We start from the raw sequence: 55,330 nt of genomic DNA on the forward strand, positions 1-55,330 counted from the left end.
GTCTTCGGGTCGATCACACTCACCGTGTTCGACTCCGTATTGGGCACGTACACCCGCGACGGGAAGTCCTTCACCACCGGCGACAGCTGATTGGGCCGGTCCGCCGCGTACAGGTCGTTCGGATCCAGCAACGGCGGCATCCCGGGCAACCCCGCCGCCGGCGCGGCGCCCCGCCGCGGCTGCTGCTGCCCGCCGTCCTTGTGCGGCGCGCGGTCGGCCGCCTCCGTGCCGGAGTCCCCGCCGCAGCCGGAGGCCAGCAGGGCACAGGCGGCGGCGAACAGCACGGCGCGGTGCACCCCGCGCAGACGCGGCCGGCGCAGAGAGCTAGAGCTCGAGAACGAGGAGAACTGGTTCATCAGGTCAGCAGCTCCGTTGTCGTCACCGCACGCAGACCGCGGCGGTGCAGGCCGTCGAGGATGGCGGGCAGCGCGGCCACCGTGCCGGCGTGCCCGAAGTGCAGGCTCACCACCGACCCCGGCCGCACCGCGGCCAGCACGGTGCGCCGGACCGCCTCGGGTCCGGGATCGGTGTGGTCCAGGGAATCCACGTCGTAGGACAGGACGTGCGGATAGCCGGCCTGCCGGGCCAGCCGGGCCACCTGCTCGGTGGCGAGCCGCGCCCGCGAGGGCCGGAACCAGCGGCCGATCCCGCCCGTCAGCCGCCGCAGCCGCTCCGCGCACTCGGTGATCTCCGCGGAGGCCGCGGCCGCGGGCATGGTGCAGATGTCGAGGTGGTGCATCGTGTGGTTGCCCAGCTCGTGCCCGCCGTCGAGGATCCGCCGCGCGAGCTGCGGCTGGGCGTCCAGCCAGGTGCCCACGGCCAGCACGGTCACGCGCGCCCCGGCCCGCTCGGCCTCCCCCAGCAGCTCCGTGACGGGCTTGGGCTCGCCCTGGCCGTGGAAGGTCAGGGCCACGTTCTTGCCGGTGCGGGGGCCGTGCTCGATCTGGGCGGGGAGCCCCGGCGGGAGCGGGGCGAGCGTGAGCGCGGGGGGCTTCGACACCGACGGCGCCCCGGAAGCCCCCGGGCCCTTCACGGCACCGGGCTTGCGGGACGCGCCCGCTTTGCCGGACGCACCCGGCTTCGCGGACGGCGCGGGCGGCGCGGTGGCCCGTACAGACGGATCCGCCGCCCGGGCCCCCGCCTCTCCTTCGGACCGGCCGCAGCCCACGGCGGCGGCCCCGGCGAGAGCGCCGCCGGCGGCCGCGCGCAGCACGGTGCGGCGGTGGAGGAAGGTCACCGCACCATTAGAACTTCTTTTAATTAAGACTTTGGGACATTTGCCCGTTTTTCTCTGACGCGTGTCCTCAGGCGTCCGGCCAGGCGTCCGCGAGCATCTTGCGGGTGTCCGCGAGCAGTTGGGGCAGCACCTTGGTGTGACCGATCACCGGCATGAAATTGGTGTCGCCGCCCCAGCGGGGGACCACGTGCTGATGCAGGTGAGCGGCGATGCCGGCGCCGGCGGTCGCGCCCTGGTTCATGCCGATGTTGAACCCGTGCGCCCCGGAAGCGGTGCGCAGCGCCGCCATGGCCCGCTTGGTGAAGTCGGCCAGCTCGGCGGTCTCGGCGTCGTCGAGCTCGGTGTAGTCGGCGACGTGCCGGAACGGTACGACCATGAGGTGGCCGCCGTTGTACGGGTACAGGTTCAGCACGGCGTAGACGCGCTCACCTCGGGCGATGACCAGCCCGTCCTCGTCACTCTTCTCCGGAATCGCGCAGAACGGGCAGCCGTCGCCGGACCCCGGCCCGGTCGGCTTGTTCTCGCCTTGGATGTACGCCATCCGGTGGGGCGTCCACAGGCGCTGGAACGCGTCCGGCGCCCCGACTCCGATCTGCTGCTCCGGCTCACTCGTCATGCTCTGCAGCATATGGGCCCCGGAGCGCCGTCGACGCTCCGGGGCCCGTTCGTCCTCAATCGGACCGGGACGCGGTCCTCGGTCAGACCTGGACGCGGTCCTCGACGGCCTTGAGGATCTCCGCCAGCGCCTCGGCGCGCGGGATGCCGTTCTTCTGCGAACCGTCGCGGTAGCGGAAGGAGACCGTGCCCGCGTTCATGTCGTCGTCACCGACGATGATCATGAACGGAACCTTCATCTTCTGCTGGTTGCGGATCTTCTTCTGCATGCGGTCCGAGGAGGCGTCCACCTCGACCCGCAGGCCCTTCTCCCGCGCCTCGGCGGCGAACTCCTGCAGGTACTCGACGTGGGCGTCACCGATCGGGATGCCGACCGCCTGCACCGGGGCCAGCCATGCCGGGAACGCACCCGCGTAGTGCTCCAGCAGGACGCCGAAGAACCGCTCGATGCTGCCGAACAGCGCACGGTGCAGCATGACGGGCTGCTGACGGGAGCCGTCCGCCGCGGTGTACTCCAGGCCGAACCGCTTGGGCTGGTTGAAGTCGACCTGCAGGGTCGACATCTGCCAGGAGCGGCCGATCGCGTCCCGCGCCTGGACCGAGATCTTCGGACCGTAGTACGCGGCGCCGCCCGGGTCCGGGACCAGCGGGAGCCCCTGCTTCTCGGCCGCCAGGCGCAGCGCCTCGGTGGCCTCCGCCCAGTCCTCGTCCGAGCCGATGAACTTGTCCGACTCCGGGTCCCGGGTGGAGAGCTCCAGCTCGAAGTCGTTCAGGCCGTAGTCGCGCAGCAGGTCGAGCACGAAGGTGAGGAGCGTGTCGAGCTCCTCCGGCATCTGCTCCTTGGTGCAGTAGATGTGCGAGTCGTCCTGGGTGAAGCCGCGGGAGCGGGTCAGGCCGTGGACGACGCCGGACTTCTCGTACCGGTAGACCGTGCCGAATTCAAACATCCTCAAGGGCAGCTCACGGTACGAGCGACCGCGCGACTTGAAGATCAGGTTGTGCATCGGGCAGTTCATGGCCTTGAGGCGGTAGTTCTGCCCGTCGAACTCGATGGGCGGGAACATTCCCTCCGCGTAGTGCGGAAGGTGCCCGGAGGTCTCGAAGAGGTGCTCCTTCGAGATGTGCGGGGTGTTCACGAACTCGTAGCCGGAGGCCTCGTGCCGCTTGCGCGAGTAGTTCTCCATCTCCTTGCGGATGATGCCCCCCTTGGGGTGGAACACCGCGAGGCCGGGGCCCAGCTCGTCGGGGAAGGAGAAGAGGTCCAGCTCGGCGCCCAGCTTGCGGTGGTCGCGCTTCTCGGCCTCGGCGAGGAAGTCCAGGTACGCCTTGAGCTCGTCCTTGGTCGGCCACGCGGTGCCGTAGATGCGCTGGAGCTGCTTGTTCTTTTCGCTGCCGCGCCAGTACGCCGAGGCGTTGCGCATCAGCTTGAACGCCGGGATCACCCGGGTGGTCGGCAGGTGCGGACCCCGGCAGAGGTCCTTCCAGCACAGGTCGCCGGTCTTCGCGTCCAGGTTGTCGTAGATCGTCAGCTCGCCCGCGCCGACCTCGACGTCCGCGCCGTCGTCGTGCGAGGCGGAGCCCTTGAGGCCGATCAGCTCCAGCTTGTACGGCTCGGCCGCGAGCTCGTCGCGGGCCTCCTCGTCGGTGACCACGCGCCGCGAGAAGCGCTGGCCGCGCTTCTGGATCTCCTGCATCTTCTTCTCGATGGCCTTGAGATCCTCAGGCGTGAACGGCTTCTCGACGTCGAAGTCGTAGTAGAAGCCGTCCTTGACCGGCGGGCCGATGCCCAGCTTGGCCTCGGGAAAGAGCTCCTGCACGGCCTGGGCCATGACGTGCGCGGTCGAGTGGCGCAGGATGTCGAGGCCGTCCTTGGAGGAGATCTCGACGGCCTCGATCTCCTCGCCGTCGGCGACGACGTACGCGAGGTCCTTGAGCTCGCCCGCGACGCGCGCGGCGACGACGGTGCGCTCACCGGCGAAGAGCTCGGCGGCCGTAGTGCCCGTCGTCACCACGCGCTCTTCCCGCTCGGAATCGCGTTGGATGATCACACGGACGTCTGACACCGGTCTCTCCTGACGTATGGGTCGCCGCAGCGGTCACTGCGCGCCTGAATCGTACCGAGAGCGGCAGCCTGGTCGCGAAACGGTTTACCCGGCGGCCGGGGAAGGCGCGGTCTCACTCGTCGCCGCACGCCTCCTCGAAGAAGTCGATGTTCTCGTGGAGCGACTTCAGCAGGCGGTCCCGCTCGCCGTCGTCGACCCGTACGGGCATGACGTCGCGGGCGTCGGCCAGGCGGCGGAAACCGCCCCTGCTCTCCAGGCGGCCGCTCATGCGGACGGGGAGGCCGAGGAGGTGGGCGTGGCCTGCGATCCGGTAGTCGTCCTCGTCGAGGGTGGCGCGGATCTGGGGGACGTCCGCACCGGCGAGGATCCTCAGCCGCACGGCTCCGGGCCCGCTCTGGTCCTCGCGGCGCATGCGGACGACCACTGCGGTCAGGTGCACGGGGACGGGCGGCTCGTCCCGGATGTAGCGCGCCCCGGCCTCGCGGAGCACGGGGAGATCGCCGGGGGTGAAGGCGACCGGCACGGGGTGGGCGGCGAAGCCCTCGGGCGGGCCTGCCGCGGGGGCCCAGTGCAAGGTGATGCGGATGCCCGCGGAGCCGCGGACGAGTTTGCCGATCGCCTCGGTCAGCTCCTGGCAGACGCCCGCTTCGACGGCGGGCTCGAAGGCGTCGTGCGCGCCGGTGGCCCGCTGGCGGTCGGTGGCGTCGCGTGCGGCGTACAGGGCGCGGAGGAGGGCGGTGGTGACCTGCCGGCCGTCGGGGCCGGGAGCCGCGCCCGTACCGACGGGCAGGAAGGTGGTCAGCTCCCGGCCGCCCGCGGCTGCGCCGGCCAGCAGGCGGTCGAGTGCGGCCTCGGCGTGCCGGCGGTGGCGGGCGCCGTGGTAGCCGGCGGTGCCGCGGGTGGCCAGGGCGGCGGCGAGGAGCAGTGCGCGGGCGCCGCCGCGCAGCTGTTCCTGGGCGGCCCAGGCGGCCGCGGGGGCGTCGGGTTCTGTGGTGTCCCGCTGCCAGTGGATCTCGTCGACGGGGGTGTGCAGGGCGGTGAGGATGTCGCGCGCGGAGGGGGCGGCGCTGTGCCGGAGGGCGGTGAGCGCCTCGGCGACGAGGTCGGTGCTGTCGGGGTAGGTGCGGCTGTCGGGGACGAGCAGGCTGGTGTGCCCGCGGGCGCCGGGGGCGGTGGCGTCGGGGGGTGTCCAGCGGCTGTACGGGCCGGCTGCCGCGCCGCGGCGGCGCCAGCCGTGGCGGGCGAGGAGGGCTGCGAGGACGGCGGGGTCGACGGTGTCGGGCGGGGGGCCGCCGGGCGGGGTGTGCCGTGGGGGGCGCGAGGGCTCGGTCGGCCGGTGCATCAGGGTCTCCCTCCCGCCCCGACCCGCGTCATGATCTCGCAGAGTGCGCGGTCGTCGAAGACGCGTGTGGCCGGGATCCGCACGGTGGTCCGGCGTCTGCCGGTCACGGGGTGGCCGGCGAGGTTGGTCCAGTAGCAGCAGTGCCTCAGGTGGAGGCTGTCGTGGCCGGCCCGCAGCCAGTCGTCGCGCGATCTGGGCACGATCATCACGACGAGGATCTTGTGGACGGCGACGGGGGTGCGGGCGAGTTTGGCCAGGTGGTCGTTGTCGAGGGTGAAGGCGAAGGTGGGCACCGGGGCGGCCGGGCCGGCGGGGCCGGAGGCCGGGCCGGCAGAGCCGGCGGGGGGCTCCGCGGCGTGGGTCCGGGGCGGCGGCCGCACGGCGGGCCCGCGCGCCGGGCCCGGGCGGGGGCCGAGCTGGTAGGTGCATTTGAGCTGCACCTTGATGGTGACCTCGTCGTCGACGGCGTGGCCGGGGGCGGTGTGGCTGATGTGCCAGTCGATGCCGTGGTCGGGGAAGGGCTGGGCCAGTGAGCAGCCCGCGGCCGCGGCGACGGCGTGCAGATAGCCGATCTGGAGCGTCTCCATGCAGGCGGTGGTGGCGAGCGAGCCGCGTGCGGGGGCTGTGGCGGGGGCGGCGGGCTCGGAGAGCTCAGACAGCAGCCCGCCCGGTTCGGGCCGCGGGAACGCCATGTCCGAATCCTTCCGGGCGACTTCGGGCGTTCGATCCGTACAACTGTGTTGTTTCCTTTGCAACTCTCGTGCAAACAACGGCGGTTCGCATGACTCTGCGGCCGGGTATCACCTGGCGGGGAGGGTGAAACACGCCATTCGCCGGGCAAGTGCGAGGAGTTGTGAACATGTGCTGGTTCGAGGGACCACTCGCCGCGTTCGACACCGAGACCACCGGGGTGGATGTCGAGCACGACCGGATCGTGTCGGCGGCCCTCGTGGTGCAGTCGGCGGCCGAGGCCGTTCCGGTCGTGACGCGCTGGCTGGTCGACCCGGGGGTCCCGGTGCCGGAGGGGGCCACTGCGATACACGGGCTGACGGATGCCTATCTGCAGCGGAACGGCCGGTGGCCGGCGCCGGTGATGGAGGAGGTGGCGCGGGCGCTGGCGGTGCAGTCGGCGCGCGGGGCGCCGCTGGTGGTGATGAACGCCCCGTTCGACCTGACGCTGCTGGACCGCGAGTTGCGGCGCCACCGCGCCTCGTCGCTGGCCGACTACCTGGGGGCGGCTCCGCTGTGCGTGATGGACCCGTGGGTGCTGGACAAGCACCTGGACCGCTATCGCAAGGGGCGCCGGACGCTGACGGATCTGTGCGCGCAGTACGGGGTGGAGCTGAGGGGCGCGCACGACGCGGCGTCGGATGCGCTCGCGGCACTGCAGGTGGTGCGGGCGGTGGGCCGCCGGTTCGCGGCGCGGCTGGAGCGGCTGAGCCCGGCGGAGCTGCACGCCCGGCAGGCGGTGTGGCACGCGGCGCAGGCGCGCGGTCTGCAGGCGTGGTTCGCGCGGAACGGGACGGAGGAGGCGTGCGACCCCGCGTGGCCGCTGCGGCCGTCGCTGTCGGCCGCAGCGTGAGCAGCGCCCCGGGCGCTATCGGCGCATACGGGCGCTACGAGTGCTACGGGTCCTGACGTACGGGCACACGAGCGTACGGGCGGGCAACGCACAAGGCCGGTCCGTCTCTTGACGGACCGGCCTTGTCTGTGTGTGGGCGATACTGGGATCGAACCAGTGACCTCTTCGGTGTGAACGAAGCGCTCTCCCGCTGAGCTAATCGCCCGGGATTCGTGCGGGGTTTCCCCCGGCAACGCACTGAACAATACAGGTCGCGGCGGCTCTCCATCAAATCCCCTGGGCACCTGCGGCCAGCAGGGCCCGCAGGCCGCGCCGTCCGGCGCGCATCATCCACGCGTGGTTGGCCACGAAGAGGGGCCTGGCGGGCAGGGCGAGCCGCCTGAGCAGGGGCTTGCGGGCCTCGACGTCCTGCTCGAAGCGGGCGGTGCAGCCGGTGGGGCCGGCCGGGAGGACGGTCCAGCGGGCCCAGCCCTCGATGTCGCCGGTCATGGCGATCTCCAGGACGCGGGCGGCGGGGTCGTGGCGGCGTGCGCGGACGGCGACGGTCAGGTCGTAGGGGAGGAAGGAGCGCACGCGGGCGGTGCCGGTGGCGGCGTCGGCCCGGCGCACCTCGCGGACCTGCGGCCACCAGGCGGGATAGCCGTCCACGGCTTCGAGGCGGGCGTAGACGGCGTCGGGCGGGGCGGCGAGGGTCCATGCGCCGCGGAAGCGGTAGCGGTGGGACGGGGCCAGGGCCGCGGCCAGGAAGGGCATGGGACCAGCGGACACCCAAAGACCGAGGGTCCGCAAGGGGTGAACCTTGCGGACCCTCGGTCCTTGCTGTGTGGGCGATACTGGGATCGAACCAGTGACCTCTTCGGTGTGAACGAAGCGCTCTCCCGCTGAGCTAATCGCCCGGGCGCACCGCAAACATTACCGCATGTCAGACGGTGCTTTGAACCGGCGGCGGGCCGGTCAGCCGTGCACCTTCCACGGCATGGCCATGCCGAACTTCCAGAGGTAGACGCCGATGAGCGCGCCGGCGATCACCAGGCCCGTCACGGTGATGATGATGTTGCGCCGCCGGACCCGGGGGTCGAGGGCGCGCTGGGCGGCCTCGGTGACCTTCCGCTTGGTCCAGCGCAGCACGAGCTGGGCCCAGACGAACTCCGTCGCCCAGATGGCCATGCCCGCGAAGATCACGAGCCAGCCCGGGCCGGGCAGGGGCAGCATGATGATGCCGGCGACGACGACGGCCAGGCCGACGATGAAGACGCCCACCTGCCAGCTCAGGTGCAGGGGGCGCGAGCGCTTGATGAAGTGGGGGGCGCGCGATCCGAGGGCGGGCTCGCCCGCGCTCCCGTTCTGCGCCTCGCCCTGCGTCCCGTCCCCCGCCGCGGCGGCATCCTGCCGCCGGTCACTCTCCGCATTCATACACCCCAACCTACCGGACCGATCCTGAACTCACCGGAATGGCGGTATTCCCCGTCGGGCGACTGGGCCGTCCGAGGTATCCGAACAGTCTCAAAACGGTCAGAGGGGTTTACAACGGCACCGTAGGTGGCATGTCGATTTCGCCGACGTGCGAATCCCCGAGCGCACACTGAGCGAAAGGCCCTGGCGCTTATGAACACCACGGTCAGCTGCGAGCTGCACTTGCGCCTCGTCGTGTCGAGCGAATCCTCACTGCCTGTCCCCGCAGGCCTGCGGTACGACACGGCCGATCCGTATGCCGTGCACGCCACCTTCCACACCGGAGCCGAAGAGACGGTCGAGTGGGTCTTCGCCCGCGATCTGCTCGCCGAGGGTCTGCACCGGCCCACCGGCACCGGCGACGTCCGTGTCTGGCCGTCCCGCAGCCACGGTCAGGGCGTCGTGTGCATCGCGCTGAGCTCTCCCGAGGGCGAAGCGCTGCTGGAGGCCCCGGCGCGGGCCCTGGAGTCCTTCCTCAAGCGGACGGACGCCGCGGTGCCGCCGGGCACCGAGCACCGTCACTTCGACCTGGACACCGAGCTCTCCCACATCCTGGCGGAGAGCTGAGTCCGGGCCGGGGCTGACCCGGAGCGCGCCAGCCCACTCGGGGAGGCTGCGCGCCACATCTCGCACACAGGGCACGGCACGGCGCCGTCGTCCGCGGACGGTTCCGCGGGCGGCGGCGCCGTCGCGAGGAGGGGCCGCGCGGATGCCGCCCAGCCAGTAAGGTCGTGGGCCGCGGTCGAACACTTGCCGCCTCCGTCCGGCCAGGGAGCGTACGAACGTGCAGATCAACCACGACACCAAGACTGCGCTCGACTCCGTCGTCGACCTCCTCAACACGGGCCCGCAGGATCTTGCGGAGCTGCGCGCCTTCACGGAGCGGCACGGCATCATCACGGTCGAGGCGCTGCGGGAGCGGGACGTCGCGGCGGTGCGGTCGATACGCGAGCGGTTCGGACGGATCTTCGACGCCGCGAGCACGGGGGAAGCGGCGCGGCTGATCAACGAGCTGGTGGCCGAGGCCGGCACCACGCCGCAGCTGAGCGAGCACGACGGCTACGACTGGCACGTGCACTACTTCGCGCCCGGGGCGGCCGTGGCCGAGAACCTCGCCGCGGACGGCGCCATGGCCCTGGCGTTCCTGCTGGTCGCCGGAGAGCGCGACCGGCTGCGGCGGTGCAACGCGCCGGACTGCGGGCACGCCTTCGTCGACCTCTCCCGCAACCGCTCGCGGCGCTACTGCGACGGGCGCACGTGCGGGAACCGGCTGCACGTCGCGGCGTACCGGGCGCGGCGCCGGGGCGCCGAGGCCGAGGACTCCGGCGCGGCGGTCTGATTCCGGGCAGAATCAGGCCGGAGCGGCGACGGAATCCCGGCTTTCCGCCGGGCGCGCGGGGAAATTACGGGCGGGCGAATACGCACCCGGTGAATTACCCGGAAAACAGACTGCGGGCGTCCAGCGGCGGAAGCGGCCTCCCGGCGTACTGAACGGACGGCTCGTGCGTATGGACTCGTGCGTACGGAACGGACGGTCCGTCATATTCCGTGCTTCTTGAGAATGGCCTCGATATCCGAGAAGTCCTCGCCGTCGGCCGATTTCTTCGCCTTGCCCTGCGGCCGGGCCGCGGCCCGGCCCGGGCCCAGTGACGGAGCGGAGGCGGCGGGGGCCATGGCATCGCGCTGTGCGGCGGCCGCCGCGGCCTTGCGCTCCTTGCGGCCGCCCCCGGCGCCGCGGCGCTCGGCCGCCCTGCTCACCACGAACAGCAGGGCCGAGAGCGCGAGGATCCCGAAGCCGGCCCAGACGCTCGGCTTGAAGACGACGTCGGTGAGCCACTTGACGATCCCGGTCAGGACGAGCCCGATGGGGACGAGGGAGAAGGCCGCGATGCGCGTCGCCGCGAGGAAGCGCCGGCGGTAGGCCGTCAGCGCGGCGATGCCGAGGCCCGCCGCGGACACCGCGGCGCAGATGGTCGAGGTCAGCATCGGGCTCCTCCTGGGCTTCCTGGATTTCGCTTGCGGGCTCGCCCTTCCATCGTGCACCCGCCGCGGCCGGCCGGGCCATCGCCGGACGGCCGGCTCAGGGAGATCTCGGGGTCATCCCTGAGGCCCGGGGAGACCCGGAGGGCCGCCGCCCCCGCCGCCTGGAAGACTGGCCGCATGAGCGAGACCAACACCGCCCCCGTCGTCCTCGACGTGTGGTGCGAGCTGCAGTGCCCCGACTGCCGTACCGCCCTGGACGACCTGCGGGCGCTGCGCGCACGCTACGGCGACCGGCTGGACGTGCGGCTGCGGCACTTCCCCCAGGAGAAGCACAAGCACTCCTACGCCGCCGCGCAGGCCGCCGAGGAGGCGGCCGAGCAGGGGCAGGGCTGGCCGTACGCCGAGGCGGTGCTGGCGCGGGCCGAGGAGCTGGGCACGGGCGGCGTGCAGCTGCTGGTCGAGGCGGCCGGCGAGCTCGGGCTGGACGCCGAGGAGGTGGACACCGCCCTGGTGGACGGCCGCCACATGCTGATCGTGGACGCGGACCAGGCCGAGGGCAAGGCGATCGGCGTGACCGGCACCCCCACGTACGTCATCGGCGGCGAGCTGCTCGACGGCAGCAAGAACCAGGACGGGCTGCGGGAGCGCATCGAGGAGATCGCGGACCGGCTCCTCGGTTAGGCACGGTCGGCGCCGCCGTCCGCGCTAGAGCAGCGGCTTGTACAAGTGGTACGCCGTCGGTACGTAGCCCAGCGACTCGTACAGCCGCAGCGCCGGGGTGTTCCCGGCGAAGACGTTGAGGCCGAGGGTGCGCGCACCGTGCGCGAGCGCCTCGGCCTCCGCCAGCAGCATCAGGGACCTGCCGTGGCCGCGGCCGCGCTGCGCGGGCACGACCTCGACGTCGAAGACATAGGCGCCCGGGGTGTCCGGGCCGCCGTCGCGCAGCGCCACCCAGAGGGTGCCGACGACGGTGCCCTCGTGGATGAGGACGCGCAGCAGGGCGCCGGCGGTCGCGGCGCCGTCGGGCAGCAGCGTGCGGTCGTCCGCCTCGGCCTTGGCGCGGGCCTGCTCGGCCGGGACGCCGCGGTCGGTCCAGTCCTGCATGTACGCGGCGCGGGACGCCTCCCGCCAGCCGGTGTACTCGGCCTCCGTCATCCGCCGTCCCTCGCTGCCCTCGGGCAGCCGGGGGGCGGCGGTCAGCGTTTTGGCCATGTTGCGGTTGCGCTCGGTGTAGCCGAGGGCCGCGGCGAGCCCGAGGCCGACCGCGGCACCGGCGTCCACGGACAGCTCGATGCGGGTGCAACCCCAGCCGCGCAGCACTTCCTCGGCGGCGAGCGCGGCGACGGTGCCGCGGCCGCGGTGCCGGTCGCGCTCGTCGATGGCGAGGCGGACGATGCGGCCGGCGGCCGGGCCGAAGCGGTGGTCGGTGGCCAGGTCGACGGCGCCCACGGGCCTGCTGTTGACGCAGACCTCGTACGAGCGGGACCGGGCGCCGCCGGGGCCGCGCTGCTCGGGTGTGGTGGGCCGCAGAGTGGTGGTCACCTTGGTGTTGTACCGGTCCCGGTGGCCGCGCGTCACGGGGTTTTGCGGGTGCGGTCCCGCAGCGCCTACGGGTCGAGGTCCGCCGTCGACTGCTCGTCGAAGATCCGGGCGGCCTTGGCGGTCACCGGGCCGGGGACGGCGGGCAGTTCCCTGCCGTCGACGGCGCGCACGGCCTGGACGTCGCGGAGGGTGGAGGTCAGGAAGACCTCCTCGGCGCGCTCCAGGACGTCGTAGGGCAGCTCGGTCTCCTTGGCCCCGGCCCACTCCAGGACGAGGGCGCGGGTGATGCCGGCGAGGCAGCCGGAGGCGAGGGGCGGGGTGTGCAGCTCGCCGTCGAGGACGACGAAGACGTTGGAGGCGGTGCCCTCGCACAGCGCCCCGGCGGTGTTGGCGAGCAGCGCCTCGGTGGCGCCGTGCTCCTTGGCGCGGGCCAGGGCGACGACGTTCTCGCCGTAGGAGGTGGACTTGATGCCGGCGAGGGCGCCGCGTTCGTTGCGGGTCCAGGGCACGGTCACGACGGCGGTGGTGTCGGGGCGCCGGGCCGTCTCGGCGACGGCGACGACGAGGGTGGGGCGGGCGGCGCCGCGTTCGGAGCCGAGCGGGGCGAGGCCGCCGGTGTAGGTGACGCGCAGCCGCCCGAGCGGCATGGGGTTGGCGTCGAGGACGGCCGTGCAGGCGCGCCGGATCTCGTCGAGGTCGGGTTCGGGCAGGCCCAGGGCGCGGGCGGAGGTGGTCAGCCTGGCGAGGTGGCGGGTGAGGGCGAAGGGGCGGCCCCGGACGGCCTTGAGCGTCTCGAAGACGCCGTCGCCGACGGTCAGACCGTGGTCGAGGACCGAGACGCGCGCGCTGTCGGCGTCGTACAGCGAACCATTGAGCCAGATCGTCACCGGATCGTCCCTCCGAGCGGCTGATGTGTGCCCGACGCTATCGCGAGCAGCCGGGAAGCCTTGAGCTCCGTCTCGGCCCACTCGCGCTCGGGGTCGGAGCCCCAGGTGATGCCGGCGCCGGTGCCGAAGCGGAGGACGGGGGCGGGGGTGGCGGTGCGGTCGATCCAGAAGGTGCGGATGCCGACGGCGAGCTGGCCGGTGCCGCGGTCGGCGTCGACCCAGCCGATGCCGCCGCAGTAGGGGCCGCGGGGGGCGGTCTCCAGGGCGCGGATGATCTGCAGGGCGCTCTCCTTGGGGGCGCCGGTGACCGAGCCGGGCGGGAAGGTGGCCGAGAACAGCTCGGCCCACCCGGCGCTGTCGGCGATCCTGCCGCGCACGGTGGAGACGAGGTGGACCAGCCCGGGGTGGGGCTCGACCGCGCAGAGTGCGGGCACGGTCACGGAGCCGGTGGTGCAGACGCGCCCGAGGTCGTTGCGGACGAGGTCCACGATCATCACGTTCTCGGCGTGGTCCTTCTCCAGCAGATCGGCGGCGGTGCGGCCGGTGCCCTTGATCGGGCCGGACTCGACGGTGCGGCCGGTGCGGCGCAGATAGAGCTCGGGAGAGGCGGTGGCGACCTCGACGCCGTGGGCGGGCAGGCGTATGCAGCCCGCGTAGGGGGCGGGGTTGTCGCGCGCGAGGAGGGCGGTGAGGGCGTCGACGTCGGCCTCGGCGGGCTCGGGCAGGGGCGCGCTGAGAACGCGGCAGAGGTTGGCCTGGTAGACCTCGCCGGCCGCGATGTGCTCGCGGATGCGGCGGACGCCCGCGGTGTAGGCGGCGCGGTCCAGGGAGCTCGTCCAGTCCCCGGCGGCCGGGCCGCGCCACCGGGCGGAGCCTGCGGGGCCGGGCGGGGCCGGGCGTACGTCGCCGAAGCGCGCGCAGGTCAGCCGCCCCTCGAAGTCCGCGACCACCGCCCACCAGCCCGTGGACTCCAGGGCTGCCGGGTCGCGGGTGACATCGCGCAGATCGGTGGCGAGGAGACCGCCGAAGCGGGCCATCGGAGGGAGGCTCGGGGGGAAGCTGTGCACGTCATCGAGTCTATGGCGGGGCCGTCCGGAGCGGCCCGGGCGAACAATCAGGGCAGCACGCTGCGGAAACGGAATTTGAGCTGGCGCTGGAATCCGCTAGAGTTCAACACGTCGCCGGGACGCGGAAGCGAACCGGGCAGACACTGCGGACGTAGCTCAGTTGGTAGAGCACCACCTTGCCAAGGTGGATGTCGCGAGTTCGAGTCTCGTCGTCCGCTCGAGTTGGGGGATCTTCCCGAACCCCCGCACTCCTGGTGGAGTGGCCGAGAGGCGAGGCAACGGCCTGCAAAGCCGTCTACACGGGTTCAAATCCCGTCTCCACCTCCAAGGACGATTAGCTCAGCGGGAGAGCGCTTCCCTGACACGGAAGAGGTCACTGGTTCAATCCCAGTATCGTCCACCAAGGTCTTCACGGACCTTCCCGCGCGATTAGCTCAGCGGGAGAGCGCTTCCCTGACACGGAAGAGGTCACTGGTTCAATCCCAGTATCGCGCACGCTGCACCTGCGGAAACGCAGTGCCGTCCCGGACGATTAGCTCAGCGGGAGAGCGCTTCCCTGACACGGAAGAGGTCACTGGTTCAATCCCAGTATCGTCCACCGAGGTCCTTACGGATCTTCCCGCGCGATTAGCTCAGCGGGAGAGCGCTTCCCTGACACGGAAGAGGTCACTGGTTCAATCCCAGTATCGCGCACACCGATCGGCCGGAGGCCGGGGCTCATGAGCTCCGGCCTCCGGCCGTTTCTGCGGGCTGATTGCGCGCGTGACGGCGGTACAGCAAGCGGTACAGCAATACGAAGGGCCGGGCGCCTCCCCAGGTGCCCGGCCCTTCATGCCGTCCGCCGTACCCCCGTCCCCACGGGGTTGATCCGCCGGCTTGTCCCCGGCCCGGGCCGCTCTCCCGGGCCCGGGGCGCTCAGCGCCCCAGCATTCCGGCGACGGACGACGCTTGTGTGACGACGGCGTCCCAGCCGCCGAAGAGGACGGCGAGGAACGCCGCGAAGGGCACCACCATGGCCACGGCGACCGCCGGGTGCCGGGTGCCGGAGGACCGCGGCGCGAAGAGGCCCGCGACCGTGTCCGCGGCCCGGTGACCGCGCGACCGGATGACCGTACGTCCCGCCGTGTCCGCCATGGTTCCGCTCCTGGTGTGTGGGCCCGTCCCCTGCCGTGCGAAGTCGCACGAGCGGCGGGCGTCTGACCTCGGGGGACGAGTGCTGCACCCGCCGCTCGATCTCCACAGTAGGGGCGCGGGCCCGGCCGGGCGTCATGCCCTCGTACCGATTGGCGGGCATCCGGGAGGATGAGCGGGCACCGCGCGGCTACTCCCCTGGTTGGACACGGACGTCCCCGCTCTTGGGGACTTCCCGGAGGGGGCGGCCGGGCGGACGCCCGGACAGACACCCGGACAGGCGCCCGGAGGGAGTGCGGGAGTGCGCGAAGAGGGTGGCCGGAAGCGTGCGGGAATCGCCCCGGCATGGGTGACTTCGGTCACTTCGCGCCCACTTCTGTTCTTAATGATCTTCACCGCCCCGGCAGCCCCTCCCCTGCCCGCCGCACACGCCCCAGCCGCCCCTCCCGCCTCTGCAGGAACGAGGCGCTCCGGGCCGGGCCCGGCCCCAATCCCCCTTCGGGCGCGGCTCCTTGGGCCCGCTTCCCCGCGCCGGGGGTACGCGACCGCCGCCCCGGGCCCGCGGCCCGCCGCCCGCGCCGGGTGCGGGCAATCCACTGGCCGACGCATGCGCGGCCTATCAGCGCGCCCGCCCGTCAATCCGTAAGCTGTGCCACGTCAGACGGACCGGGCAGCGGGGATGAAGATGGCGATGATGCGGCTCCGGCGCGAGGACCCGCGTGTCGTCGGCTCGTTCCGGCTTCACCGCCGGCTCGGCGCGGGCGGCATGGGCGTGGTGTACCTCGGCTCCGACCGGCGCGGGCAGCGCGTGGCACTGAAGGTGATCCGGCCGGACCTGGCCGAGGACCAGGAGTTCCGTTCGCGGTTCGCGCGCGAGGTGCAGGCCGCCCGGCGCATCCGCGGCGGCTGTACGGCGCGGCTGGTGGCCGCCGACCTGGACGCGGACCGCCCGTGGTTCGCGACGCAGTACGTACCGGGGCCCTCCCTCCACGACAAGGTGAACGAGGAGGGGCCGCTGTCGGCGGCTCAGACCGCCTCCATCGGGGCGGCGTTGGCCGAAGGCCTGCTCGCCGTGCACGACGCGGGTGTGGTCCACCGCGACCTCAAGCCCTCGAACATCCTGCTGTCCCCCAAGGGCCCCCGCATCATCGACTTCGGCATCGCGTGGGCGACCGGCGCGAGCACCCTGACCCACGTGGGCACGGCGGTGGGCTCGCCCGGCTTCCTCGCCCCCGAGCAGGTGCGCGGCGCCGCCGTCACCCCCGCCACGGACGTCTTCGCGCTCGGCGCGACCCTCGCCTACGCCTCCACCGCGGACTCACCCTTCGGCCAGGGCAGTTCGGAGGTCATGCTCTACCGCGTCGTCCATGAGGAACCGCAGCTCATGGCCGTGCCGGACGCCCTGGCACCCCTGATCCACGCATGTCTGGCCAAGGATCCCGAGGAGCGGCCGAGCACGCTGCAGCTGTCGCTGCGGCTGAAGGAGATCGCCGCCCGCGAGGCGCACGGCCTCTCCGAAGGCCGCCAGCCCCTGGCGCGGCGCGATCCTGACCGGCCGTCGGGCCGGCGGGCCGCGGAGTATGCGGAGCAGCGCACCGAGCGGCCCACGGTCAAGGCCCCGGCGCCGCGCCCGCACCCCCCTCAGGGCCGGCCGGAGTCCGGCCGCCGTCCGGCCGCGCGGCCGGGGCGGGCGAACGGCGCGCCCGGGGCAGGGCAGTCCGCCCGGGGTGCCGCGGGGGCCGCGGCACGGCGCGGCGGGCAGCCCGCGGCGCGTACGGGCGCAGGCGCCCGGCGGCCCCCGCGCGACCCTCGGCTGCTGCGGCAGCGGCTGACCGTCTTCGTGGTGGTGACGCTGCTCGTCGCGCTGGGCATCGCCGTGGCACAGGGCTGCCAGGGGCCGGAGCGGAGCGACAACGGGTTGCAGCGGATGCCTTCCGTGTCCCGGAGCGACGGGCCTTCCGCTGCGTCGGGCGACGGGCTCGGCCTTGCCCGGGGCGGGCGCTGACCGGCTGCCTCGGCGGCAAGGGCCGAGCCCGTAGGGCTCGAAGGCGTCAGTCCTGCGGGCGGCCCGCCGTCACCGCGTAGAACGACACGGCCGCCGCCGCGCCCACGTTCAGCGAGTCGATGCCGTGCGCCATGGGAATACGGACCCACTCGTCCGCCGCCATCAACGCGCGCGTGGACAGGCCCTCGCCCTCGGCGCCGAGCATGAGGGCGACCCGCTCCAGCCGGTGCGGGGCGGCCGCGTCGATGGACGTGGCCTTCTCGTCCGGGGTCAGGGCCAGGATCCGGAAGCCCGCCTCGCGCACGGTCTCCAGGTCGCGCGGCCAGGTCTCCAGGCGCGCGTACGGCACGGAGAAGACGGCGCCCATGGAGACCTTCACCGAACGGCGGTAGAGGGGGTCGGCGCAGTCCGGGGAGAGCAGGACCGCGTCCATCCCGAGGGCCGCCGCGCTGCGGAAGATGGCCCCGATGTTCGTGTGGTCGTTGACCGCCTCCATGACGGCGACGCGGCGCGTGCTCCGCAGCAGCTCCGCCGCCGACGGCAGCGGCTTGCGCTGCATGGAGGCGAGGGCCCCGCGGTGGACGTGATAGCCCGTCACCCGCTCGGCGAGGTCGGGGCTCACGGCGTAGACGGGGGCCGGCGCCTCGTCGATGACGTCGCGCATGACGTCGACCCACTTCGCGGACAGCAGCATCGAGCGCATCTCGTACCCGGCGTGGCGGGCGCGCCGGATGACCTTCTCGCCCTCGGCGATGAAGAGGCCCTCGGCGGGCTCGCGGCGGCGGCGCAGCTCGACGTCGGTCAGGCCCGTGTAGTCGTGCAGGCGCGGGTCGTCGGGGTCTTCGATGGTGATGATGTCGGCCATGTTCTCGGTCCTCGGTACGGGGTGCTCGGTCGCGGGGCGGAGTGGGCGGTGGGCTCTAGCGGCCGGTTCCGGTGCCGATCGTCACCACGTCGCCGATGACGATGACCGCGGGAGGCCGTATGCCCTCCGCCTTGACGCGCTCCCCGACGGTCGCGAGGGTCGCGTCCACGCGCCGCTGGGCCGCGGTGGTGCCCTCCTGTACGACGGCGACGGGCGTGCCCGCGGGGCGGCCGTGGCGCACGAGGGCCTCGGCGATGGCCCCGATGTTCTCGACGGACATCAGCAGGACGAGCGTGCCGCGGAGCCTGGCGACGGCCTCCCAGTCGACCAGGGAGCGCGGGTCGTCGGGGGCCACATGGCCGCTGACGACCGTGAACTCGTGCGCCACGCCGCGGTGGGTGACGGGGATGCCGGCGGCGCCGGGGACGCTGATGGTGCTGGAGATGCCGGGGACGACGGTGCACGGGATGCCGTGCTCGGCGAGCGCCTGGGCCTCTTCCATGCCACGGCCGAAGACGAAGGGGTCGCCGCCCTTGAGGCGGACGACGGTCTTCCCGGCCAGGGCGTGCTCGATCAGGGCGTTGTTGATGGCCTCCTGGGCCATGAAGCGGCCGTACGGGATCTTTGCGGCGTCGATGACCTCGACGTGCGGCGGGAGCTCGTCGAGGAGGTCGCGCGGGCCGAGGCGGTCGGCGATGACGACGTCGGCCTGGGCGAGGAGGCGGCGGCCGCGCACGGTGATGAGGTCGGGGTCGCCGGGGCCGCCGCCGACGAGGGATACGTGGCCGGGGGCGGCTTGGCCGGGGGCGGTGCCGGTGGCTGTGGGGGTGCCGGTGGCGGTGGTGCGGGCGCGGAAGTGCGGGGCCGTCAGGGAGCCGTCGCGCAGGCCCTCGATGATGGCGTCGCGGACGGCGGCGGAGCGGCGGGGGTCGCGGCCGGTGAGGACGGCGACGGTGATGCCCTCGCTGCGGCCGGTGGCGGGCGTCCAGGCGGAGGCGGCGTCCGCGTCGTCGCTGCGCACGGCCCACACGCGGCGGGCCTCGGCCTCGGCGGAGGCGGCGCGGTTGGCCTCCGGGTCGTCGGTGGAGATCAGGGCGTACCAGGCGCCGTCGAGGTCGCCGTCCTCGTAGCGGCGGCGCTCCCAGCGCACCTCGCCGGCGTCGGCCATCGCTTCGACGGAGGGGGTGGCGGAGGGGGAGACGAGGAGGACGTCAGCGCCCGCGGCGATCAGCGCGGGGAGGCGGCGCTGGGCGACCTGGCCGCCGCCGAGGACGACGACGCGGCGGCCGGCGAGGCGCAGTCCGACGGGGTAGGCGACGGCTTCGTTGTGCTCGGCCATGGGCGTGCGGGTCTCCTCGTGGGCGGGCGAATGCGCTGGTGGGGACACCCTACGGTGCGGCGGGGGGTCGGGGGCGGGGTGGGACGGGCCCTTCCGGGGCTGCATGATTTACGGCGGGTACCGTTCGCCGTCGAGCGAGCCCCCGACGCCGCCACAAATCACGCGTCACGCCCCTCCCAGGGCCCGTCCCACCCCACCCCCTCCCGCCGGTGGGCCGGTACCCGTCCGGGGGTGGACCCGTGTCCCTTCACCGGTACCCGGGCACCGGTCGCCCGCCGTTGGGTCCGGGCCTCTGTACTGCCCGGGCGATCCGTCATTCAGTAATGGGCGGGCGGGAGACGACCCCGCCGTAGGCGGGCGCGCCGCACCGGCGTGGTGCGGCGCCCGCCCAGGGCGTCAGCCCTTTTCGGTGACGCCCGCGGCGTCGAACGTGGCCACCTCGTGCATGGCGCGCGCAGCGCTCTGCACGATCGGCAGGGCCAGCAGCGCACCCGTTCCTTCGCCTAGGCGCAGGTCGAGGTCGACGAGGGGCCGCAGGCCGAGCTTGGTGAGGGCTGCGACATGCCCCGGCTCCGCGCTGCGGTGACCGGCGATGCAGGCCGCGAGCGCCTCGGGGGCGATGGCGCGGGCCACGAGGGCCGCGGCCCCGGCGCTCACGCCGTCCAGGATCACCGGCGTGCGCAGCGACGCACCGCCGAGGATCAGGCCGACGAGAGCCGCGTGCTCCAGGCCGCCGATCGCGGCGAGGACGCCGATGGGGTCCTTCGGGTCCGGCCGGTGCAGTTCGAGGGCGCGCCGGACCACATCGACCTTGCGGGCGTGCATCTCGTCGTTGATGCCGGTGCCGCGGCCGGTGATCTCGGCCGGGTCGGCCTCGGTGTAGACGGAGATGAGGGCCGCCGACACCGTGGTGTTGGCGATGCCCATCTCGCCGGTGAGGAGCGCCTTGTTGCCGGCCGCGACCAGGTCGCGGGCGGTCTCGATGCCCACCTCGAGGGCGGCCATCGCCTCCTCGCGGGTCATGGCGGGGCCCGTGGTGATGTCGGCGGTGCCGGGCCGGATCTTGCGCGGCAGGAGGCCGGGGGTGCTGGGCAGCTCGCCCGCGACGCCGACGTCCACGACGCAGACCTCGGCGCCGACCTGGTTGGCGAAGGCGTTGCACACGGCGCCGCCGCCCAGGAAGTTGGCGACCATCTGGGAGGTGACCTCCTGGGGCCACGCCGTGACGCCCTGGGCGTGCACCCCGTGGTCACCCGCGAAGATCGCGACGGCGGCGGGCTCGGGGATCGGCGGCGGGCACTTGCGCGACAGGCCGCACAGCTGCGCGGAGATGATCTCCAGCATGCCGAGCGCGCCGGACGGCTTGGTCATGCGCTTCTGCCGCTCCCAGGCCTCGCCGAGCGCCTTGGCGTCCAGCGGGCGGATGCCGCGGAGGGTCTCGGCGAGGAGGTCGTGCGGCTCCTCGCCGGGCAGGGCGCGGCGGCCGTACTCCTCCTCGTGCACCACCCAGGACAGCGGGCGGCGCTTGGACCAGCCGGCCTGCATCAGCTCGGGCTCGTCCGGGAACTCGTCGACGTACCCGACGCACAGGTACGCGACGACCTCCAGGTGCTCGGGAAGGCCGAGGGTGCGGACCATCTCGCGCTCGTCGAAGAAGCTGACCCAGCCGACGCCGAGGCCCTCGGCGCGGGCGGCGAGCCAGAGGTTCTCGACGGCCAGCGCGGAGGAGTACGGCGCCATCTGCGGCTGGGTGTGCCGGCCGAGGGTGTGGCGGCCGCCGCGGGTGGGGTCGGCGGTGACGACGATGTTGACGGGCGTCTCGAGGATCGCCTCGATCTTCAGTGCCTTGAACTGCTTGGCCCGGCCCTTCGGCAGGGACTTGGCGTACGCGTCGCGCTGACGCTCGGCCAGCTCGTGCATGGCCTGCCGCGTCTCCGCGGAGCGGATGACGACGAAGTCCCAGGGCTGGGAGTGACCGACGCTGGGCGCGGTGTGCGCGGCCTCCAGGACGCGCAGCAGCACCTCGTGCGGGACGGGGTCCTTGCGGAACCCGTTGCGGATGTCGCGCCGCTCGCGCATCACGCGGTGCACGGCCTCGCGCTCGGCGTCGCCGTAGCCGGTGGCGGCGGGCGCCTCGGGCTCCGCCTCGGCACCGGGGGCGTCCTCGTCCACGGGGCCGTCCGCCGCCGGGGCGGCCTCGGCTGTGCGGGACGCGGGGACGGCCGGGCCCGGAGCCTCGGCCGGCTCGGCGGGGGCCTGCTGGGAGGCCGGGATGCGGACCTCGGCGTCGGCGGGGGCCTCGGGTGCCGCCGCCGGGGTGATGACCTGGGCGGCTGCGGGGGCGACGGGCTGAGCGTCGTCCGCGGCGGCCGGTTCGGGCAAGTCTGCTGCGGACTGCTCGGGCGCCGGAGTCTGCGCTGCGTCCTCGGTCGCGGGTGCCTGCGGATCGGAGATGGTGGCCTGCTCGGTCTGCGGAACGCCGGCGGGGGCGTGCGGGTCGGACGGGGCGGACGCGGCGAACGGTTCGCCGGTGGGGGCGGCGGGTGAGGCGGGGACGGCGGTCTGCTCCGGCTGCGCGGTTTCGGCAGGGGCGGGTCCGGTTCCCTCCGGTGCGCCCGCAGCGGCGGTCTGCTCGGCCTGCGGGGCCTCGGCAGGAGCCGGTTCGGTCACCTCCGGCTCGCCCGTGGCAGCAGTCTGCGGGGCGGCAGGGGCGTTATCCGGCACTGCCTGGGCGTCGGCGGCCTGCACGGGCTCCGGCGCGACGGCCGGAGAGTCCGGCGTGGAGGCGGAGCCGGGGGTGGAGGCCGTCGCCGTAGCGTCGGGGTGGGGAACTGCGGCCTGCGCCTCTACGGCAGGCTCTGCGGCCTGCGCTTCCGCTACGGGCCCGGCAGGCTCGTCGGCGGTCTGCTCAGTCTGCGCAGCCGCAGCCTCCGCCACGGGCGCAGAACCGGCAGGCTGCTCCGGCTGCGGGACCTCGGTCTGCGCGTCCGTCACGGCCTCGGCCGGGACTGCGGCTTCGGCGACCTGCTCGGCCTGCGGGGCGGGAACCTCAGCGGCCGCCACAGGCTCGGCAGCGGCCGGAGCGGCGGCGGCATCCGCCACGGACACGGCACCGGCGGGCTGCTCGGCCTGCGCAACAGCGGTGGCATCCGTCGCGGGCACGGCGCTGACGGGCTGTTCGGGCTGTTCGGGCTGCGCGACGTCAGCCTGTGCGCCCGCCACCGCCACGGCCTCGGCCTGCACAGCGGCGACCGCATCCACCACGGGCACCGGACCGGCAGCCTGCTCGGGCTGCACGGCCGTGACCTGCGCCTCGGCCACACCCTCGGCAGCAACCGGGACGGCGGCCTGCGCCTCCCCCGCAGGGTCGGCAACGGCGGGAGCCGCCGCTTCGGCAGCCTGTTCTGCCTGCGGAGCGGTGGCGGCGTCCGCCACCGGTACGGAACCGGCAGGCTGCACACCCGCGTCCTGCGCGTCCACCGCGGGACCGGCAGCGACAGCCGCCTCCGGCGCGAGATGGGCCACGTCCGGCGTCTCGGGAGCCGCAAGTTGTTCCGGCATGCCGTCAGCGGCCGCATCGGCCGGGGCGGTCTGTACCTGGGGCTCGTCCGCGGGAATGACCGCCGGGAGGGCCTCTGCCGACGGGGCGTCAGCGAGAGCCGCTGCCTGGTCGGCCGGGGCCTGCGGAACGCCGGCGGGGGCGATGGGGGCGACGGCCTCGGCGGCGGGCGCCGGCGGGACCTCGGCCGGAACCGGAACCTGGTCTGCCTGAGCCGCGGTCTGCTCCGGCTCGGCCGCACCGGCCGGGGCACCGGCGGCCGCAACGGCCTCGGTGACCTGCTCGGGCTGCCCGGTAGCGGCACCGGCAACGGGAACCTCGGCCGCCGCAGGCTGGGGCACAGCCACGGCCTGGTCGGCCGCGACGGCCTCCGCACCCTGGTGCGGGTCCGGCACGGAGGTCAGCGCGGGCTCGGCGCCCACGGCGGGAGCCTCCTGCGCATCGGCCACGGCAGCCGGTTCGGCGGGCTCGGCCGCGACGGCGGGGGCCGCAGCCGCATCGGCCTGCGGGGCGTCGGCGGGCGCAGCCACCGGCTCGGCCTCGGCGGCAGGCGCCGGCGCCGGGGCGGCGTCCGCCACGACGGCGGCCTGGGGGGCCGCCTCAGCAGCGGCGCCCGGCGGTACGTGGACCTGCCCGGTGGCTGCGGCGACCACGGCGTCGATGGCGCTGAGCCCGGTCGAGGGCACCGCACCGGCGACCGGCTCGGCGGCGGCCTCGGGGGCGGCGGGGTGCCCGGCCGCCTGCTCCGGAGCGGGTGACGGCACGTCAACGGCGGGGGCGGCCGGGCCCGACGCCTGGGGCGGTACGAAGGCCGCGGCGGCCGGCGGCTGCGGCTGGGCGTCCCACGTGCCCGGCTGCTGCTGCGGCACCTCGCCGAGGCGCGGAGCCTGCTGAGTGCCCGTCTCGTCGGTGACACCGTCGAGGTATTCGGGGCCCGGGACGGGTGCCGCCGGCGGAGCGGGCGGGCGGACCGGGGAAGGGGCGGGCGCGGCCGGGCCGCGGTCGGCCAGCGAGCGGACGACTCCGCTGGTGGGGTCCGGGACGGGCGGGCCCATGTGCAGCGGGCGGCGCGGCGCCGCGGGGGCGGCGGGCGGCTGGCCCGCGGCGGCGGCCGGGGGGATGCGGACGTCGCCGTAGTCGACGGAGCCGGTGTCGCGTCCGCCGCTCTCGTGCGTACCGCCCTGGACGGCCGGCTGCTCCATCCAGGCGCCCTGGGCGCCCGGCATCAGCAGGAGGTCGTCCTCGTCGGCGCCGTCCGGCTCCGTGCCGTCCCCGTGGTCGAGGAAGGTGAACGTGGCTGGAGGGGCTGGAGGGGCCGGGGCTCCGGGGTCGGCAGGGGCTGCGGCGTCCGCGGGGAACGGCTGGCCGGGCAGCGCGCCTGCGTTCTCCGGCTGTCCCTCGCCCGGGAACTGGCCGGTGTCGGTCATGCGTACCCCTCGCCCATCGGTAGTGCTCCTTCCAACCGCTCACGCCCATAGTCAAGAACGAGCGTCCGTGCCTCGCGGCACGTTGTACGTCGCCCGCCCCTACCTTGCCGTGCCCCCGCCAAAAGGAGGGTGCGTTCGGGACATTGACGACTGTGGTGTCGGACACCGAGGGGCGGTACAACGATCCGCCAGCCTACCCTCCACCCGGCGGGCCGGGATCACAGGTGGGTGCGGCGTCCGCTCAGCAGGAAGGCGACGGACCGCTCGCGCTCGGCCCAGGCCGCGGGGTCCAGCTCCACGGCCTGGAGCAGGGCGCATTCGACGGCGTAGCCGCCTTCGGCGAGGGCGCGGCCGATGGCCTCGGCCTCGTCGCGGGTGGCGGCGTGGGCGACGATGCGCTCGGGGCGGCGTGCGGCGCAGGCGGCGACGACGGGGGCGCCTCCCCCGCCGACGCGGACGACGTCGGGTTCGGGGAGGTCCTCCAGGACGTGGGGGGCCGCGCCGTGGACGACCTGGATCTGGACGGCGTAGCGGCGGGCGACGGCGGTGGTGCGGGCGCAGGCGTCGGCGTCGCGGTCGACGGCGATGACGGCGGCGCCGAAGCGGGCGGCCTCGACGGCGGCGGCGCCGCTGCCAGAGCCGATGTCCCAGACGAGGTCGCCGACGCGGGGGCCGAGGCGGGCGAGTTGGGCGGCGCGCAGTTCGGTGGCCTCGCCCTCGCCGAGGTCGCTGCCGTAGGCGTCGGCGGGCAGGGCCCAGCCGCGGACGGCCGGGGGGTAGCCGGGGTCGCGGCCGGCGATCCAGCCGCCGGCGGCGCGGGGCCGGGTCGCCCCCCAGCCGGGGACGGCGGCGGGTGCGGCGCCGGCGCCGCCGATGACGATGACGACGTTGGGGTCGCGCCAGTGGTGGTCGGGGGCCTTGTCGGAGGTGAGGACGGTGACCTGTTCGCGCTCGGTGCCGAGCTCCTCGCAGATGACGAAGGTGCGGTGGACGTCGCCGAGGAGGAGGGCGAGTTCGGCGGGTCCGGCGCCGGGCGAGGTGAGGACGGCGACCTTGGTGTGGGCGCGGCAGACGTTGACGGCGCGGCGCAGGTCGCGGCTGTGGGCGACGACGATCTGGGCGTCGTCCCAGGGCATGCCGGCGCGGGCGAAGGCGGTGGCGACGGAGGAGACGGCGGGCACGACTTCGACTTCGAGGCCGTGCTGGGGGGCGCGCAGGGTGCGGACGACGCCGAAGAAACCGGGGTCGCCGTCGGCGAGGACGACGGCGGAGCCGCGGTGGCCGGCGATGCGGCGGGCGGCGAGGTCGACGCTGCCGAGGCGGATGCGCTCGGCGGCGGGCGGGACTTCGGGCAGGTCCAGGTGGTGGGCGGCGCCGGCCACGAGGGTGGCGGCGGCCAGGGCGGAGCGGGCCGCGTCCGTGAGTGGTGAGCCGTCCCACCCGATCACCGTGACCCGGTCGGCCATCGTCGTCATTCTCCTGGGCTTGTCGGCGGGTCTGCAGGTCTGTCGGCGGATCTGCGGGTCTGTCGGCGGATCTGCGGGTCTGTCGGCGGGGCTGTCGCCGGGTCTGCCGGCAGGGCTGTCGGTGGTCTGTCACGGGGTGCCGGAGGCGGGGCAGGGTGAGCGTACCCCTATTGGTCCGGACCTTCCCGGATCCCGCCTCAGGACCAGTCGCCGAAGGCCGCAGCGTAGCCGGGGTTCCCCGCGGGCTGCTCGCGCATTTCGTCGAGGTCCTCGGGGAGGAGGCTCCAGATGATGAGGTCGGTGCGCAGCTCGCTCCAGCCCCCGTCCCCGGTGCGGCCGCGTCCTATCCAGGCGTTGCGCAGCACGCCCTCGCTGATGCAGCCGATCTTCTGGGCGACCTGCTGGGAGGCCGTGTTGTCGGCTGCGGTGCGCAGCTCCAGGCGCTCGAACTTCTGGTCGCGGAAGAGCCACTCGGCGACGGCGAGCACGGATTCGCAGGCGTAGCCCTCGCCACGGGCCCAGGGGGCGACCACGTAGCCGACCTCGGCCGACAGGGCCCGCCAGTCGGTGTGGTGGAGGTGGACGCAGCCCACGAGGCGGTGGGTGAGGAACTCGGTGACCGCAAAGACGATTCCGCGCCCTTCGGTGCGCTCGGCCGGGGCCTCGCGCAGGGCCCAGTCACGGGCGTGGGCGGTGGTGTAGGGGTGGGGCACCGAGGTCCAGGCGGTGACGAGTTCGTCGCTCATCATCTCCGCGAGCGCGGGCACGTCCTCGGCTTCGAACGGGCGCAGCACCAGCCGGTCCGTACTGATGGAGATGTCCGGGAAGGTGGATGTCATGTGCTGCTCCAACGCCGGGGAAGTGGGCTCGGGACGGGGCGCTCCGGGCTTGAGTGCACCAGCATGCAGCATCGATGCGTGGGTGCGCCAAGCGCGTCGGCCCCGCGCACGCCGACGGGTGCGCGGGGCCTGGGACCACAGGGGCGGCTGTGGTTACGGAAGCGACAGCCGGTGTCAGCCCTTCACCGCGCCGAAGGCGGGAAGGACGGCGCCGTTGCTGAACTTCTGCTCGATGAACTTCTTCACCTCGTCGGAGTTGAGGAGCTTGGCGAGCTTCTGGACGCGCGGGTCGGCCTCGTTGCCCTTCTTCACCGCGAGGAAGTTGGCGTAGGGGTTGCCGTCGGCCTTCTCCAGGGCGATGGCGTCCTTGGCCGGGTTGAGCTTGTGCCCGATGGCGAAGTTGCCGTTGATGACGGCGGCGTCGACGTCGGCGAGGCGGGACGGGATCTGGGCGGCCTCGAGCTCGGTGAACTTGATGCCCTTGTCGTCCTTGATGTCCGAGAGCTTGCCGGCGGCGCCGACGCCGTCCTTGAGGACGATGACGCCGTTGTCGGCCAGCAGCTTCAGGGCGCGGCCCTCGTTGGTGGCGTCGTTGGGCACGGCGATGGTCGCGCCGCTGCCGAGGTCGCCGGCCTTCTTTACCTTTTCGGAGTACAGGCCGAGCGGCTCGAGCTCGACGTTGACGACCGGGACGATGTCGGTCTTGTTCTTCTTGTTGAAGTCGTCGAGGTACGGCTTGTGCTGGAAGAAGTTGGCGTCGACCTCGCCGTTCTGCGTGGCGGTGTTCGGGAGCACGTAGTCGTTGAACTCCTTCACCTCCAGCTTCAGACCGGCCTTCTCCGCGAGGTTGTCGCGGACGAAGTTGAGGATGTCGCCGTGCGGGGTCGGGCTGGCTGCGACGACGAGCTTGGCGGCCGGGTCGGCGTCCTTGCCCTTCTTCGTCGAGCTGCCGGAGGAGGAGGTGTCGGACGGAGCGCTGCACGCGCTCAGGCCGAGGGTGAGTGCGGCGGCGGCCGCGACGGCGGCGGTGAGCTTGACGGTGGTACGCACGAAGAGTGCCCCTCTTTCTGGATTTCCTGGGTTCACGAGGTGTTGCCGCCCGGCAAAGGGTCCGGGCTCGTGGATCTGCGGTGAGGGGCGAAAAGCCCCTCGTGCCAGGCCTGATCAGCTCCGATCAGGAAGTCTTTTCGGTCAGGAGGCCTTGGAGGCCTCCGGCGCCTCGGCCTGAGCCGGGACGGTCGCCACGGGCTTGGGCGCCACGCGCGCGGGGGCCCACAGCCGGCGCAGGCCCACGGGGGCCGCCTGCCGCCCGCCGCGCCGGGCGAGGGCCCGTACGGCGAGGTCTCCGGCGAGCTGGACGACGGTGACGATGACGATCAGCAGCACGATGGTGATGTTCATCAGGCCGGTCTCGGAGCGCTGGTAGCCGTAGACGATGGCCAGGTTCCCGAGGCCGCCGCCGCCGACCGCGCCGGCCATCGCCGAGTAGCCGATGAGGGCGATGACGGTCGTGGTCAGACCCGCGATGACCGAGGGCAGCGCCTGCGGGAGCAGCACCTTGAAGATCACGGTCCAGGTGCCGCCGCCCATCGACTGGACGGCCTCGACGAGACCGTTGTCGACCTCGCGGAGGGCGGTCTCCACCAGCCGGGCGAAGAACGGGATCGCGCCGATGGCCAGGGCCACCACGGCCGCGCTGGGCCCGATGGAGGTGCCGACCACGAAGCGGCTGAAGGGGATCAGCCACACCATGAGGACGATGAAGGGCAGCGAGCGGCCGAGGTTGACGACCACCCCGATGACCTTGTTGACCACGACGTTCTGCAGCAGGCCGCCGCGGTCGGTGAGGACCAGCAGGATGCCCAGCGGCAGTCCGCCGAGGATGGTGTAGACGGCGGACCACCACACCATGAAGAGGGTGTCCAGACAGGCGTTCTGCAGCAGGGGCTGCATCTCGGTCCAGGTCACTTGGCACCATCCTTCAGGAGCGCGTCGGCCGGGGCTGTGTCGTGGGCGTTGCGCACATCGGCGACGTCCACCTGCAGCCCCTGCTCGCGCAGGAAGCCGATCGGGACGACGTTCTCCTCGAAGCGGCCGGGCAGCTCGATGCGCATCCGGCCGACCTGCTTGCCGCAGACGGTGTCCATCGCGGCGCCCAGGATCGAGATGTCGATGTTGTACGTACGGGAGAGCTGGGAGATGACCGGCTGGGTCGCGGCGTCGCCGTGGAAGGTGACGTCCACGACGGTGCGGTCCGGGCCGGACGGCTCGCCGCCGACGGGGAAGAGCTCGGCCGCGAGCTCCGAGCCGGGGGTGGCGAGGAGTTCGGAGACGGTGCCGGACTCCACGACGCGCCCGCCCTTCATCAGGGCCGCCGAGTCGCAGATGGTCTTGACGACCTCCATCTCGTGGGTGATGAGGAGGACGGTCAGGCCGAGCTGCCGGTTGAGGTCGCGCAGCAGCTGCAGGATGGAGCGGGTGGTCTCCGGGTCGAGCGCGGAGGTCGACTCGTCGGAGAGCAGCACCTTGGGGTCGCCGGCCAGGGCGCGGGCGATGCCGACGCGCTGCTTCTGGCCGCCGGAGAGCTGTCCGGGGTAGGCCTTGGCCTTGTCGGCGAGGCCGACGAGGTCGAGGAGTTCGAGGGCCTTGCGCTCGCGCTCCTTGCCGGAGACGCCGAGGATCTCCAGCGGCAGCTCGATGTTGGACTGCACGGTCCGCGAGGACAGCAGGTTGAAGTGCTGGAAGACCATGCCGATGCGGCTGCGCGCCTTGCGCAGCTCGGCGCCCGCACGGGTGCCGCGCCCGGCCAGGGCGGTGAGGTCCTGGCCCGCCACGGTCACCGTGCCGGAGCTGGGGCGCTCCAGGAGGTTGACGCAGCGGATGAGGGTCGACTTGCCGGCGCCGCTCTGACCGACGACGCCGTACACCTCGCCCTCCCGCACGTGGAGGTCGACGCCGTCGAGGGCGGTGACCTCGCGGCCGCGTGAGCGGTAGACCTTTGTCAGGCCCGTAGTGGTGATCACAGGGGTTTCCGTCACTGTCGAGTGCGCGGCGGTGGGGGGCGCCGGGCACGGGCATTCATTGCGGAGCGCGGCATAGGGTGCCCCGGCGTGCGCGTGGGCGCGGCTTCGGGGAGTCCTGGTGACGCGGGGCGGAGCTTTTCCGGTCCGGTCCGGTGGGACGCGGGACGCGGGCTCTACGGGTCTCGCTTCGGGGCGCGAGGCACGGAACGGGGGCCCTCAGCGGTCACACATTCGACACATGCGACGAGCAGCGCCGGGCGTCGTCATCGCCTCGGTCGCACAGGTGCGGCTGCTCGTCGTGGTCATGCGGGAAAGTAAAACAGACGGATGTGCGAGTCGGCCAAGCCTGTCCGAATAGCGGACGCGAGTGGCCGGTTCGTGGACACGGCCCGCTCCTCGTAAGTGATCTTCAAGCCACCGCCGGCCGCGCCACGACCTGCGGGGACGCGGGCAGCGGGCCCTGCGCCCGTACCCACCGGCCGGGGCGTGCGGATGCGCCGTGTGGTCAAGGCCACGAGCGGACGCGGCCCGGCGCGGGGCCGGGCGCGGGGTCGGGCGCGGCGCATTCCGGGCAGGCCATTAAAGTCGTCCCATGCTTGTCCAGCCCCCTCCGCACGCGCCCGCAGCCCGGTGGCCACGGTGATCGGCGCGCTGACGCTCGCGGTCGGAGTGACCGCCCTCGCGCTGGCCGCCTGGTGCGGCGTCGCCTTCTCCCGCGACCAGTCCACCAAGGACTGGCACTTCATCGGCATGGCCGTGGTGGCCGTCCTGGCCGTCGCCCAGCTCGTGGTCGGCGTCGTGCGACTGGCCGGAGGCGACAAGCCCGAGCAGGGCACCGCGATCTTCGTGGCCTACCTCATCGGCTCGGCGGCGGCCGTCCCCGCCGCGGGCTTCATGTCGCTCGCGGAGCGGACCCGCTGGGGCTCGGCCACCGTGGCGGCGGGCGCCGTGATCCTGGCCGTGCTCGAAGTGCGGCTCTACGACATCTGGGGAGGCTGACCGTGACCGAACCGACCACCCCCGCGGGGCCGGGCTTCAACCTCGGCGAGGGCCCGGGCCGGCTGCTGGTGTGGCTCTACGGCGTCTTCACCGTCGCCGCGGCCTCCCGCTCGATCGTCCAGATGATCCTGGACTTCGGCCGCGCCCCGCTGGCCTACGTCCTGTCGGCGATCGCCGCCGTGGTGTACGCCTTCATCACGTACTCCCTGGTCCGCGGCGGTCCCACGGCCCGCCGGGCGGCGCTCGTGTGCTGCGCCGCCGAGCTGGCCGGCGTCCTCGTCGTCGGGACGTGGACGCTCGCCGAGCCGTCCGCCTTCCCCGACGCCACGGTCTGGTCGGACTACGGCATGGGCTACCTCTTCATCCCGGTGATCCTGCCCGTCACCGCGATGGTGTGGCTGCGCCGGGCGGCACAGCCACAGGCCGGCTAGCGGCTCGTCGTCGCGAGCGCCGCCCCGGCGGCGCCCTGCGCGGACTCCGCCTCCTGCTCCCGGCGTTCCTTCTCCATCGTCACCAGCGTGAGCTTGCGCGTGACCTGCTCGGTGGCCACCTGCGCGTACCCCCACTTGCGGTACAGGCGCAGGTTCCCCTCGTTGCGGTGGCCGGTGGCGAGCCGGAAACGGCTCGCGCCCTCCTCCGCCAGCCGGGCCTCGACCGCGGCGAGCAGCCGCCCGCCCAGGCCGTGCCGCTGCATCCGGGGATGGACGATCATCCCGGAGATCACCGCCGTGTCCCCGGGGCCGGCCGCGCCGCGCACCGAGCCCACGACCTCGTCCCCGAGCCGGGCCACCAGGACGCAGCCGGCGCCCAGTTCGGCACGGAGCTCGGCGAGGGTCTGGGTGAGCGGTGCGATGGAGTAGTCGCCGTAGAGCTCGGCCTCGCCCTGATAGCAGAGGTACTGGAGTTTGAGGATCTGTTCGGCGTCGAGATCGGTCGCCGCAGAGATGGTCACGCTCATGCCCATGTGCCCACGCCTCCCCTTTTCGGTTCGGTCCGCCCTGACAGGAGCCGTCGCGGGTGTACGTCGCCTCCGTGGCGCCGGCTGTCTATCGCTCCTTTCCCCAGGGTTCAGGAGCAGCAACCTCCGCCGTCAGCATTCTGCGCAGGCATCCCAGGCAACGGGAACGTACCGGCCCCAAAGATCCTTGTGACATTCCCAACTCGCCTGCGATTTCTCGGTAGGTCGGGTCCTTGCGGGAGAGGAGGGCGGCCAGCAGCCGGGGGCACCGGCCGGGCAGCCGGCGCACCGCGGCGCGCAGCGCCCGGCCCTCCTCGGCGGCAAGTACCTGCTGTTCGACGCCCGCGTCGTGGCCGCCCGGCGGCTCGGAGTGGGTGGGGTCGTAGAGCACCTCGCGCCGTGCGCGGCGGCGTGCGGCGCGGGCCTCGGCACGGACGGTCGCCCGCAGCCGGGCCGCCGAGACGATGGTGCGGCTGTCACTGAGCAGCCGCACCCAGACGCCCTGTTCGAGGTCGGCGGCGTCGGTCCCGGCGACCGCGGCCGCCTCGGCGGCGCACTCCGCTTTGAGCAGGGGGCTCAGCCGGGTGAGGAGATCGCTCTGCGTCATGCGAGGCGGGACGTGTGCGCTTGCCGCGCCGGTTGCCGCTGTTGCGGCTTATCACCCGTCCGGGTGGCGGCCGGTCCGTTTGCCACGGCTTTCGACGCCGTACGGCGGTGCCGGACCGGCCTCAGTGGGTCAGCCCTTCAAGAACGCGCTGCGCGCGAGCACCGCGGTGTCGCAGTTGTCCGAGAAGATGCCGTCGATCCCGGTCGCGAAGTACGTCTTGAACGCCGCGAGCGCGTCACCGTACCCGTTGGGGTCGGTGCCCCGCCGGAAGTCCGCCGGCAGGAAGCTGTTCTCGTTGCGCATGGTGTACGGGTGCAGGATCAGCCCGGCGGCGTGCGCATCGCGTACCAGCGTCGTCGGCTTGGTCAGCTTGTCGTTCTTGTCCCGCGGGATGATCAGGTTCAGCCACGGGCCGATGCCCTGGGCGAAGCCGGAGACCCACTTCAGGCCCTTGGGCGTGATGAGGTCGGCCACCGTCCGCGGGTCCTTGGCCTCGACGAAGTCCCACGGCTGCGTCGTGAGGTCGTCCAGCAGGAGCACCTTCGGGCAGTCGACGCCCAGCCGGCCCAGCCGCTGGAGGCTGCTCGGCTCGAAGGACTGCAGGAAGGTGTACGCGTTGCGGCCCGAGCGGTTGTAGCGGCGCAGCAGCTTGGCGAGCCGCTCCTCCAGGCCGAGGCCCGCCTTGCGGAAGTAGGTGGGGTGCTTGGTCTCTATGTGCAGCCAGATGCGCCGGCCGCGCTTGCGGCCCTGCTCGTCGGCCCACTTCAGGACCTCTTCGAAGGTGGGCACCTGCCAGACGCCGTCGTAGAGGGTGTTGTGCTGCCGGTTGCCGGGGATACGCTCCTTGGCCCGCAGCGTCTTCAGCTCGGCGAGCGTGAAGTCCTCGGTGAACCAGCCGGTGTGGGCCTCGCCGTCGACGGTCTTCGTCGTCTTGCGGGAGGCGAACTCCGGGTGGGAGGCCACGTCGGTGGTGGCGGTGATGTCGTTCTCGTGGCGGCACACGAGGTGCCCGTCCTTGGTGGGGACGAGGTCCTGCTCGATGACGTCCGCACCGTTGTCGAGGGCGAACTGGTAGGAGCCGAGGGTGTGCTCGGGCCGGTAGCCGCTGGCGCCCCGGTGGCCGATGACCGTCGGCTTGGGCAGGTCCTTGTACGAGCCGCCGGCGCCGCCGTGCCCGTACTCCGCCGCCTGCCCGGCCCCCGCGGCCTGCCCGCGCTGCGCGGCCGAGGCCGTGCCCGCTCCGCCGCCGAGGACGACCGCTCCCGCGCCGAGGGCCGCGGCGGCCCCCAGAAGGGTGCGCCTGCCCGGCCGCTGCTCCTGATCCATGAACGCTCCTTGCTAGCGCGTCCCGGCGCCTCTCCGGCACCCGTCGGACGCGTGATCGTAAACATGTACGACTTCCGTCTGTGAAGACGAAGGTCAAACGGCGTGCAAACTCCTGTCAACACTCCGTATCGCGTCCGCCTACCCGGGGTGCGCAGGGCCCATACCGGCGAGTATGGTCACTCCCCTGCGCAGGCATGCGCCGCACCGACCATCACGACCGGAGGGCCCCCGTTGTCCCGCATCTTGCTCAAGGCGTTCCTCGGATTGCTCATGCGCGTCCTGTACCGCCCCAAGGTGGAGGGCACGGAGCACATCCCCGGCAGCGGACCGGTCATCCTGGCGGGCAGCCACGTGACGTTCGTCGACTCGCTCTTCCTCGCGCTGGTGATCAAGCGGCAGGTCTTCTTCATCGGCAAGGACGAGTACGTCACGGGCAAGGGGATCAAGGGCCGGCTCATGGCCTGGTTCTTCCGCAGCTCCGGCATGATCCCGGTGGACCGTGACGGCGGCCGCGGCGGTGTCGCGGCGCTGATGACCGGCCGTCGCGTCCTCGACGAGGGCAAGGTCTTCGGCATCTACCCCGAGGGCACCCGCTCCCCCGACGGCCGCCTCTACCGCGGCCGCACCGGCATCGCCCGCCTCGCACTGATGACGGGCGCGCCGGTGGTGCCGTTCGGGATGATCGGCATGGACAAGGTCCAGCCGGACGGCAAGGGCATGCTGCACCTCGCCCCGGTGACGGTGCGCTTCGGCGAGCCGCTGGACTTCTCCCGCTACGAGGGCATGGACCGCGACCGCTACATCCTGCGCGCTGTCACCGACGAGGTGATGAGCGAGGTCATGAGCCTGTCGGGCCAGGAGTACGTGGACGTCTACGCGACCAAGGCCAGGGCCTCGAAGGCCGCCTGACGCCACGTCACCTCGGGCCGTAGCCGACGCTGCTAGCTGCCCATACCGATGCAGTTGGGGTGGAAGGCCGGGTCGGCCGGACCCTTGCGCCCCAGCGCGTTGAGGACCCACTGGGCGACGACCGGGTCCTTGGTGGACTGGTCGTGCATGAAGAAGTCGAGCTTGCACTTGTCCTGCAGCACGACGTTGGTGACGCGCTCGGCCGGACCGTTCAGCAGGGCGCTGGTGTACGGGATGACGACCTCGTCGTAGCGCGTGGAGATGACGGTGTAGTCCGGCCCGGCCGGCGCCTCCTCGCCCTCGTTGAGCTTCTGCATGAAGGGCGAGCCCCAGCGCTGGTCGGCGCAGGACGGGCAGAACGTCCAGCCGGCCGGGACGGCCAGCGGGTTCTTCGTGCCGTGGTTGGACGGGACGATGCCGACGAGGTCGTCGACCTTGTCCGCGCCGCCCAGGAACTTCACGTAGTAGCGCGGCATCATGCCGCCCTGGCTGTGGCCGACGATGTCGACCTTCTTCGCGCCCGTGGCGCCGCGCACGGCCTCCACGAAGTCGCGCAGCTCCTCGGCCGCCTTCGGGATGGTGTCGGTCTCCATGTTGCCGTAGTTGAAGGCGAAGACGCAGTAGCCCGCCTCCTTCAGCTTCGGGGAGAGCGCGGCCCAGTTCTCGCCCATGAGCTTGAAGGTGCCGTTGACCAGCACGACGGGCTCGGGGTGGGCCGAATCGGGCTTGCAGGACCAGTCGTTGGCCCCGCGCGGCGGGATGTCGAGGACGGAGGCGGAGGCCGGGGCCGCTCCCAGGCCCGTGAGGCCCAGGGCCGCGGTGGCCGCGGCGGCGAGCAGCAGTCTGACCGTTCTGCGGAGGCGCATGAGGGGGGTTTCCTTTGGCAACGGGACGGCGGGGGACCGCCGTCGGAACCGAACCGCGTTCGACAATGTCGACCAGTGGTCGTGATCGTTGCCCGCGCATAAGCATCGCGTCAAGGGAAATTGTTTCCGGCATATGTCACACGGGCCGGGGCTTGCCGCCCCGGCCCGTCGTGCGCTTTGCTCATGTGAGCCCTACCCGGCTCAACCCGGTGAGCCCGCTTCCGTTTGCCGTACCCGCGCGACGGTTCAGCCGCCGTACCCCTCCTCCAGCTTCTGGCCGCGCAGCAGGAACCATGCGGCCGCGGCCGTGGCCAGCAGCACCACCGCGCCGACGCCGGAAGCGATCTGCAGCCCGTCGACGAAGGCTTCCTGCGCGGAGGTGAGCAGGCCCTCGGCCTGGGAGGGCGGCAGCGCGGAGGAGACCTCCACGGCGCCGCCGAGGGACTCGTGCGCCTCCGCGGCGGTCGCCGTCGGCACGCCCGCGGGGACGGCGAAGTCCCGGTAGACACCGGTGACGATCGAGCCGAGCAGCGCGATGCCGAGCGCGGCGCCGAGCTCGTAGGCCGTCTCCGAGACCGCCGAGGCGGCGCCCGCCTGCTCCTTGGGCACGCTGGAGAGGATCACGTCGGCCGTGACGGTGAAGGAGAAGCCCGCGCCGACCCCCACGACCAGCAGCGTCGCGCCGAGCACCGGGTAGGCCGTGTCGGACTCCAGCCAGACGAGCACTGCGAGGGCGACGCCGATGGCCGCGAGCCCGCCGGCCACCACCGACCGCACGGAGAACCGCCGGGCGGCCCGTCCCGCGAGCAGCCCCGCCGTGACCGCGCCGACCGCGGCCGGCAGCTCGGCCAGGCCCGCCTCCAGCGGGCTGCGCCCCTGGACGAGCTGGAGGAACTGCGACAGGAAGAAGACCATGCCGGACAGGCCGAGGACGGTGAGCAGGTCGGCCAGCACCGCGCCCGAGAAGCCCCTGTTGTGGAACAGGCGCATGTTCAGCAGCGGCGAGGGCAGCGTGAGCTGCCGGCGGACGAACCACACCAGCGCCAGCACGCCCACGGCCGCCGCCGCGGCGACGTCCCAGCCCGGCCCGTGCGTCGCACCCTCCTTGATCGCGTAGACGACGGCGATGACGCCGGTCATCGACAGCACCACGCTGAGCAGGTCCCACGGGCCGGGCGCGGGGTCGCGCGACTCGGGCAGCAGCCTGGCGCCGACGATCACCAGCACGGCCATCACCGGCAGGTTGATCAGGAAGACCGAACCCCACCAGAAGTGACCCAGCAGGAAGCCGCCCACGACCGGCCCGACGGCGGCGCCCGCGGAGGCCATGGCACCCCAGATGCCGATGGCCAGGCTGCGCTCCTTGGGGTCGTGGAAGATGTTGCGGATGAGCGCGAGGGTCGACGGCATCAGCGTCGCGCCCGCGACGCCCAGCAGGGCCCGGGCGGCGATCATCATCTCGGGCGTGGAGGCGTAGGCGTTGAGCACCGACACCGCGCCGAACGCCACCGCGCCGCACAGCAGGAGCTTCTTGCGGCCGATGCGGTCGCCGAGGCTGCCCATGGAGACCAGGAGCCCGGCGATGACGAACGAGTAGACGTCGCCGATCCACAGCAGCTGGGTGCCCGACGGCTGCAGGTCCTCGCTGAGGAAGGGCGTGGCCAGGCCGAGGACGGTGGCGTCCACGGCGACGAGGAGCACGGCCAGCGCGAGGACGGCGAGGGCGAGCCAGCGCCCGGGGCGGGGAGTCTCGGCGGGGGCCGCAAGGGCCTGCGGGCCGCCGGCGGTTCCGGTCACCGTTTCATCCTCCGCTCGGTATCGGTCCTTCGCTCGGCGCCGCCGAGCAACAGCTCGGCGACCATCCGGGGCATGTCCTTGGCGGCCACGCGCCGGTCCTGGACGGCCCAGGCGCCGGTGCCGATCAGGCCGTAGAGGGCCTCGGTGAGCCAGGCGGGGGTGAGGTCGAGCCGGAAGGACCCCTCCTCCTGCCCGCGGCGGAAGAGCTCCTGGACGCGGGCGTCGAGGCGGTTCCAGCCCTCGTTGGTGCCGTTCTCGTAGAGCTGGTTCTCGGTGAAGAGGAAGGCGAGCATGCCGGCGACGGGCTCGGCCTCGTCGATCAGGCGGCGGACGGCTCCGGCCGCGTCGCCCTCCTCGATCCGGGCCGCGTCCAGGGCCTGCCCGAACTGCTGGATGCCCAGGTCCTCCAGGGCGCGGACCAGCGCGTCGCGCCCCGCGAAGTGGCGGTGGAGGGTGGCGCGACCGATCCCGGCGGCCTTGGCGATCTCGTCCATGGAGGCGGTCGCCCTGCGCGTGAGCAGGGCGGCGGCCTCCCTCAGCACATGGTCTCGGTCAACACTCATGAGACGACGATAACCCGGATGAGACGTTAATGTCTCACTCGGGTTGTTGTCGTCTCATGAAAGGCGTGACCGTCTCAGGGAAAGCGGGGAAAGCACGGCCGTCTCAGCCGCGCTTGGCCTCCACCCACTCCCGCTGGACCGCCAGGTCCGTCTTGACCTCGCCGAGCTGGACCGCGACCGCGGACGGCGCGGTGCCGCCCCGCCCGCTGCGCGAGGCGAGTGCACCGGGCACGTTCAGGACCGAGCGGACCTCGGGCGTCAGGTGCGGCGAGATGGCGGCGAACTGCTCGTCGGTCAGGCCGTCCAGCTCGATGCCGCGCGCCTCGCACTCCTTGACGCACTCCCCCGCCACCTCGTGCGCCACACGGAACGGCACGCCCTGCTTGACGAGCCACTCGGCGATGTCGGTGGCCAGGGAGAATCCGGCGGGGGCCAGCTCCTCCATCCGGGCGCGGTTGACGGTGAGGGTCGCCATCATCCCGGTGAAGGCGGGCAGGAGGACCTCCAGCTGGTCGCAGGAGTCGAAGACGGGCTCCTTGTCCTCCTGCAGGTCCCGGTTGTAGGCGAGCGGGAGGGCCTTGAGGGTGGCGAGCAGGCCGGTGAGGTTGCCGATGAGCCGCCCGGACTTGCCGCGCGCGAGCTCGGCGATGTCCGGGTTCTTCTTCTGCGGCATGATCGACGAGCCGGTGGAGAAGGCGTCGTGGAGGGTCACGAAGGAGAACTCCTTCGTGTTCCAGATGATGACCTCCTCGGCGATCCGCGAGAGGTCGATGCCGATCATCGCCGTGATGAAGGCGAACTCGGCGACGAAGTCGCGCGAGGCCGTGCCGTCGATGGAGTTGCCCGACGAGCCGCGCTCGAAGCCGAGGTCGGCCGCGACCGCCTCCGGGTCGAGCCCCAGGGAGGACCCCGCGAGGGCCCCCGACCCGTAGGGCGAGACCGCCGTGCGCTCGTCCCACTGCCGCAGCCGCTCGGCGTCCCGCGAGAGCGCCTGGACGTGCGCGAGCACGTGGTGGGCGAACAGGACGGGCTGGGCGTGCTGCAGGTGCGTCCGGCCCGGCATGGCGACGTCGGCGTGGGCCTCGGCGAGACCCACGAGCGCCTCCTGCAGCTCGGCGAGGAGCCCGCCGATGATCCGGGCGTGGTCGCGCAGGTACATCCGGAAGAGCGTGGCGACCTGGTCGTTGCGGGACCGCCCGGCGCGCAGCTTGCCGCCGAGGTCCGGGCCGAGCCGCTCCAGCAGACCCCGCTCGAGCGCGGTGTGCACGTCCTCGTCGGCGATGGTGCCGGTGAAGGTGCCGTCCGCGACGTCCTTCTCCAGCCGGTCGAGGCCGCCCTGCATCCGCTCCAGCTCGTCGGCCGTCAGCAGGCCGGCCGTGTGGAGCACGCGGGCGTGGGCGCGGGAGCCGGCGATGTCGTACGGGGCGAGCCGCCAGTCGAAGTGGACCGAGGCCGAGAGTCTGGCCAGGGCCTCGGCAGGGCCGTCGGCGAACCGGCCGCCCCAGAGACGTACGTCGCCGCCGGCGGACTGGCTCTGCGGTCCCGTGGTCATCGTGCTGCTCCTCTGCGTGGCGCGGTACTGGGGCCTCCCCGGCCGCGGCGGGCCGGGGAGGCGGGAGAACGTCGGTGCGAGCCGCAGGCTAGTGGGCCAGGTCCCGCTTCGCCGCGATCTTGCTCGACAGGCCGAAGATCTCGATGAAGCCCTTCGACATCGACTGGTCGAAGGTGTCGCCCGTGTCGTACGTGGCGAGGTTGAAGTCGTAGAGCGACTTCTCGGACTTCCGGCCCGTGACGACGGCCCGGCCGCCGTGCAGCGTCATCCGGATGTCGCCGGAGACGTGCTCGTTGGCCTCGGCGATGAAGCCGTCCAGGGCCCGCTTGAGCGGGGAGAACCACAGGCCGTCGTAGACGAGCTCGGTCCACCGCTGCTCGACCTGCCGCTTGTACCGGGCGAGCTCGCGCTCGACGGTGACGGCCTCCAGCTCCTGGTGGGCGGTGATCAGCGCGATCGCGCCGGGCGCCTCGTAGATCTCCCGGGACTTGATGCCCACCAGCCGGTCCTCGACCATGTCGAGCCGGCCGACGCCCTGCGCACCGGCCCGCTCGTTGAGCTGCTGGATGGCCTGCAGGACGCTGACGGGCTTGCCGTCGATCGCGACCGGGACGCCCTGCTCGAAGGTGATGATCACCTCGTCGGCCTCCCGGGGGGTGGCCGGGTTGGCGGTGTAGTCGTAGACGTCCTCGATCGGGGCGTTCCAGATGTCCTCCAGGAAGCCCGTCTCGACGGCCCGCCCGAAGACGTTCTGGTCGATGGAGTACGGGGACTTCTTGGTGGTGGCGATCGGCAGGCCCTTGGCCTCGCAGAAGGCGATGGCCTTGTCCCGCGTCATCGCGTAGTCCCGGACGGGGGCGATGCACTTCAGCTCGGGGGCGAGGGAGGAGATGCCGGCCTCGAACCGCACCTGGTCGTTGCCCTTGCCGGTGCAGCCGTGGGCGACGGTGGTCGCGCCGTGCTTCTTCGCGGCGGCGACGAGGTGCTTGACGATCGTGGGCCGGGAGAGGGCGGAGACCAGCGGGTACCGGTCCATGTAGAGGGCGTTGGCCTTGATCGCCGGGAGGCAGTACTCCTCGGCGAACTCGTCCTTGGCGTCGGCGACCTCCGCCTCCACCGCACCGCAGGCGAGCGCGCGCTTGCGGATGACGTCCAGGTCCTCGCCGCCCTGGCCGACGTCCACGGCAACGGCGATGACCTCGGCGCCCGTCTCCTCGGCGATCCAGCCGATGGCGACGGAGGTGTCCAGGCCGCCGGAGTAGGCGAGTACGACGCGCTCGGTCACGGGTTTCTCCTTACGATGCATACGCTGATGGGCATAAGTATGCACTGCACCGTATGTTTCGTCAATGGCGACGAGTAATTGCCGAATGGTTGCAGTGCGTAGCGGGATCGTGACACAGAGGGGGTCTCGGACCCCGAATTTGGATCACGCAGCCAAACAGGATATTTTCTTTCTGCACGCCCCACCGGGAAGAAACCCCGGGAGGGACGAGCACCGGGACGTGGCGCAGCTTGGTAGCGCACTTGACTGGGGGTCAAGGGGTCGTGGGTTCAAATCCCGCCGTCCCGACCAGCGAACATCGCAGGTCGGAGGCCGTTTCCTCGTAAGAGGAAGCGGCCTTCTCCGTTTTCCGGGCCCTACGGCTTTCCTGGCTCTACGGCTTTCCGGTCCCTACGGTCCCGCCGGGCCCTGCTGGGGCTTGTCCGGGTCCACCCGCACGCCCTCCCTCAGGACCGCCGTCACGGCGTGCACGGCCGTGATGTCGGCGAGGGGGTCCCCGGCCACCGCCACGACGTCCGCGTCGAAGCCGGGCGCGATGCACCCCTTGCGGCAGGCGACGCCGCACGCGCGGGCCGCGGCCGAGGTCGCCGCGCGCAGCGCCTCCAGCGGCCCGAAGCCCGTCTCGGCCATGGCCACGACGCTGTACGGGTGGCTGCCGTGCGCCTTGACCGGGAAGATCCCCGAGTCGCTGCCGCACACCACGCCCACGCCGGCCTCCCGCATCGCGGCGAGCCCGGCGACCAGGCCGGGGATGCGGCGCGCGATCCGCGGCGGGGGCGGCGGGCCGCCGGGCAGCGCCCCCAGGGTGAGGGAGGCGACCACGCCCAGGCGGGCCATGTCGTCGAGGATCCGCCGGTCGTAGTCCACGCCGGTGTCGGTCTCGTCGCTCTCGTCGGTGATCTCGGTGACGAAGAAACAGTGTTCGACCATGTCGAACCCGGCGGCCACGGCGTCGGCAATGCCGGCCGCCGAGTGCGCGTGAGCCGTGGCGGGCAGCCCGTGCCGGTGCGCCTCGCGTACGGCGGCGAGCAGCTCGGCGTGGCTGTACTGCACGTGGAAGGGGTCCGAGCCGGGGGTCAGATCGCCGCCGGTCACCATCACCTTCACGACGTCGACGCCCCGCTCGGCGCGCTCGCGCACGGCCGCCCGGATCGCGTCGACGCCCTCGGCCTGCCCGCCGAGGAACCAGCAGTGGCCGCGCGCGGTCGTGATCGGCGGTCCGGAGGCGAGCACGGTGGGACCGGCCGTGGGGTCCTTGGCGGTCTCCTCGCGCAACCGCAGCGCGAGGTAGCCCCGGTCCCCCAGGTCCCGTACGGTCGTCACCCCCACGGCGAGCGCCGCCCGGCCCGCCGCCCGCATGCGGTCGAGCAGCTCCTCGTCTCCGGCGCGCCGCAGGCGTCCCACGGCGTCCTCGCTCGCGTCGAAGGCGAGGTGGACGTGGGTGTCCACGAATCCGGGGAGCAGCGTCACGTCCCCCAGGTCGAGCAGTTCGGCACCTGCGGGCACGCTCCCACCGGGGTGCACGGCGACGACCCGCCCGCCCTCGGCCAGCACCACGGGCCGTTCGACGAGCTCCGGCCCTATCCCGTCGAAGAGCTTCGCCGCGCGGATCGCGAGCATGTGTCCTCCCTTGCCCAATGACTGCCGTTGGGCTGGTGTTTACGGCGCCGATGCCCTGGCCCTTCGTCATCCTGCCCATTCCGGCGGCGCGGGAGCCTGCATCCGCCATGATTTCCGGGGGCGGGCGGGGCGTCCGCGAACGCGCTGATGGCGCCCCGCACTTGCGGGGCGCCATCAGCGCGTTCGGGCCGGGTGCGGGGCGCGGCCGGAGTCGTCCGGGCCGTGCCCCCGCCCTCACCGCTCCTTCTGGGCCAGTCGCAGCAGGTGGTCCGCGAGGGCCTGGCCGCCCTTCGGGTCGCGGCTGATGAGCATCACGGTGTCGTCGCCCGCGATGGTGCCGATGATCTCGTGCACCCCCGCCTGGTCGATCGCCGAGGCGAAGAACTGCGCGGCGCCCGGCGGCGTGCGCAGGACGACCAGGTTGGCGGAGGCCTCCGCCGAGATCAGCAGTTCGCCCGCGAGGCGGCCCATACGGGCCTCGGTCGCGGATTCGCCGAGCGGGGCCCGGGGGGTGCGGTCGCCGCCCTCCGACGGGACCGCGTAGATCAGCTCGCCACCGGTGTTGCGGATCTTGACCGCGCCCAGTTCGTCGAGGTCGCGGGAGAGTGTCGCCTGGGTGACGGACAGGCCGTCGTCGGCGAGCAGCTTGGCGAGCTGGCTCTGCGACCGGACCGCCTGCCGGCCGAGGATGTCCACGATCCGGCGGTGGCGGGCGGTACGGGTCTGCGGTACGGCCTGTCCGCCGTGGAACGGCTCCGGCTCCTGCGCCTGGGTCATCGTCTCGTCAGTCTCCGCTTCGTCGTTCCCCGAAGGCCCGAGGGGCCGTATCGCCCCGCCGGCCCCGTCGGCGCCTCGTCGGCCGCTCCGGCCGCTCACGCCCCCGCGCCGGCGGCGGCAGCGGCGGCGTCCAGGACACCCGGCAGCGCCCGGAGGAACGTTTCCACCTCATCTTCGGTGATGATCAGCGGCGGGGCCAGCCGCACCACGTCGGGTGCGACCGCGTTCACCAGGAGGCCGGCGTCCTGTGCTGCCTGCTGCACCTTCGGTGCAAGGGGCTCGGAAAGGACAATACCCAGCAGCAGGCCCGCGCCACGGACGCGGTCGACCAGCGGGTGGCCGAGCGCAGCGATCCCGTCACGCAGCCGCTCCCCCGTCGCTGCCACGCGGGCGAGGATTCCTTCGCCCTCCAGCGTGTCGAGGACGGCCAGGGCGGCGGCGCAGGCGACGGGGTTCCCGCCGAAGGTGGAGCCGTGCTGACCGGGCGTCAGCAGATCGGCCGCGGCGCCGAAGGCGAGGGTCGCCCCGATCGGCAGGCCGCCGCCGAGGCCCTTGGCGAGCGTGACGATGTCGGGTTCGACGCCCTGGGCCGCGTGCTCGAACCAGTGGCCGGTGCGGCCGATACCTGTCTGAATCTCGTCCAGGACGAGGAGCGTGCCGGTGGCACGGGTGATCTCCCGGGCGGCGGCCAGATAGCCGGGAGGCGGTACGACGACGCCGGCCTCGCCCTGGACCGGCTCCAGCACCACGAGCGCGGTGTCGGTGGTCACGGCGGCCCGCAGCGCTTCGGCGTCGCCGTACGGGACGTGGGTGACGCCCGCGGGCAGCGGCAGGAAGGGGTCCTGTTTGGCGGGCTGGCCGGTGAGCGCCAGGGCCCCCATCGTGCGGCCGTGGAAGCCGCCGGTGGCGGCCACCATGTGCGTCCGGCCCGTCCGGCGCCCGATCTTGAACGCGGCCTCGACGGCCTCCGCGCCCGAGTTGGCGAAGTACACGCGCCCGGGCCGGCCCGCGAGGGCGAGCAGCCGCTCGGCGAGGGCGACCGTCGGCTCGGCGGTGAAGAGGTTGGAGACGTGCCCGAGCGTGGCGATCTGGTCCGACACCGCCCGGACGACCGCCGGGTGGGCGTGGCCGAGGGAGTTGACGGCGATCCCGCCGACGAAGTCGAGGTACGGCGTGCCGTCGGCGTCCCAGACGGTGCTCCCCTCCCCGCGGACGAGGGGGATGCGCGGGGTGCCGTAGTTGTCCATCAGCGCGCCCTGCCAGCGCTGGGTGAGTCCGGCGTTGCTGCTCAACTCCGCTTCCCCTCCGTCCCGGTCGCCGCCTCGTCGGGGACGACCATCGTGCCGATGCCCTCGTCCGTGAAGATCTCCAGGAGGATCGAGTGCTGGACCCGGCCGTCTATGACGCGGGCCGTGGTGACGCCGTTGCGCACGGCGTGCAGGCAACCCTCCATCTTGGGGACCATCCCGCTGGCCAGGTCGGGCAGGAGGGCCTCCAGCTCGCTCGCCGTGAGCCGGCTGATGACCTCGTCGCTGTGCGGCCAGTCCTCGTAGAGGCCCTCGACGTCGGTGAGGACCATCAGCGTCTCGGCGCCCAGGGCCGCGGCGAGGGCGGCAGCGGCGGTGTCGGCGTTGACGTTGTAGACGTGACCGTCGTCGGCGCTGCGGGCGATGGAGGAGACGACGGGGATGCGCCCGTTGTCGAGCAGGGCCTGGACGGCGCCGGTGTCGATGTCGGTGATCTCGCCGACGCGGCCGATGTCGACGCGTTCGCCGTCGATGTCGGCGTAGCGCTTGACGGCGGTCATGGTGTGGGCGTCCTCGCCGGTGAGGCCCACGGCGAGCGGGCCGTGCTCGTTGAGCAGGCCGACGAGTTCGCGCTGCACCTGCCCGGCGAGCACCATGCGGACGACCTCCATGGCCTCCGGGGTGGTCACGCGCAGGCCGGCCTTGAACTCGGACTCCAGGCCCAGCCGGTCGAGCTGCGCACTGATCTGCGGGCCGCCGCCGTGCACGACGACCGGGCGCAGCCCGGCGTGGTGGAGGAAGACGACGTCCTGGGCGAAGGCGGCCTTCAGCTCCTCGTCCACCATGGCGTTGCCGCCGAACTTGATGACGACGGTCTTGCCGTGATGCCGCGTCAGCCAGGGCAGCGCCTCGACGAGGATGCGGGCCTTGGGGAGGGCGGTGTGCTTGCGGGTCGTGCCCGCGCTGTCCGTGGTCGTGCTGTCCGTGGTCGTCATGAGGAGTACGCGCTGTTCTCGTGGACGTAGTCGGCGGTGAGGTCGTTGGCCCAGATGACGGCGGACTCGGCGCCTTCGGCCAGATCGGCGGTGATGCGGACCTCCCGGTAGCGCATGTCGACGAGGTCGCGGTCGTCACCGACGGAGCCGTTGCGGCAGACCCAGACGTCGTTGATGGCGACGTTGAGCTTGTCGGGGTCGAAGGCGGCGGAGGTCGTACCGATGGCGGAGAGCACGCGGCCCCAGTTGGGGTCCTCACCGTGGAGGGCGCACTTGAGAAGGTTGTTCCGGGCGATGGAACGCCCGACCTCGACGGCGTCGTCCTCGGTGGCGGCGTTGATGACCTCGATGCGGATGTCCTTGCTGGCGCCCTCGGCGTCGCCGATGAGCTGGCGCGCGAGGTCGTCGCAGACGGCCCGCACGGCCTCGGCGAACGCGTCCTGGGCCGGGGTGACTTCGGCGGCGCCCGAGGCGAGCAGCAGCACGGTGTCGTTGGTGGACATGCAGCCGTCGGAGTCGACCCGGTCGAAGGTCGTACGGGTCGCGGCGCGCAGGGCCGCGTCGAGACCGGCGGCATCGACGTCGGCGTCCGTGGTCAGCACCACGAGCATGGTGGCCAGCCCGGGCGCCAGCATCCCCGCGCCCTTCGCCATACCGCCCACCGTCCAGCCGTCACCCTGAACCACAGCCGTCTTGTGCACGGTGTCCGTGGTCTTGATCGCGATGGCGGCCTTCTCACCGCCGTGGGCGGAGAGCCCCGCGGCAGCCTTCTCGATGCCGGGCAGGAGTTTGTCCATCGGCAGCCGGACACCGATGAGCCCCGTGGACGCCACGGCGATCTCGCCCGCGCTGTGCCCGAGTACCTCGGCCGCCTTCTCGGCGGTGGCGTGGGTGTCCTGGAAGCCCCCGGGCCCGGTGCAGGCGTTGGCGCCGCCGGAGTTGAGGACCACGGCGGAGACCTGCCCGCCCTTGAGGACCTGCTGGGACCAGAGGACCGGCGCGGCCTTGACGCGGTTCGAGGTGAAGACGCCCGCGGCGGCCAGGCGGGGGCCCTGGTTGACCACGAGGGCCAGGTCGGGGCTGCCGCTCTCCTTGATCCCGGCGGCGATGCCCGCCGCCGTGAATCCCTTCGCTGCCGTGACGCTCACTGCATCTCCTCGTTCGCCCGGTTGCTCGTCGTGTTCATGGCCGTGCCGCACGGCACCAGCCGCGCCAGAAGGGTCGCGATGACCCGGCGGACGCTCATGGCGCCACCCCCGTGGCCGGCAGGCCCAGCTCCTCGGGGAGACCGAGGGCGATGTTCATGCTCTGCACCGCGCCACCGGCCGTGCCCTTGGTCAGGTTGTCGATCGCGCTCACCACGACGATCCGCCCCGCCGCCTCATCCAGCGCCACCTGCACCAGCGCGGTGTTGGCGCCGCAGACGGCTGCGGTGGCGGGCCACTGCCCCTCGGGCAGCAGGTGGACGAACGGCTCGTCCGCGAACGCCTTCTCGTACGCCGCCCGCAGGCCCTCCGCCGTGACACCGGGACGGGCCTTGGCACTGCAGGTGGCGAGGATGCCACGCGACATCGGTGCCAGGGTGGGCGTGAAGGAGACCGTGACGGGCTCGCCCGCGGCGGCGGAGAGGTTCTGGACGATCTCGGGCGTGTGGCGATGCCCGCCGCCCACACCGTACGGACTCATGGAGCCCATGACCTCGGACCCCAGCAGATGCGGCTTGGCCGCCTTGCCCGCACCCGACGTCCCCGACGCCGCCACGATCACCGCTTCCGGCTCCGCGAGCCCCGCCCCGTAGGCCGGGAACAGGGCCAGCGACACGGCGGTCGGGTAGCAGCCGGGCACCGCGATACGCCGCGAGCCCTTCAGTGCCTGCCGCCCGCCGGGCAGCTCCGGCAACCCGTACGGCCACGTCCCGGCATGCGCCGAACCGTAGAACCGCTCCCACTCCCCCGCATCCTCCAACCGGAAGTCCGCACCGCAGTCGATCACCAGCGTCCCGTCACCGAGCTCGGCGGCGACGGCCGCGGACTGACCGTGCGGCAGCGCGAGGAAGACCACGTCGTGCCCGGCGAGGACCTCGGCCGAGGTGGGCTCCAGCACGCGCCCCGCCAGGGGCAACAGGTGCGGCTGCACGGAGCCGAGCTTCTGGCCCGCGTTGGAGTTCGCCGTGAGGGCCCCGATCCGTACGCCGGGGTGCGCGAGCAGCAGGCGCAGCACTTCGCCGCCTGCGTATCCGCTCGCTCCTGCCACTGCCACACGTACTGCCATCGGGCCCCTCCTGGTCGATGGCATGACTATACGAATAAGCGAAGATTTATGCAATGCCTCCGCGGGGATCGGACCCCCGGACCTCGCGACGCCAGGCATGGCGCCATTAATGGTTCGCCATGGCGCCACACATGCGTCATGATGGCACTCTAAGCAGCGCGGGGTGAGCCATCAAAAGGGGTCGGATCATGGAGACAGCGCAGAGTCGGCAGCAGGCGGCACCCGGCGCCTTCAGCACCTTCAGCGCCTTCGCCCGCTTCGTACTCTGCGGCGGCGGAGTGGGGCTCGCCTCCAGCTTCGCCGTGGCGGCCCTCGCCTCCTGGATTCCCTGGGTCCTGGCCAACGCCCTGATCACCGTGGTCTCCACGCTGCTCGCCACCGAGCTGCACGCGCGCTTCACCTTCGGCGCGGGCGGGCGCGCGACCTGGCGCCAGCATGCGCAGTCGGCCGGGTCCGCGGCGGCCGCGTACGTGGTGACCTGCGTGGCGATGCTCGCCCTGCAGCAGCTGGTGGCGGCACCCGGTGCGGCGCTTGAGCAGGTCGTCTACCTGTCGGCCTCCGCGCTCGCCGGTCTCGCGCGGTTCGCGGTGCTGCGCCTCGTCGTCTTCGCGCGGAACCGCTCGCAGGCCGCGGCCACCGTCCGCACCGCCCGTCCCCTGCACGCGGCCGTGGCCCGCGCCTCGGCCCCGGCCGGCCCCGCGGCGCTCTGCCGCGCCGCATGAACAGAAACCGCCCCGGCCGGGCGCAGTGCCGGCCGGGGCGGAACGGTTTTCCGTCGTTGCGGGACGGGTCAGCCCAGGATCGCCAGAGCCTGGTTGAGCGTCGCCGACGGGCGCATGACGGCCGAGGCCTTCTTCACGTCGGGCTGGTAGTAGCCGCCGATGTCGGCCGGGGAGCCCTGCACCGCGATCAGCTCGTCGACGATGGTGCCCTCCTGCTCGGTCAGCGCCTTGGCCAGCGGCCCGAACGCCTCCGCGAGCTGCGCGTCGTCGGTCTGCTTCGCCAGCTCCTGGGCCCAGTACATCGCCAGGTAGAAGTGGCTGCCGCGGTTGTCGATGCCGCCCAGGCGGCGGCTCGGCGACTTGTCCTCGTTGAGGAAGGTGCCGGTGGCGCGGTCGAGCGTGTCGGCGAGGACCTTGGCGCGGGCGTTGCCCGTGGTCGTCGCGAGGTGCTCGAAGCTGGCCGCGAGCGCGAAAAACTCGCCCAGGCTGTCCCAGCGGAGGTAGTTCTCCTTGACGAGCTGCTGCACGTGCTTGGGGGCGGAGCCGCCGGCGCCGGTCTCGAACAGGCCGCCGCCGTTCATCAGCGGGACGACCGAGAGCATCTTCGCGCTCGTGCCGAGCTCGAGGATCGGGAACAGGTCGGTCAGGTAGTCACGCAGGACGTTGCCGGTGACGGAGATCGTGTCCTCGCCGCGGCGGATGCGCTCCAGCGAGAACTTCGTCGCCTCGACGGGCGACAGGATCTCGATCTGCAGGCCCTCGGTGTCGTGCTCGGGCAGGTACGCCTTGACCTTCTCGATGAGCTGCGCGTCGTGCGCGCGGTTCTCGTCGAGCCAGAACACGGCCGGGACGCCGGTGGCGCGGGCGCGGGTGACGGCGAGCTTGACCCAGTCGCGGATCGGCGCGTCCTTGGCCTGGCACATGCGGAAGATGTCGCCCGCGCCGACCGCCTGCTCCAGCACGACGTTGCCGGCGCCGTCGAGGACCCGCACCGTGCCGGTGGCCGGGATCTCGAAGGTCTTGTCGTGGCTGCCGTACTCCTCGGCCTTCTGCGCCATGAGGCCGACGTTGGGCACGGAGCCCATCGTCGACGGGTCGAAGGCGCCGTTGGCGCGGCAGTCGTCGACGACGACCTGGTAGACGCCCGCGTAGCTGCTGTCCGGGAGGACGGCGAGGGTGTCGGCCTCCTGGCCGTCCGGGCCCCACATGTGGCCGGAGGTGCGGATCATGGCCGGCATGGAGGCGTCGACGATGACGTCGCTGGGGACGTGCAGGTTGGTGATGCCCTTGTCGGAGTCGACCATCGCCAGGGCGGGGCCCTCGGCGAGCTCGGCGTCGAAGGAGGCCTTGATCTCGGCGCCCTCGGGCAGGGCCTCCAGGCCCTTGAGGATGCCGCCGAGGCCGTCGTTCGGGGTCAGGCCCGCGGCGGCGAGCTGCTCGCCGTACTGCGCGAACGTCTTCGGGAAGAAGGCGCGGACGACGTGGCCGAAGATGATCGGGTCGGAGACCTTCATCATCGTGGCCTTCAGGTGTACGGAGAACAGCACACCCTCGGCCTTGGCGCGGGCGATCTGCGCCGTGAGGAATTCGCGCAGGGCGGCGACGCGCATGACGGAGGCGTCGACGACCTCGCCGGCGAGCACGGGGACCGACTCGCGCAGGACGGTGGTGGAGCCGTCGTCACCCTTGAGCTCGATGCGGAACGTGCCGTCCTCGGCGACGACCGCGGACTTCTCGGTGGAGCGGAAGTCGTCGACGCCCATGGTGGCGACGTTGGTCTTCGAGTCGGCCGTCCAGGCGCCCATGCGGTGCGGGTGCGCCTTGGCATAGTTCTTGACCGACGCGGGGGCGCGGCGGTCGGAGTTGCCCTCGCGCAGGACGGGGTTGACGGCGCTGCCCTTGACCTTGTCGTAGCGGGCGCGGATGTCGCGCTCCTCGTCGGTCTTCGGGTCGTCCGGGTAGTCCGGCAACGCGTAGCCCTGCTGCTGCAGCTCGGCGACGGCGGCCTTCAGCTGCGGGATCGAGGCCGAGATGTTGGGCAGCTTGATGATGTTGGCACCCGGCGTCTTCGCCAGCTGACCGAGCTCCGCCAGGGCGTCGGCGATGCGCTGGCCCTCTTCGAGGTACTCGGGGAACTGGGAGATGATGCGGCCCGCCAGCGAGATGTCGCGGGTCTCCACAGTGACCCCGGCCGTCGAGGCGTAGGCCTGGACCACGGGCAGGAACGAGTGCGTGGCCAGGGCCGGCGCCTCGTCGGTGTGCGTATAGATGATGGTCGAGTCAGTCACCGGGTGCTCCGCTCCACGTCTGTAACATTGCTCGACATCAAGATATCTCGTGCCGCACCCCCTCTCGACAGGACCCTGGCCACATCCGCGGCGTGAAAGTCAGCCCTTGCCGTCGCCCAGGGACTCCAGCAGGGTCCTGAGGGCCGTCGCGACCGTGTCGCGCTCTTCCTTCGTGAGGGCGGCGAGCAGGCCGGCCGAGGTGGCGACGTGGTCGGGCAGGGCCTCGTCGATGAGGGCCCGGCCCGCGTCGGTGAGCGCCACGACGACGCTGCGGCCGTCCGACGCGCTGGGGCTGCGGCTCACCAGACCGCGGGCCTCCAGGCGGTCGAGGCGCTGCGTGATGGCCCCCGAGGTGACCATCGACGACCGCATCAGCTCGGCGGGGGTCAGCCGGTGCGGCGCGTCACTGCGCCGCAGCGTGGCGAGGACGTCGAAGGATGCGGCGTCCAGCCCGTGGGCGTTGAACGTACGGCCCGTTTCCGCCTCGACGAGCCGGGACAGCCGCTTGAGCCGTCCGAGTACCGCCATCGGCGACACATCCAGATCGGGGCGCTGCGCGGCCCACTGCTTCAGTACGCGGTCGACGTGATCTGCCATCGGTCCAGGGTAGAGGGTCCGCCGCAGTTGTCTTAGCAGTGAGGTACCTCACGTGGCACCCCCTCCTCAAATAGCTTAGCGCTGAGATACATTGCTTTAGTGCTAAGCAATCGCGTCGGGACCCTGCTGCTCACCGCCCTCGCACCCGCTGTCTGGGGCACCACCTACCTCGTCACCACCGAATTCCTCCCGCCCGGCCGCCCGCTCCTCGCGGCGGTCGTGCGGGCCCTGCCCGCCGGGCTCGCCCTCGTCGCCGTCACGCGACGCCTGCCGCAGGGCGTGTGGTGGTGGCGGGCGCTCGTGCTCGGCGCCCTCAACATCGGGGCGTTCTTCGCCCTGCTGTTCGTCGCCGCCTACCGGCTGCCCGGCGGGGTCGCCGCCACCGTCGGCGCGATACAGCCCCTGCTGGTCGCCCTCCTCTCGGCAGGCCTGCTCGGCCAGCGGCTCTCCGCCCGCACCCTGATCGCCGCCGTCACCGGCGTGGCGGGCGTCAGCCTGCTCGTACTGCGGGCCGGCGCCCGGCTGGACGCACTCGGTGTCGCCGCCGCGGCCGGCGGAGCCGTCGTCATGGCCACCGGAGTCGTCCTCAGCAAGCGCTGGGGCTCGCCCGCACCCCTGCTCGCGACCACCGGCTGGCAGCTCGTCGCAGGCGGTCTGCTCCTGCTGCCCGTCGCCCTCCTCACGGAGGGCGCGCCGCCCGTGCCGACCGCGACGAACCTGGCCGGTTACGCCTACATCGCGGTCATCGGGTCGGCCTTCGCGTACGCCCTGTGGTTCCGCGGGATCCAGCTCCTGACCCCGACCGACGTCACCTTCCTCGGGCTGCTCAGCCCGCTGGTCGCCACGGCGCTGGGGTGGCTGGCGCTCGGTCAGGAACTCAGCGCCGCCCAGGGGTTCGGCGCGATCGTCGTCCTCGGCTCGCTGGTCGCGGCGCAGAGCCGCCGCCGCGGACAGGGCGCGAAGGACGCGGACGACGCGAAGAACACGCACGTCACACTGGGTACTTCCCCTGCGGCCGCAACCGTGGCCGCAACCAACTCTCCCGACACCACCAGGAGCTGAGCCATCATGCGCATCACCGTCTTCGGAGCAGCCGGCAACGTGGGAAGCCGCGTCGTCACCGAGGCTCTGTCCCGCGGCCACGACGTCACCGCCGTCGTACGGAACTCCGCCCGCTTCGGCGAGCTGCCCGCCGGCGCCACCGCCCGCACCGGCGACGCGTCGGACCCGGCGGACGTCGCACGGCTCGCCGCCGGGCAGGACCTCGTGATCGGTGCCACCCGCCCGGCGCCCGGCAGCGAGCACCAGCTCGTCGCCGCCACCGAGGGACTGCTGGCCGGTCTCGCCGGGACCGGCGTCCGGCTGCTGCTCGTGGGCGGCGCCGGCAGCCTGATCCTCCCCGGCACCGGGGGCACCACCGTGATCGACGGTCCCGGCTTCCCCGCCGACTGGCGGCCCATAGCCCTGGCCTGCAACGACCAGCTGGCGGCCTGCCGCGCCGCCGGGCCCGGCCTGGACTGGGCCTACCTGAGCCCGGCCGCCCTGCTGGAGCCGGGCGAGCGCACCGGGCGCTACCGGCGGGGCACCGACGAACTCATCGTGGACGCCGAGGGCAACTCGGCGATCTCCATGGAGGACCTGGCGGTGGCCCTCCTCGACGAGGCCGAGCAGCCGGTGCACCACCGGGCGCGGTTCACGGTCGCGTACTGACGAAATCCAGGCCGCTGCCGCGGGCGATCGCCGACGGTCACCGTCGCGAACCGCCCGCGGCGCGGCCATGCGGCCGGCGTCCGCGGTTCGACACGACGGTAGTCCGGCACCGCCGGTACGGCCGATCGTGGCTGGTCGCCGCTGCGGCGGGGGACGCCGGTTCCGGCGTCAGTGGGCCCGTTGTGCGCCCTGCAAGCGCTCCAGTTCGCGGCGGTCGCGCTTCGTGGGGCGGCCCGTGCCGCGGTCGCGGACGGCTGCCACGGCCACCTGCTCGCGCGGCGGCTCGGGCGGGGTGTTGTCGACGTAGCACTCCGCCGCGACGGGCGCGCCGACCCGCTTGCTGATGAGCCGCGACACGACGACGATGCGCTCCCGCCCGTCGAGGCGCACCCGCACCTCGTCGCCGGTGCGCACCGTCTGGGCGGGCTTGGCGCGCTCGCCGTTGACGCGGACGTGGCCCGCCCGGCAGGCGGTGCCCGCCGCGGAGCGCGTCTTCGTGAGCCGCACGGACCAGATCCAGCTGTCGACCCGGACCGGCGCGGCGCCCTCGCCTGAAGCAACTACTGAAGCCATGCTCCGACTGTAGGCCCTGTCCGGGCAGTCACCCGGAATATGCGGTCCCGAACGCCGTCCGCAGTCTGCTCACGCCCTCCGCGAGCTCCGCCGTCCCGGCGGCCGCCGCGAAGCTCAGCCGCAGGTGCGGGGCCACGGACTCCGCGGGGTGGTACGGGCCGCCCGAGGCCACGGCGACGCCGGCGCGCAGCGCGGCCGCGGACAGCGCGGCGTCGTCGGTGCCGTCCGGCAGCCGGGCCCACACGTGGAAGCCCCCGGGCGGGACGAAGCCGACGGATACGCCGGGAAGTTCGCGGTGCAGGGCGGTGAGCAGCGCCTCGCGGCGGACGCGCAGCTCGGCGGCGGTCGTGCGCCGGTGCCGGGTCCAGGCGGGCGAGCCGACGAGTTCGAGCGCGGCCTCCTGCAGCGGGCGCGGCACGAAGAAGCTGTCCACGACCTGGATGGCCCGCAGGCGTTCGAGGACCGGCCCGCGGGCGGCGAGGGCCCCGACGCGCAGGCTCGGCGAGGTGGCCTTGGTGAGGGAGCAGACGTGGACGACGATGCCGTCGGGATCGTCCGCGGCGAGGGTGGGCGGCAGCGGCGGGGCGTCCTCGTGGGCGAGGCGGCGTGCGAAGTCGTCCTCGATGACGAAGGCCCCGGCCTCGCGGGCCGCCCGGATCACCTCGGGCCGCCGGTCGTCGGCCAGGACCGCGCCGGTCGGGTTCTGGAACAGCGGCTGGCAGACGAAGACCCGCGCGCCGCTCGTATGGAACGCCTCCGCGAGCAGGTCGGTGCGCACGCCGCGGGCGTCGGCCGGCACGGGGACGGGCCGCAGTCCGGAGGCGCGCGCGGCGGCGAGCATGCCGGGGTAGGTCGGGGACTCGACGAGGACGGGCGCGCCGGGCGGGGCGAGGGCCCGCAGGGCCGCGGTCAGGGCGCTCTGGCCGCCGGCGGTGATCAGCACCTCGGAGGCGGCGACGGTGCCCGCCGGGCCGCCGATCTCGCGGGCGAACCACGCGCGCAGCTCCGTCACGCCCTCGATCGGCGGGCGGCCCCACGCGCCGGGGCGGCGCCCGGCCCGGCCGAGGGCCGCGGCGAGGGCGCGCTCGGGCTGCAGGGAGGGGTGGAGGTAGCCGCCGCTGAGCTCGATGACGCCGGGCGGGGGCTCGGCGAGCGTGCTGAGCACGCCGGACGCGTCGACGGAGCGGGGGACGGCCTCCGCCGCGCTCTCCACGCTGAGGGCGACCTGCTGCCAGGAGGTGTCGCCGAGGCGTACGGGCGCGCTGTGCGGGGCCGTACGGAAGGCGCCCGCGCCGGGGCGGGTGGTCACGAGGCCCTCCGAGGCGAGGGCGGCGATGGCCCGCGAGACGGTGACCGGGCTGACGCGGAAGCGCTCGACGAGCGCCCTGCTGGACGGCAGCTTCTCACCGGGAGAGTAGCGGTCGAGCTCCTTTTTCAGGGCTTCTGCCAGTTCAGCGACGCTGTTACGCTCATGCATGAGTGTGAAAGATAGCGCTATCGAGCCGATGACGGTAGCAGTGCAGAGCTCCGGGCGGGCCGCTGCGGCGGACCCCGCGGGAGCTGCCGTCCCCCACGCCGTCCCCCGTGCGGGGAGCGGCGTCCTCCTCGCCGCCCTGGGCGTGGCCACCTTCTCGCTGACCTTCCCGGCGACGGCCTGGGCCCTGGAAGGGCTCGGCCCGTGGTCCGTGACCTCCTGCCGGATGACGCTGGCGGGCCTGATCGCCGCCGGCTGCCTGCTGGCCCTGCGCGTCCGGGTGCCCGCGCGGCGGCACTGGCCCGCGCTGTGCGCGGTGGCCGGCGGCACGGTCGTCGGCTTCCCCCTGCTGACCACGCTCGCCCTGCAGACCTCCACCACCTCGCACGCCGCGGTCGTCGTGGGCCTGCTGCCGCTGACGACGGCCGCCTACGCGGCCGTACGCAACCGGACCCGGCACTCGCGCACGTTCTGGGGCGCGGCGGTCACGGGCGCGGCCGTGGTGATCGCCTTCGCGCTGCAGCAGAGCGGCGGCAGCCCCACGGCCGGCGATCTGTACCTGTTCGGCGCCCTGCTGGTCTGCGCCGCGGGCTACGCGGAGGGCGGGCGGCTGGCGCGCGAGATGCCGGGCTGGCAGGTGATCGGCTGGGCGCTGGTGCTGTGCCTGCCGGTGGCGGCCGCGGGCACCGCGGTGGCGCTGGCGGCCGAGCCCGTGCGGCTCACGGGCCACACGGTCGCGGGCCTGCTGTGGCTCGCCGCCGGATCGCAGT

General features: G+C 73.0%; 51 protein-coding genes and 9 tRNA genes (2 of these 60 only partly in view). 19 read left to right on the forward strand and 41 right to left on the reverse strand.

From position 1 onward, the window contains the following. The 6 genes from IE241_RS25365 to IE241_RS25390 form a co-directional block, all read right to left on the reverse strand. A protein-coding gene (locus tag IE241_RS25365; RefSeq protein WP_190024157.1) for a YncE family protein crosses the window boundary here: on the reverse strand, window positions 1-356 show its 5' portion. Its footprint begins 877 nt before the window's first position; the window shows 356 of its 1,233 coding nt (coding positions 1-356); its start codon is at window positions 354-356; its stop codon lies off the left edge, out of view. Beyond that, entirely contained in the window at window positions 356-1,237 is an 882-nt protein-coding gene (locus IE241_RS25370) for a polysaccharide deacetylase family protein (protein WP_229899796.1), read from the reverse strand. Before IE241_RS25370 ends, IE241_RS25365 begins: the two co-directional genes overlap by 1 nt. A 67-nt stretch (window positions 1,238-1,304) precedes the next feature. After that, window positions 1,305-1,865 (reverse strand): HIT family protein, encoded by a 561-nt coding sequence (locus IE241_RS25375; protein ID WP_190024158.1) that lies wholly within the window; start codon window positions 1,863-1,865, stop codon window positions 1,305-1,307. Between the two features lie 70 nt (window positions 1,866-1,935). Continuing rightward, window positions 1,936-3,915, reverse strand: a complete 1,980-nt coding sequence (gene thrS, locus IE241_RS25380) for a threonine--tRNA ligase (RefSeq protein ID WP_229899798.1) — start codon at window positions 3,913-3,915, stop codon at window positions 1,936-1,938. Between the two features lie 112 nt (window positions 3,916-4,027). Further along, the gene (locus tag IE241_RS25385) at window positions 4,028-5,257 is read right to left on the reverse strand and encodes a hypothetical protein (protein WP_190024159.1); all 1,230 of its coding nucleotides are present in this window, start codon (window positions 5,255-5,257) and stop codon (window positions 4,028-4,030) included. Beyond that, window positions 5,257-5,949: a DUF4365 domain-containing protein gene (locus tag IE241_RS25390; protein ID WP_190024160.1), complete on the reverse strand. Its 693-nt coding sequence runs from the start codon at window positions 5,947-5,949 to the stop codon at window positions 5,257-5,259. Before IE241_RS25390 ends, IE241_RS25385 begins: the two co-directional genes overlap by 1 nt. 167 nt (window positions 5,950-6,116) lie before the next feature. Here IE241_RS25390 and IE241_RS25395 point away from each other — a divergent pair, with 167 nt between their 5' ends. Next, window positions 6,117-6,839 carry a 3'-5' exonuclease gene (locus IE241_RS25395; protein ID WP_190024161.1) on the forward strand — a complete coding sequence of 241 codons (723 nt, stop codon included), beginning with the start codon at window positions 6,117-6,119 and terminating at the stop codon, window positions 6,837-6,839. A gap of 133 nt (window positions 6,840-6,972) precedes the next feature. Here the strand turns inward: IE241_RS25395 and IE241_RS25400 are convergent. From IE241_RS25400 to IE241_RS25415, 4 genes are all read right to left on the reverse strand, one after another. Beyond that, window positions 6,973-7,044 (reverse strand) — tRNA-Val (locus IE241_RS25400). Window positions 7,045-7,106: 62 nt separating this feature from the next. Beyond that, window positions 7,107-7,592 carry an SRPBCC family protein gene (locus IE241_RS25405; RefSeq protein ID WP_190024162.1) on the reverse strand — a complete coding sequence of 162 codons (486 nt, stop codon included), beginning with the start codon at window positions 7,590-7,592 and terminating at the stop codon, window positions 7,107-7,109. A gap of 71 nt (window positions 7,593-7,663) precedes the next feature. Beyond that, a tRNA-Val gene (locus tag IE241_RS25410) sits at window positions 7,664-7,735 on the reverse strand. A 58-nt stretch (window positions 7,736-7,793) separates the two neighbouring features. Beyond that, on the reverse strand, window positions 7,794-8,252 hold the full coding sequence (locus IE241_RS25415) for a TIGR02611 family protein (protein WP_190024163.1): 459 nt from the start codon (window positions 8,250-8,252) through the stop codon (window positions 7,794-7,796). 192 nt (window positions 8,253-8,444) lie between these two features. Here IE241_RS25415 and IE241_RS25420 point away from each other — a divergent pair, with 192 nt between their 5' ends. After that, a complete protein-coding gene (locus IE241_RS25420; protein ID WP_003959770.1) occupies window positions 8,445-8,858 on the forward strand; it encodes an SsgA family sporulation/cell division regulator in 414 nt (137 codons plus the stop codon). A 217-nt stretch (window positions 8,859-9,075) separates the two neighbouring features. Further along, entirely contained in the window at window positions 9,076-9,630 is a 555-nt protein-coding gene (locus IE241_RS25425) for a CGNR zinc finger domain-containing protein (protein WP_190024164.1), read from the forward strand. Window positions 9,631-9,830: 200 nt separating this feature from the next. Here IE241_RS25425 and IE241_RS25430 read toward each other — a convergent pair whose 3' ends face one another. Further along, the gene (locus IE241_RS25430; RefSeq protein ID WP_190024165.1) at window positions 9,831-10,277 is read right to left on the reverse strand and encodes a hypothetical protein; all 447 of its coding nucleotides are present in this window, start codon (window positions 10,275-10,277) and stop codon (window positions 9,831-9,833) included. A 174-nt stretch (window positions 10,278-10,451) separates the two neighbouring features. Between IE241_RS25430 and IE241_RS25435 the strand changes: the two genes are divergently transcribed. Further along, window positions 10,452-10,955: a DsbA family protein gene (locus IE241_RS25435; RefSeq protein WP_190024166.1), complete on the forward strand. Its 504-nt coding sequence runs from the start codon at window positions 10,452-10,454 to the stop codon at window positions 10,953-10,955. A 24-nt stretch (window positions 10,956-10,979) separates the two neighbouring features. Here the strand turns inward: IE241_RS25435 and IE241_RS25440 are convergent, their stop codons facing one another. From IE241_RS25440 to IE241_RS25450, 3 genes are all read right to left on the reverse strand, one after another. After that, complete coding sequence (locus IE241_RS25440) at window positions 10,980-11,816, reverse strand: GNAT family N-acetyltransferase (RefSeq protein WP_190024167.1); 837 nt, start codon at window positions 11,814-11,816, stop codon at window positions 10,980-10,982. A 65-nt stretch (window positions 11,817-11,881) separates the two neighbouring features. Then, on the reverse strand, window positions 11,882-12,703 hold the full coding sequence (locus tag IE241_RS25445) for an aminotransferase class IV (protein WP_190024168.1): 822 nt from the start codon (window positions 12,701-12,703) through the stop codon (window positions 11,882-11,884). Continuing rightward, window positions 12,700-13,740, reverse strand: a complete 1,041-nt coding sequence (locus IE241_RS25450; RefSeq protein ID WP_190024348.1) for a chorismate-binding protein — start codon at window positions 13,738-13,740, stop codon at window positions 12,700-12,702. Before IE241_RS25450 ends, IE241_RS25445 begins: the two co-directional genes overlap by 4 nt. 175 nt (window positions 13,741-13,915) lie before the next feature. Between IE241_RS25450 and IE241_RS25455 the strand changes: the two genes are divergently transcribed. The 6 genes from IE241_RS25455 to IE241_RS25480 all read left to right on the forward strand — a co-directional run bounded on the left by IE241_RS25455 (window position 13,916) and on the right by IE241_RS25480 (window position 14,463). Further along, window positions 13,916-13,988 (forward strand) — tRNA-Gly (locus IE241_RS25455). Window positions 13,989-14,023: 35 nt separating this feature from the next. Further along, window positions 14,024-14,097 (forward strand) — tRNA-Cys (locus IE241_RS25460). Between the two features lies 1 nt (window position 14,098). Beyond that, window positions 14,099-14,173: transfer RNA gene (locus tag IE241_RS25465), tRNA-Val, on the forward strand. Window positions 14,174-14,193: 20 nt separating this feature from the next. Next, window positions 14,194-14,265 (forward strand) — tRNA-Val (locus tag IE241_RS25470). Between the two features lie 31 nt (window positions 14,266-14,296). Continuing rightward, window positions 14,297-14,368, forward strand: a tRNA-Val gene (locus tag IE241_RS25475). A gap of 23 nt (window positions 14,369-14,391) precedes the next feature. Beyond that, window positions 14,392-14,463, forward strand: a tRNA-Val gene (locus IE241_RS25480). Window positions 14,464-14,685: 222 nt separating this feature from the next. Here IE241_RS25480 and IE241_RS25485 read toward each other — a convergent pair. Beyond that, window positions 14,686-14,904: a hypothetical protein gene (locus tag IE241_RS25485; RefSeq protein ID WP_190024169.1), complete on the reverse strand. Its 219-nt coding sequence runs from the start codon at window positions 14,902-14,904 to the stop codon at window positions 14,686-14,688. A gap of 682 nt (window positions 14,905-15,586) precedes the next feature. On the opposite strand from IE241_RS25485, the gene IE241_RS25490 reads away from it, so the two are divergent. After that, entirely contained in the window at window positions 15,587-16,906 is a 1,320-nt protein-coding gene (locus IE241_RS25490) for a serine/threonine-protein kinase (protein ID WP_190024349.1), read from the forward strand. Between the two features lie 46 nt (window positions 16,907-16,952). Here the strand turns inward: IE241_RS25490 and IE241_RS25495 are convergent, their stop codons facing one another. From IE241_RS25495 to IE241_RS25530, 8 genes are all read right to left on the reverse strand, one after another. After that, window positions 16,953-17,771, reverse strand: a complete 819-nt coding sequence (locus tag IE241_RS25495) for a TrmH family RNA methyltransferase (protein ID WP_190024170.1) — start codon at window positions 17,769-17,771, stop codon at window positions 16,953-16,955. 55 nt (window positions 17,772-17,826) lie between these two features. Further along, complete coding sequence (cobA, locus tag IE241_RS25500) at window positions 17,827-19,110, reverse strand: uroporphyrinogen-III C-methyltransferase (protein WP_190024171.1); 1,284 nt, start codon at window positions 19,108-19,110, stop codon at window positions 17,827-17,829. 396 nt (window positions 19,111-19,506) lie between these two features. Further along, entirely contained in the window at window positions 19,507-24,096 is a 4,590-nt protein-coding gene (gene cobT / locus IE241_RS25505; RefSeq protein ID WP_190024172.1) for a nicotinate-nucleotide--dimethylbenzimidazole phosphoribosyltransferase, read from the reverse strand. Between the two features lie 218 nt (window positions 24,097-24,314). Then, window positions 24,315-25,562 (reverse strand): precorrin-6y C5,15-methyltransferase (decarboxylating) subunit CbiE, encoded by a 1,248-nt coding sequence (gene cbiE / locus IE241_RS25510; protein ID WP_190024173.1) that lies wholly within the window; start codon window positions 25,560-25,562, stop codon window positions 24,315-24,317. 197 nt (window positions 25,563-25,759) lie between these two features. Beyond that, window positions 25,760-26,401 carry a GNAT family N-acetyltransferase gene (locus tag IE241_RS25515; RefSeq protein ID WP_190024174.1) on the reverse strand — a complete coding sequence of 214 codons (642 nt, stop codon included), beginning with the start codon at window positions 26,399-26,401 and terminating at the stop codon, window positions 25,760-25,762. Between the two features lie 174 nt (window positions 26,402-26,575). Next, window positions 26,576-27,451, reverse strand: coding sequence for a MetQ/NlpA family ABC transporter substrate-binding protein (locus IE241_RS25520; RefSeq protein WP_190024175.1), 876 nt, complete (start codon window positions 27,449-27,451; stop codon window positions 26,576-26,578). Between the two features lie 141 nt (window positions 27,452-27,592). Beyond that, window positions 27,593-28,369 (reverse strand): methionine ABC transporter permease, encoded by a 777-nt coding sequence (locus IE241_RS25525; RefSeq protein ID WP_190024176.1) that lies wholly within the window; start codon window positions 28,367-28,369, stop codon window positions 27,593-27,595. Beyond that, window positions 28,366-29,424 (reverse strand): methionine ABC transporter ATP-binding protein, encoded by a 1,059-nt coding sequence (locus IE241_RS25530; RefSeq protein WP_190024177.1) that lies wholly within the window; start codon window positions 29,422-29,424, stop codon window positions 28,366-28,368. The genes IE241_RS25525 and IE241_RS25530 overlap by 4 nt, the downstream gene beginning before the upstream one ends. 639 nt (window positions 29,425-30,063) lie before the next feature. On the opposite strand from IE241_RS25530, the gene IE241_RS25535 reads away from it, so the two are divergent. Next, window positions 30,064-30,423, forward strand: coding sequence for a hypothetical protein (locus IE241_RS25535; RefSeq protein ID WP_190024350.1), 360 nt, complete (start codon window positions 30,064-30,066; stop codon window positions 30,421-30,423). Window positions 30,424-30,425: 2 nt separating this feature from the next. After that, the gene (locus IE241_RS25540; RefSeq protein WP_190024178.1) at window positions 30,426-30,854 is read left to right on the forward strand and encodes a hypothetical protein; all 429 of its coding nucleotides are present in this window, start codon (window positions 30,426-30,428) and stop codon (window positions 30,852-30,854) included. On the opposite strand, the gene IE241_RS25545 is transcribed toward IE241_RS25540, so the two are convergent. The 3 genes from IE241_RS25545 to IE241_RS25555 all read right to left on the reverse strand — a co-directional run bounded on the left by IE241_RS25545 (window position 30,851) and on the right by IE241_RS25555 (window position 33,314). Then, window positions 30,851-31,387, reverse strand: a complete 537-nt coding sequence (locus IE241_RS25545) for a GNAT family N-acetyltransferase (protein WP_190024179.1) — start codon at window positions 31,385-31,387, stop codon at window positions 30,851-30,853. The two genes, IE241_RS25540 and IE241_RS25545, sit on opposite strands and share 4 nt — an antisense overlap. Window positions 31,388-31,469: 82 nt before the next feature. Further along, window positions 31,470-31,988, reverse strand: a complete 519-nt coding sequence (locus IE241_RS25550; RefSeq protein ID WP_058045229.1) for a sigma-70 RNA polymerase sigma factor region 4 domain-containing protein — start codon at window positions 31,986-31,988, stop codon at window positions 31,470-31,472. A 129-nt stretch (window positions 31,989-32,117) separates the two neighbouring features. Continuing rightward, window positions 32,118-33,314, reverse strand: coding sequence for a glycerophosphodiester phosphodiesterase (locus IE241_RS25555; protein ID WP_190024180.1), 1,197 nt, complete (start codon window positions 33,312-33,314; stop codon window positions 32,118-32,120). A gap of 231 nt (window positions 33,315-33,545) precedes the next feature. Here IE241_RS25555 and IE241_RS25560 point away from each other — a divergent pair, with 231 nt between their 5' ends. Beyond that, entirely contained in the window at window positions 33,546-34,223 is a 678-nt protein-coding gene (locus IE241_RS25560; RefSeq protein ID WP_190024181.1) for a lysophospholipid acyltransferase family protein, read from the forward strand. A gap of 32 nt (window positions 34,224-34,255) precedes the next feature. Here the strand turns inward: IE241_RS25560 and IE241_RS25565 are convergent, their stop codons facing one another. The 5 genes from IE241_RS25565 to IE241_RS25585 form a co-directional block, all read right to left on the reverse strand. Beyond that, window positions 34,256-35,089 (reverse strand): alpha/beta fold hydrolase, encoded by an 834-nt coding sequence (locus IE241_RS25565; RefSeq protein WP_190024182.1) that lies wholly within the window; start codon window positions 35,087-35,089, stop codon window positions 34,256-34,258. A 246-nt stretch (window positions 35,090-35,335) separates the two neighbouring features. Beyond that, on the reverse strand, window positions 35,336-36,886 hold the full coding sequence (locus IE241_RS25570; protein ID WP_190024183.1) for an MFS transporter: 1,551 nt from the start codon (window positions 36,884-36,886) through the stop codon (window positions 35,336-35,338). Next, the gene (locus IE241_RS25575; protein WP_190024184.1) at window positions 36,883-37,449 is read right to left on the reverse strand and encodes a TetR/AcrR family transcriptional regulator; all 567 of its coding nucleotides are present in this window, start codon (window positions 37,447-37,449) and stop codon (window positions 36,883-36,885) included. Before IE241_RS25575 ends, IE241_RS25570 begins: the two co-directional genes overlap by 4 nt. A gap of 103 nt (window positions 37,450-37,552) precedes the next feature. Next, on the reverse strand, window positions 37,553-39,001 hold the full coding sequence (gene argH / locus IE241_RS25580; RefSeq protein ID WP_190024185.1) for an argininosuccinate lyase: 1,449 nt from the start codon (window positions 38,999-39,001) through the stop codon (window positions 37,553-37,555). Window positions 39,002-39,089: 88 nt separating this feature from the next. Continuing rightward, complete coding sequence (locus tag IE241_RS25585) at window positions 39,090-40,286, reverse strand: argininosuccinate synthase (protein ID WP_190024186.1); 1,197 nt, start codon at window positions 40,284-40,286, stop codon at window positions 39,090-39,092. 214 nt (window positions 40,287-40,500) lie between these two features. On the opposite strand from IE241_RS25585, the gene IE241_RS25590 reads away from it, so the two are divergent. After that, window positions 40,501-40,577 (forward strand) — tRNA-Pro (locus IE241_RS25590). 99 nt (window positions 40,578-40,676) lie between these two features. Here IE241_RS25590 and IE241_RS25595 read toward each other — a convergent pair. The 6 genes from IE241_RS25595 to argC all read right to left on the reverse strand — a co-directional run bounded on the left by IE241_RS25595 (window position 40,677) and on the right by argC (window position 47,196). Further along, window positions 40,677-41,906, reverse strand: a complete 1,230-nt coding sequence (locus IE241_RS25595; RefSeq protein ID WP_190024187.1) for an amidohydrolase family protein — start codon at window positions 41,904-41,906, stop codon at window positions 40,677-40,679. Window positions 41,907-42,140: 234 nt separating this feature from the next. Further along, window positions 42,141-42,683 (reverse strand): arginine repressor, encoded by a 543-nt coding sequence (locus tag IE241_RS25600; RefSeq protein ID WP_058045220.1) that lies wholly within the window; start codon window positions 42,681-42,683, stop codon window positions 42,141-42,143. Between the two features lie 95 nt (window positions 42,684-42,778). Further along, complete coding sequence (locus IE241_RS25605; protein ID WP_268254428.1) at window positions 42,779-43,975, reverse strand: acetylornithine transaminase; 1,197 nt, start codon at window positions 43,973-43,975, stop codon at window positions 42,779-42,781. Then, window positions 43,972-44,925 (reverse strand): acetylglutamate kinase, encoded by a 954-nt coding sequence (gene argB / locus IE241_RS25610; protein ID WP_190024188.1) that lies wholly within the window; start codon window positions 44,923-44,925, stop codon window positions 43,972-43,974. The genes IE241_RS25605 and argB overlap by 4 nt, the downstream gene beginning before the upstream one ends. Next, window positions 44,922-46,073, reverse strand: a complete 1,152-nt coding sequence (argJ, locus tag IE241_RS25615) for a bifunctional glutamate N-acetyltransferase/amino-acid acetyltransferase ArgJ (RefSeq protein ID WP_190024189.1) — start codon at window positions 46,071-46,073, stop codon at window positions 44,922-44,924. The genes argB and argJ overlap by 4 nt, the downstream gene beginning before the upstream one ends. Window positions 46,074-46,167: 94 nt before the next feature. Continuing rightward, window positions 46,168-47,196, reverse strand: coding sequence for an N-acetyl-gamma-glutamyl-phosphate reductase (gene argC, locus IE241_RS25620; protein ID WP_190024190.1), 1,029 nt, complete (start codon window positions 47,194-47,196; stop codon window positions 46,168-46,170). Window positions 47,197-47,384: 188 nt separating this feature from the next. Between argC and IE241_RS25625 the strand changes: the two genes are divergently transcribed. Then, a complete protein-coding gene (locus IE241_RS25625) occupies window positions 47,385-47,918 on the forward strand; it encodes a GtrA domain-containing protein (protein ID WP_190024191.1) in 534 nt (177 codons plus the stop codon). 68 nt (window positions 47,919-47,986) lie between these two features. On the opposite strand, the gene IE241_RS25630 is transcribed toward IE241_RS25625, so the two are convergent. Continuing rightward, on the reverse strand, window positions 47,987-50,206 hold the full coding sequence (locus IE241_RS25630) for an NADP-dependent isocitrate dehydrogenase (RefSeq protein WP_190024192.1): 2,220 nt from the start codon (window positions 50,204-50,206) through the stop codon (window positions 47,987-47,989). A gap of 99 nt (window positions 50,207-50,305) precedes the next feature. Further along, entirely contained in the window at window positions 50,306-50,803 is a 498-nt protein-coding gene (locus IE241_RS25635) for a MarR family winged helix-turn-helix transcriptional regulator (RefSeq protein WP_190024193.1), read from the reverse strand. 99 nt (window positions 50,804-50,902) lie between these two features. Here IE241_RS25635 and IE241_RS25640 point away from each other — a divergent pair, with 99 nt between their 5' ends. Both IE241_RS25640 and IE241_RS25645 read left to right on the forward strand, forming a co-directional pair. Continuing rightward, window positions 50,903-51,865, forward strand: coding sequence for an EamA family transporter (locus tag IE241_RS25640; RefSeq protein ID WP_190024194.1), 963 nt, complete (start codon window positions 50,903-50,905; stop codon window positions 51,863-51,865). Between the two features lie 6 nt (window positions 51,866-51,871). Beyond that, entirely contained in the window at window positions 51,872-52,513 is a 642-nt protein-coding gene (locus tag IE241_RS25645; protein WP_190024195.1) for an NAD(P)-dependent oxidoreductase, read from the forward strand. 168 nt (window positions 52,514-52,681) lie between these two features. Here the strand turns inward: IE241_RS25645 and IE241_RS25650 are convergent, their stop codons facing one another. Both IE241_RS25650 and IE241_RS25655 read right to left on the reverse strand, forming a co-directional pair. Next, window positions 52,682-53,086, reverse strand: coding sequence for an RNA-binding S4 domain-containing protein (locus IE241_RS25650; protein WP_190024196.1), 405 nt, complete (start codon window positions 53,084-53,086; stop codon window positions 52,682-52,684). Between the two features lie 28 nt (window positions 53,087-53,114). Continuing rightward, on the reverse strand, window positions 53,115-54,563 hold the full coding sequence (locus tag IE241_RS25655) for an aminotransferase-like domain-containing protein (protein WP_190024197.1): 1,449 nt from the start codon (window positions 54,561-54,563) through the stop codon (window positions 53,115-53,117). Here IE241_RS25655 and IE241_RS25660 point away from each other — a divergent pair. Next, window positions 54,562-55,330, forward strand: partial view of a DMT family transporter gene (locus IE241_RS25660; RefSeq protein WP_190024198.1) — the 5' portion only. 197 nt of this gene lie beyond the right edge of the window; only the first 769 of its 966 coding nucleotides appear in the window; the start codon lies at window positions 54,562-54,564; its stop codon lies off the right edge, out of view. The genes IE241_RS25655 and IE241_RS25660 overlap by 2 nt on opposite strands.

The sequence above is a fragment of the Streptomyces hiroshimensis genome, from assembly GCF_014650335.1.
GTDB classification, from domain to species: Bacteria; Actinomycetota; Actinomycetes; order Streptomycetales; family Streptomycetaceae; genus Streptomyces; species Streptomyces hiroshimensis.

Bases quoted from the DNA above. Each gene is read 5' to 3' on its own strand.
- IE241_RS25485 (WP_190024169.1), bottom strand. From the start codon at position 14,904: ATGGCGGACACGGCGGGACGTACGGTCATCCGGTCGCGCGGTCACCGG.
- IE241_RS25405 (WP_190024162.1), bottom strand. From the start codon at position 7,592: ATGCCCTTCCTGGCCGCGGCCCTGGCCCCGTCCCACCGCTACCGCTTC.
- argH (WP_190024185.1), bottom strand. From the start codon at position 39,001: ATGACCACGGGACCGCAGAGCCAGTCCGCCGGCGGCGACGTACGTCTC.
- IE241_RS25375 (WP_190024158.1), bottom strand. From the start codon at position 1,865: ATGCTGCAGAGCATGACGAGTGAGCCGGAGCAGCAGATCGGAGTCGGG.
- IE241_RS25555 (WP_190024180.1), bottom strand. From the start codon at position 33,314: ATGGATCAGGAGCAGCGGCCGGGCAGGCGCACCCTTCTGGGGGCCGCC.
- IE241_RS25415 (WP_190024163.1), bottom strand. From the start codon at position 8,252: ATGAATGCGGAGAGTGACCGGCGGCAGGATGCCGCCGCGGCGGGGGAC.
- IE241_RS25575 (WP_190024184.1), bottom strand. From the start codon at position 37,449: ATGAGTGTTGACCGAGACCATGTGCTGAGGGAGGCCGCCGCCCTGCTC.
- IE241_RS25390 (WP_190024160.1), bottom strand. From the start codon at position 5,949: ATGGCGTTCCCGCGGCCCGAACCGGGCGGGCTGCTGTCTGAGCTCTCC.
- IE241_RS25430 (WP_190024165.1), bottom strand. From the start codon at position 10,277: ATGCTGACCTCGACCATCTGCGCCGCGGTGTCCGCGGCGGGCCTCGGC.
- IE241_RS25550 (WP_058045229.1), bottom strand. From the start codon at position 31,988: ATGACGCAGAGCGATCTCCTCACCCGGCTGAGCCCCCTGCTCAAAGCG.
- IE241_RS25600 (WP_058045220.1), bottom strand. From the start codon at position 42,683: ATGACCCAGGCGCAGGAGCCGGAGCCGTTCCACGGCGGACAGGCCGTA.
- argC (WP_190024190.1), bottom strand. From the start codon at position 47,196: ATGGCAGTACGTGTGGCAGTGGCAGGAGCGAGCGGATACGCAGGCGGC.
- IE241_RS25450 (WP_190024348.1), bottom strand. From the start codon at position 13,740: ATGGCCCGCTTCGGCGGTCTCCTCGCCACCGATCTGCGCGATGTCACC.
- IE241_RS25490 (WP_190024349.1), top strand. From the start codon at position 15,587: ATGGCGATGATGCGGCTCCGGCGCGAGGACCCGCGTGTCGTCGGCTCG.
- IE241_RS25655 (WP_190024197.1), bottom strand. From the start codon at position 54,563: ATGCATGAGCGTAACAGCGTCGCTGAACTGGCAGAAGCCCTGAAAAAG.
- IE241_RS25650 (WP_190024196.1), bottom strand. From the start codon at position 53,086: ATGGCTTCAGTAGTTGCTTCAGGCGAGGGCGCCGCGCCGGTCCGGGTC.
- argB (WP_190024188.1), bottom strand. From the start codon at position 44,925: ATGACGACCACGGACAGCACGACCACGGACAGCGCGGGCACGACCCGC.
- IE241_RS25435 (WP_190024166.1), top strand. From the start codon at position 10,452: ATGAGCGAGACCAACACCGCCCCCGTCGTCCTCGACGTGTGGTGCGAG.
- IE241_RS25635 (WP_190024193.1), bottom strand. From the start codon at position 50,803: ATGGCAGATCACGTCGACCGCGTACTGAAGCAGTGGGCCGCGCAGCGC.
- IE241_RS25385 (WP_190024159.1), bottom strand. From the start codon at position 5,257: ATGCACCGGCCGACCGAGCCCTCGCGCCCCCCACGGCACACCCCGCCC.
- IE241_RS25545 (WP_190024179.1), bottom strand. From the start codon at position 31,387: ATGGGCATGAGCGTGACCATCTCTGCGGCGACCGATCTCGACGCCGAA.
- IE241_RS25595 (WP_190024187.1), bottom strand. From the start codon at position 41,906: ATGCTCGCGATCCGCGCGGCGAAGCTCTTCGACGGGATAGGGCCGGAG.
- cbiE (WP_190024173.1), bottom strand. From the start codon at position 25,562: ATGGCCGACCGGGTCACGGTGATCGGGTGGGACGGCTCACCACTCACG.
- IE241_RS25625 (WP_190024191.1), top strand. From the start codon at position 47,385: ATGGAGACAGCGCAGAGTCGGCAGCAGGCGGCACCCGGCGCCTTCAGC.
- IE241_RS25495 (WP_190024170.1), bottom strand. From the start codon at position 17,771: ATGGCCGACATCATCACCATCGAAGACCCCGACGACCCGCGCCTGCAC.
- IE241_RS25645 (WP_190024195.1), top strand. From the start codon at position 51,872: ATGCGCATCACCGTCTTCGGAGCAGCCGGCAACGTGGGAAGCCGCGTC.
- IE241_RS25515 (WP_190024174.1), bottom strand. From the start codon at position 26,401: ATGACATCCACCTTCCCGGACATCTCCATCAGTACGGACCGGCTGGTG.
- IE241_RS25395 (WP_190024161.1), top strand. From the start codon at position 6,117: ATGTGCTGGTTCGAGGGACCACTCGCCGCGTTCGACACCGAGACCACC.
- IE241_RS25420 (WP_003959770.1), top strand. From the start codon at position 8,445: ATGAACACCACGGTCAGCTGCGAGCTGCACTTGCGCCTCGTCGTGTCG.
- cobA (WP_190024171.1), bottom strand. From the start codon at position 19,110: ATGGCCGAGCACAACGAAGCCGTCGCCTACCCCGTCGGACTGCGCCTC.
- IE241_RS25565 (WP_190024182.1), bottom strand. From the start codon at position 35,089: ATGCGCCTCCGCAGAACGGTCAGACTGCTGCTCGCCGCCGCGGCCACC.
- cobT (WP_190024172.1), bottom strand. From the start codon at position 24,096: ATGACCGACACCGGCCAGTTCCCGGGCGAGGGACAGCCGGAGAACGCA.